Below are 43,498 nucleotides of genomic sequence, written 5' to 3'. Positions count from 1 at the left end.
TGTGTCGTGCACAAATCCCCTGTGGGAGCGAGCCTGCTCGCGAAGAGGCTTTCAACAACGCTGAACAACTCAGCCTCTGCGCCAAACCCCTTTCCCGCCCAACCGGTCCCGGTCGTGGGCAATATTGAAATCCTGGTCTGGCCCCTTCGGCACAACCCCGGTCGGGTTGATGGTCTTGTGGCTGCCGTAGTAGTGGTTCTTGATGTGCTGGAAATCCACGGTCTCGGCAACGCCCGGCCACTGGTACATCTCCCGCAGCCAGTTCGACAGGTTCGGATAATCGCTGATCCGCCGCAGATTGCATTTGAAGTGCCCGTGGTACACCGCGTCGAAACGAATCAGCGTGGTGAACAACCGCACGTCCGCCTCGGTCAGGTATTCACCCGTCAGATAACGGTTGGCGCCGAGTACCTGTTCCAGATGATCCAGTTCTGCAAACACATCATCGAACGCCTCTTCATAGGCCTTCTGCGAGGTGGCGAATCCGGCGCGGTACACGCCGTTGTTCACAGCGGGGTAGATTCGCTCGTTCAGCGCATCGATCTCGCCGCGCAATGGCGCCGGATAGAAGTCCAGATCGTTGCCGGTCAAGTCATCGAAGGCGCTGTTGAACATGCGGATGATCTCCGCCGATTCATTGCTGACGATGCGCTTGAGCTTCTTGTCCCACAGCACCGGCACGGTGACGCGGCCGGTGTAGTCGGCGGTGTCAGCGGTGTAGCGCTGGTGCATGAAATCGAAGTGGTCGAGTTTGTCGCCGGTCGAGCCGAGGTCCTGGTCGAAGGTCCAGCCGTTTTCCAGCATCAACCAACTGACGACCGAAACATCGATCAGGCTTTCCAGGCCTTTGAGCTTGCGCAGGATCAGCGTGCGATGGGCCCACGGACAGGCGAGTGAGACATAGAGGTGATAACGCCCGGCTTCGGCGGCGAAACCACCTTCACCGCTCGGGCCAGGCTCACCGTTGCGAGTGACCCAATGGCGGCGCTGCGCCTGTTCGCGCTGGAACGCGCCGTCCTTGCTGCTTTCGTACCACTTGTCCTGCCAGCGGCCATCGACGAGTAAACCCATGATCAAGACTCCAGAAACCAATAATCGTTGGAGTGGAGTCTATTCCGATGAGTTCGAACAAAAAGCGCAAAGATCGGGCGTGAATGATCGGTTAAATCGATTTGTTCCGTGCGACCCAGTATTGCCCGGCAGTTTCGAAGGCTTGTTCGCGGCTTTGGCCAAGGCCTCGCAGGGCCAGGGCCATAGTCGAAATCAGGGCCATTTGCGGATAGCTGTCGACCACATCGCCGCGCCAGACAGCCTTCAGGTGCTCGACATCCAGCGACGCCGGTTTGACGTGGCGCTGCGCCGACAGCTGCGGCCATTCCTCGTCCCAGCTCTCGCCGCCGGTGGTGCCGTACAGGTGACTGTCGGCATCGGGGTTGATCTCGATTTCGCCGCCATCGCCCTTGATCACGATCGCCGTATCACCGAGCAGACCGCTGGCATCGCGATGCACTGCTTGATAGCCGGGGTGAAAAATACTCTGCAAGCCGCAACGCGCGCCCAGCGGATTGAGGATCCGCGCCAGTGAATGGATCGGCGAGCGCAGACCGAGGGTGTTACGCAGGTCGATCATCCGTTGCAGTTGCGGTGCCCAGTCCACCAGCGGCATGAATGCCAGGCCACCGTTATCCAGCGCCGCGCCGACCTGTTGCCAGTTGCGGCACAGTGGAATATTCAATTCACCGAGCAATTGTTCGGAGTACAAACGCCCGGCAGTGTGAGCGCCACCGCCATGCATGAAGATACGCACGCCATTCTGCGCCAGGCACTTGGCCGCCAACAGATACCACGGCAGGTGACGTTTCTTGCCGGCATAGGTCGGCCAGTCCAGATCGACCTTCAGCGCGGGTGCCTGCAAGCGTTCGCGCAGGGCCTCGGTGAAGCCGGCCATTTCCTCGGCGCTTTCTTCCTTGTGCCGCAGCAACATCAGGAAGGCGCCGAGCTGGGTTTCTTCAACCGCTTCGTCGAGCACCATGCCCATGGCTTCCCGGGCTTCCTCGCGGGTCAGGTCGCGGGCGCCGCGCTTGCCTTTGCCGAGGATGCGCACAAACTGGGCGAACGGATGCTCGGCGGGTGTTTCGAGGGTCAGCGCTGGATAGTCGGTCATAGGCAATTCGTCGGTTTGGGCAGGCCCGCCAGTTTTGCGGCGAGTTTGGCAGGGGTGCCTTTGAACAGTCGGTTCAGGTGCAGGCTGTTGCCTTTATCAGCACCGAGCTTGAGCGCGGTGTACTTGATCAGCGGCCGGGTGGCCGGGGACAGCTGGAATTCGGCATAGAAGCTGCGCAGCAGTTCGAGGATTTCCCAGTGTTCGGCGTTCAGCTCGATGTCTTCGGCGGCGGCGAGGGCGCTGGCGACTTCTGCCGACCAGTCGTTGAGGTCGACCAGGAAGCCGTCCTTGTCCAGTTCGATGGCGCGGGCGCCGACGGTCAGCGCATTCATAGCCAGGTGTTGACCTTGTCGTGGTGGATCGACAGTTCGACGAAGGCCGGGTAGTCGATGGCTTCGGCCCAGTCCGGAGCCTGCACGGCGCGGGCTTGCGCGTCTTCGGCCAGCACGAAGAGTTTCACCCGGCGGGTTTCCAGAGCTTTGAACGGCGCAGTACCGGGTTGCAACGCATAAGCGGCGTCGCCACACAGCAGCAGCGCGTCGGCAGTGCCGAGCAGGCGCAGGCAACTGGTCAGGCGTTCGTCACCGAACGGGGAATGGGACAACACATGCAAGGTCGACATCAGAGGGTGATCACCTGGTCGTAACGGTCAATGAGGGCGGTGATTTGCTCGGCAGCCAAGGGCAACGCCTCGTCCAGCGAACGGTCGCCGAGGCCGCGAGCACTGGCGCTGTCGGCGCAGTAGAACAGCTCTTCCACACCGAACATCGGCAGCGCCTGCAGATTGGCGCTCAGGTCTTTCTGTTGCAGGGCTCTGGCGTTCTGCCCGGCGGCCAGTTGCAACACGCCGTCGTCGAGAAACAGCAGACCGATCGGCAGATCGAAGGCGCCACCGGCCAGCACGATGTCCAGCGCTTCGCGGGCGCCGGGGCCGGACCACGGCGATTGACGGCTGATAATCAGAAGGGATTTGGCCATGTCATGCGCCTCCGAAACAGATCAGACGGTCGGCGTCCTGCACCGCGTCATGCAACTGGCCGAGGCCGGACAGTTCCCACGGCGCACTGACCGCCACGGCATCACGCTGATAACGCCCGGCTTCCTCGGCATTCAACACGCCACGGCGCAGGGCGGCCGCGATGCACACGACGCCGTCCAGATTTTGCTCGGCGATGAAGCTGCGCCACTGCTTGGGCAGATCCAGTTCGTCCTGTGGCGTGACCACGGCGTCGGACGCGTTATAGACACCGTCCTGATAGAAAAACAGCCGGACAATTTCATGCCCGCCCGCCAGTGCAGCCTGTGCGAACAGCAAGGCGCGGCGCGAGGAGGGCGCATGGGCGGCGGAAAACAGCGCAATGGCGAACTTCATGACGGACTCGATCAGCAAAACTGCGGCCATGATAAAGCTTTCTCGCCGGGGCGGCGAAGTGGATGTTTCCTGCGCTTGCCAGGTCGCGGACTGTTTGAGCGCGCGCAAACAGCGAAAGCTCACTAAAGGGCATTCAGCGTGGCATGTAGCCCAATTGCCAGCGCCTCGGGATTTTCAGAGACAGCAATCCCAACACACCGGCAAACACACCACTGACAAACAATGCCTTGAGCCCCAGATGATGCTCCAGAACCGCGCCCAGAATGGCGCCGATGAACATTCCGCTCCATGGAATCAGTTGCACCTTCCAGCCGTTTCGCCGCTCGCCGAGCATCCACCGTCCCAAACCACGGCCGAATCGTGACAGCGCGCCGGTGACGTACGTCAGGCCGACCGGCAAACCGTTCACCTCTTCCACGGCTGCGTTAAGCATGCCCATTGCAATGATTGCCGCCAGCAGCGCCGGCAGTTGCGCGTCATAAGGCCAGGCCGCCGCGCAGAGCAGGGTAGCGATGGACAGCAGCAATGGCAGAGCCCGTCGACCACCCAGTCGGCTGACCACGACCCCCAGGGCATTACCGGCAATAAACGTCGCAACGAGCAGGATAAGCCGCAGCGTCAATCCGCTATCGCCAACGCTGATCGCCACGGCCAGGCGCGTGGTGTTGCCGCTCATGAAGGAGACGAAATCGCCACTGGCCATGAAGCCGATTGCATCGGTCATGCCGGCCAGCACCGACAGGCTGGCGACCAGCGCCAGGCCCACACGACCCCGCCATTTCTGCATGTGCAAATGCTCGGGAGTGGCGCGGTGAGTCGAGGTAGAAGGCAGCATCGGCGCGGCATCCTTGAGCAGTGGTTACGGTTCTATTCCATAAAGATCGCAATACTCCAGCCAGTCCATCCCGGCCATCTCCGCCACTTCCCGATGCACTTCCAGGCGTTGAGCCTGATAGTCCTCGGGCGTTGCGGCGGTCAGTTGCAGCGTCAGTTCCCAGGCAAACAATCCCTGGCTTTCAGCCTCGGCTTCGAAGGCTTCGTGCAAGCGCTCTTCGCGGTACTGCGCCTGGGTTTCGCCCTTGGCCTGGGCCAGCAGCGGGTTGAGGTGGTCAAGGGCTTCGCGCAGTTCCGGGCGTGCATCGAGAAACAGTTTCAGGGCATGTTCATGCCGCTGGTCGGTAGGCGCCATGGGGTTTCCTTGTGGGGCAGATGACCTTTAATGTGCCGCAGCTGCCGGCGAGTGTCTTGCTCTAAATGCAGTAAAGCAGAACGATTTTGCGCGTTGCGGTGATACAGTCCGCTTTTTTCCGAATGAGCGAATGCAATGCGAATGCTGATGGTGGCACTGGCGGCAACCCTGCTGGCCGGTTGCGCGGGTTCGGTGATGGAAGATGCCCGCACTCAAACCCCTTACAAGATCCTGAACTCGGACAAACCCGAGAAAGTCGTGGCTCAGTGCGTGCAATTCGCCTGGCAGGACGAAGCGGTGTTCGGCGTGGATGCGGCGGCGTATCTGCAACCGGGCAAGAAGGGCGGCTCGACGGTCTACACCCGTTCGGCGGAGTCGTTTGTCGACTTGACCACTGAGGCGTCCGGCACGGTGCTGAGTTACTACGCGCAGAAGGACGACTTTGTCGCCAAGCGCCGGTTGGCGGCGTTGGCGACCTGTCTGTAACGAGCGGTTGGATGCGCTGAAGCGTCTGTGACCCTCGCCAGTCTACTGGCGAGGGGGGCGCTGAACTCAATCGATCAAGCGCTTCTGGAAAAAGTGCCGCTTGTGCCCCAGCGGATAATCCTTGATTTCGCCGCATTCGGTATAACCGAGTTTTTTGTAGAACCCGGGAGCCTGAAAATCAAAGGTGTCGAGCCAGATTCCAACGCAGTCTTTTCCTCGGGCGAACTCCTCGACCATGTTCATCAGCTTCGAGCCGATGCCCTGTCCCCGGCCTTCTTCCGGCACCGCCAGCAACTCGATGAACAGCCACCGATAGAACGTGTGCCCATACAGGCCACCGAGAATCTCGTCGTTCTCGCCGCGCACCAGGAGAGCGACCGGTTCGTACAGCGAAGGTCCGGCTTTGGCGATGTTATGGGCACGCAGGGGCGCCAGGATGGCTGCGCGCTGTTCTTCGGTGGGTTCCTGTGACAGCTCGATCCGCAACGTCATGTTGTCTTCCTTGTAGTAATGAATCGGCAGCCTATCGCGCCGTAGTCGATTGAAGCAATTGCTTGGAACCGTCGCTCCCGCGCTGGGGTCTAGCCCTTTGAAGGCGTTCATTCCGAATGCTTTTGTCGAGGAGAGTCCATGAATATTTTCGAAGCCCTTCGCGAGAGCCACGACCGTCAGCGCGGCTATGCCAAGACCTTGATCGAGACCAGCGGCGACACCCCGGAACGCGTCGAAGCCTACAAGCAACTGAAAGCCGAGTTGCAGGCCCACGAGACAGCCGAAGAGCGCCACTTCTATATCCCGCTGATGGAATTCGACAATGGCGTCGACCTGAGTCGCCATGCCATCGCCGAGCACCATGAAATGGACGAAATGATGGAGGAACTCGACGAGACAGAAATGTCCAGCCCTGCCTGGCTGGCCACAGCTAAAAAGCTCTCGGACAAGGTTCATCACCACTTGAAGGAAGAGGAGCAGAAGTTCTTCCAGATGGCCGGCAAGTTGCTCGACGACAAGCAGAAAGAGCAACTCGCCGGGCAGTATGAAAAGGAGTTCAAGGCGCAGCTCCCTTGAACAGTTGAATGCAGGTTTTTGTAATAACGCTGTGTAGGCTTTTTGCCATGCGTTGGGTGAGCGTCGTCGCAATGTACTGTATTTATATCCAGTATTTTCGGTGTTTTACGGATGTCACCACGGCAGGCTGCGACAAAACCGCCGATGGACAAAAAATCCCCCTCCGTTAGCTTGAAGGCCTCTCCTCGGACAGGAGAGTTCTTAAATCAACGGAGTGAAAAACATGAACCAACCACAAGCTCAAACCCAACTGCGACACGGTCGCGTCATTTCCCCTGTAAGCCGCGGTGCGGTGGCCATCGAACAAGGACTGCTCGGTGGCTGGCAGGTCAACGAGATGGAGGGTGGCAAGAACTTCCCGGCACTGGTGGCCGGCCCGTTCCCGGCGCCTTTCGAGTCGGATAACCCGAGTGTCGTGCCTCCGGCCGATGGTCACATTCTCAGCGGTGGCAAGGACGATGCCCGTGATTGCGTGAACTTCACCGACGAGGAAATGAGCAAGAAACTCGGTCGTCCGTTCACCTGGCCACTGCTCAATGTCACCCCTGGCCAGACCCTTGAAGTCAAATGGGAATACACCGCGCCGCACACCACCCGCGGCTACCGCTGGCTGATCACCAAGGATGGCTGGGACCCGAAACAACGCATCACCCGTGCACAACTGGAAGCAAAACCGTTCGCCGAGGACTTCTATCCGCAAGTGCCGTACTACAGTCATGCAGCGGAGCTGAAAGCCAAGGTCAATCACGCGGTGAAGCTTCCGGCCAACAAGCAAGGTCATCACGTTGTTGTCCTGATGTGGATCGTCGCCAACACCGGCAACGCCTTCTATCAGGCCTTCGATGTGGACTTCAAATAAGTCCGCAACATCCACCTACACGTTCTGAAGGATTAGAACATGTCAAATATCGACTTCACCTTATTGCAAAACCAGGCGAGCGACGCGGCTTCGCTGATGCCGAGCATCGCCGGCAAGAAAATCCTCATGGGCTTCTGGCACAACTGGCCGGCCGGTCCGAGTGATGGCTACCAGCGCGGTCAGTTCGCCAATATCGCCCTGGAAAACGTGCCCAAGGACTACAACGTGGTTGCGGTCGCGTTCATGAAGGGCAGCGGGATTCCGACCTTCAAGCCCTATAACGTCTCCGATGCCGAGTTCCGCCGTCAGGTCGGCGTACTCAACAGTCAGGGCCGGGCCGTGCTGATTTCCCTCGGCGGCGCCGATGCGCACATCGAGTTGCGTGCCGGTCAGGAGCAACCGTTGGCCAACGAAATCATCCGTCTGGTGGAAACCTACGGCTTCGACGGGCTGGACATCGATCTTGAACAGAGCGCGATTGATTTCGCTGCCAACAAGACCGTCCTGCCGGCCGCCCTGAAACTGGTCAAGGATCACTACGCAGGCCAGGGCAAGCACTTCATCATCAGCATGGCGCCGGAGTTTCCGTACCTGACCACCGCCGGCAAATACGTCGCTTACTTGCAGGCGCTGGAAGGCTACTACGACTTCATCGCTCCGCAGTTTTACAACCAGGGCGGCGATGGCGTCTGGGTGCCGGAGGCCAACAACGGCAACGGTGCGTGGATCGCGCAGAACAACGACGCGATGAAAGAGGACTTCCTCTATTACCTGACGGAAAGTCTGGTGACCGGTACTCGCGGGTTCACCAAAATCCCTGCGGACAAGTTCGTCATCGGCCTGCCAGCCAATGTCGACGCTGCGGCTACCGGTTACGTGATCGACAAAAACGTGGTCGGCAACGCGATGAAACGCCTGGCGGTCAAAGGGCTCCCGATCAAAGGCCTGATGACTTGGTCGGTGAACTGGGACAACGGCACCAGCAAGGATCGTGTGCCGTACAACTGGGAGTTCAGTCGGCGTTATGGGCCGTTGATCAACGGCGTGGCGGCTGCCCCGCAGGAGCCCGATGTCACAATGGCCGACATGGTCCGCCAGCAGTAAACGAATGAAAAAGCCCGGTAGCGCTGCCGGGCTTTTTTTCGCCTAACATGGGGCTTTCCGATTTCCAATGAGGTTCAAGCGTCATGCCCAACACCGCCGAGCGGGTCAACATCGTCGACACTCAGGTGTTGTCCCACGACTGGTACCTGCTGAAGAAAATTACCTTTGACTACCTGCGCAACAACGGGGAATGGCAACGCCAGACCCGCGAAGTCTACGACCGTGGCAATGGTGCGGCGATTCTGTTGTTCAACCGTAAAAAACGCACGGTAGTGCTGACTCGCCAGTTCCGCCTCCCGGTGTTCGTCAACGGTCATGACGGTCTGCTGATCGAAGTGGCTGCCGGGTTGCTGGAAGGCGCGGCGCCGGAGCAGCGTATTCGCGATGAGGCCGAAGAGGAAACCGGTTACCGCGTGCACGATGTGAAGAAGGTCTTCGAGGCTTACATGAGCCCGGGTTCAGTGACCGAGAAGCTGCACTTTTTTGTTGCCGAGTACGATGCGCAGTCGAAGGTCGGTGAGGGCGGTGGCCTGGAGGAGGAAACCGAAGAGCTAGAGGTGCTGGAGTGGCGTTTCGACGATGCAATGGCAGCGTTCCAGCGAGGCGAAATCTGCGATGCCAAGACCATCATGCTGTTGCAGTACGCGGCGATGAATAATTTCTTCGGCGCTTAAAACAGATCACCGGTTTTGCCGATGTCCGACCACTGGCCACCTTCCAGTGTCAGCAACCGCTCCTTGGCCTCAAGGCCTCCGGCAAACCCGGTCAGTTTTCCCGATGCGCCGATCACCCGGTGACAGGGTGCGATGATCGAAATCGGGTTTCTGCCGTTCGCCGCGCCGACGGCGCGCACCGCGCTGGGGTGACCGATCTGCCGGGCAATCTGGCTGTAGGTGCGAGTCTCGCCGAACGGAATGGTCAGCAACGCGGCCCAGACCTTTTTCTGGAACTCGGTGCCGGCAAAATCCAACTCCAGATCGAACGCACTTCGCGTTCCGGCAAAATATTCTTCCAGTTGTCGCGCGGTTTTCATCAACACCGGATTGTCCGGTGCTTCGGTCATCGGCCCGAGGCGCACCCGGTTCGGTTTGTCGTTTTCCCAGAGGATGGCGGCCAGTCGTGAACCGTTCGCGACCAGCTTCAACTCGCCCACGGGTGAGGGCAGGGTGATGAACGTGTAGGCCATGGGGAAAACTCCGGGTCGGGGCGGTAGCAGCGCCCAGCATACTGCCGGATCGGGGAGGCGCAAACCGCAATCGCGACCATACTGGCTGATGCTCTTGAAGCGCTTTCCTACCTTATAAAAAGAAGAGACCGACTCATGAAGTACGAACCTTTTGCCAAATCGCTGATTGCGACCTCATTGGCGCTCAGCTGCCTCATGGCCCATGCCGCCTCGGTGGCACCGGTTGCCGCCGAAAACGGCATGGTGGTCACCGCTCAGCACCTGGCGACCCACGTGGGTGTCGATGTACTGAAAAGCGGCGGCAACGCGGTGGATGCGGCGGTCGCCGTAGGCTACGCACTGGCGGTGGTTTACCCGGCGGCGGGCAACCTCGGTGGTGGTGGTTTCATGACGATTCAACTGGCGGACGGACGCAAGACCTTCCTCGACTTCCGGGAAAAAGCCCCATTGGCCGCGACGGCCGACATGTACCTCGACAAGCAGGGCAACGTCATTCCTGATCTGAGTACCCGTGGCCACCTCGCGGTTGGCGTTCCGGGCACCGTGTCCGGTATGGAGCTGGCGTTGAGCAAGTACGGCACCAAGCCGCGCAAGGACATGATCGCCCCGGCGATCAAACTGGCAGAAGAAGGTTTTGAGCTGGAGCAGGGTGACGTCGATCTGCTGGATTACGCCACCGACGTGTTCAAGAAGGACATCAAGGATTCCGGAGCGATCTTCCTGAGCAACGGCGAGCCGATGCAGGTCGGGCAGAAACTGGTGCAGAAGGACTTGGGCAAGACCCTGCGCACCATTTCCGAAAAAGGCGCGGACGGTTTCTATAAAGGCTGGGTGGCCGACGCCATCGTCACGTCCAGCCAGGCCAACAAGGGCATCATCACCCAGGCCGACCTCGACAAATACAAGACCCGCGAACTGGCTCCGGTGGAGTGCGACTATCGTGGCTACCACGTTGTGTCGGCACCGCCGCCAAGTTCCGGCGGGGTGGTGATCTGCCAGATCATGAACATCCTCGAAGGCTATCCGATGAAGGACCTGGGCTTCCATTCGGCCCAGGGCATGCACTATCAGATCGAAGCGATGCGCCACGCCTACGTGGATCGCAACAGCTATCTGGGCGACCCGGATTTCGTGAAAAACCCGATCGAGCATCTGCTGGACAAGAACTACGCGACCAAGCTGCGTAACGCGATTCAGCCGCAGAAGGCCGGCGTGTCTGCGGAACTCAAACCCGGCGTTGCGCCGCACGAAGGCAGCAACACCACGCACTATTCGATCGTCGACAAGTGGGGCAACGCGGTGTCTGTCACCTACACCCTCAACGACTGGTTCGGCGCGGGCGTGATGGCGAGCAAGACCGGTGTGATCCTCAACGATGAAATGGACGACTTCACCTCGAAAGTCGGCGTGCCGAACATGTACGGTCTGGTGCAAGGCGAAGCCAACGCCATCGCGCCCGGCAAGGCACCGTTGTCGTCGATGAGCCCGACCATTGTCACCAAGGACGGCAAGGTGGTGATGGTGGTGGGCACGCCGGGCGGCAGCCGCATCATCACGGCGACCCTGCTGACCATGCTCAATGTCATCGATTACGGCATGGGCCTGCAGGAAGCGGTCGATGCGCCGCGTTTCCACCAGCAGTGGATGCCGGAGCAGACCAACCTCGAAGACTTCGCCGCCAGCCCCGACACCAAGAAGATTCTCGAGAGCTGGGGTCATAAGTTTGCGGGCCCGCAGGATGCCAACCACATTGCCGCGATTCTGGTCGGCGCGCCGTCGCTGGGCGGTAAACCGGTGGGCAAGAACCGCTTCTACGGCGCCAATGATCCACGGCGCAACACCGGGTTGTCATTGGGTTACTGAGAAGGGTAAAAAGGGGGCGGGCACACGTCCGCCCCTGTCTCAAGGACCGATCAAGGAAGGCTCACCATGACCACCGCATTGCTGATCATCGATGTCCAGCGCGCCCTGTGCACAGGCGAATACGAGTGCCACGACATCAAACATGTGATCGACACCATCAACGGCCTCAGTGCCCGCGCGCGCAAGGCTGGGGTTACAGTCGTACTGATCCAGCATAACGAAAAGGACAGTCCGCTCGCCCACGGCGCCGAGGGCTGGCAACTGGCTGACGGCCTGACCACCGCGCCGGGCGACCTGCGCGTCGACAAGACCGCCAACGACTCGTTCTACCAGACCAACCTGCAGAAACTGATCCCTCGGGAAGACTTCGATCGCCTGGTGATCTGCGGCCTGCAAACCGATTACTGCGTCAACGCCACTGTGCGTCAGGCCCATCAACTGGGCTACGACGTGGAACTGGCGGCCGACGCCCATTCCACCGTCGACAACGGCAACATGAGCGCCGAAGACATCATCGCCGAACACAACAAGGACTGGGCGCACCTGACCGGTTCCGTGGCACGGATCGATGTGAAGCCGGCGGCGGACATCACGTTCTGATTTTCTTTTGTCGTAGATCCCGGTTGTCCGCAAGCAACCGGTGAAAATTCCAGAGCATCGATAGCCCGGGCCCGGCATACTGCCGCCGCCTCAGGAATGGAATCTGTCGATGCTCGCTTTCAATCTCCGTCACGCCTTGCTGCTGTCATCCCTCGCTTTTGCTGCCAACACCTACGCTGCCAGTTTCGACTGCGCCGGCGCTTCCAGCCCGGTTGAAAAAGCCATTTGTGCGGATCCGCATCTCTCGGGACTCGATGACAAACTGGCTGCAGTCTGGCGTTCGACGCTGGCCAAAGTTGCCGATCCCAAAGCCCTCAAGGCTGATCAGCGGATGTGGCTGAAAAGCCGCAATAGTTGCGACCAGCGGCTGGCCTGTCTGCGCCGCAATTATCTGATGCGAATTACCGAGCTCGATTACGCCGCCAAACCTTTTGGCTGGAACGCCACATGGCAGCTCATCCCTGATGGTCCCTCGACAGCCGCCCAAATCAATACCCGGCAGCGCGACGCCGGGCATATCGCTTTCGATATTTCGGCGGCAGAGGGCGGCAACTCGGGCGATCTGGAGGGTGTGGCTGTGCTGAAGGGTAAGCAGGCCGATTACGCTGAAGGTGAATGCGCTCTGAGCTTTACGGCGATCAACGGTATTCTGAACGTTGTTCAGGATGGTTCCGATGCCGCCTGCGGTGGGGGCATGGGGGTTTTCTACGCCGGTCGCTATGTGGCTTCCGAGCAACCATTGAAGATCGAATACGATTTGCTCAGCCTTGGACTGGCCCGTTCGTCTCAGGACAACGCGACGCTGCACGCGTTACTCAACGCTGACTATCAGGTGCTGGTGGAAACATCCGGTTCAATAATGATCGGCGACCCCGGTGCAGATGTGCCGGACGGTCAGGTTGTGGAAATGTGGATGCGTGGTATAGGGGGGACGGCGATTTTCATGAGCGGCCCAGGCAGCCGGTTTTGGGTGATGCTGATGGCCTACGACGTCAAGGGAAATTCTCGTGTTCGTTACTACACCAACGTGCCGCAATGGAAAGCTCGATTACCCGACGTCATGCAGGCCTGGTACAAGCAAAGGTCAGGTGAAGCAGCGCTGCCGCTGGATTTCATGCCCTGACGCTTCAAGTCGCAAACAGCACGCCGCGGATTTCCCCCACCCGCGGCGCCACCACACCGCCCAGCACCAATCGCGTAATGGTATCCGCCGCCACCGCATAATCCTCATCCTGCGGCACTTCCCGCCCGGTGATGCGCCCCATCTGCCAGCCGATATTGGTGTAGGTGCGCGTCGCCGACCAGATGAACAGCATCAAATGCTCGGGATCGACCGGGGCCAGCAAGCCGCGCTCGATCCAGCTGCGCAGGCACTCGACATTGCGCCGGGCTTCGGCGTGCAGCAGGTCGCGGCATTCGTCGGGCAACTGGCGACCGCCCAGCAGCAGTTCACCGCTGAACACCTTGGCAATCGCCGGATGCTCGCGGGCGATGCGGATGCGGGCGGCGACGTAGGCGCGCAGGCCGATCAGCGGGTCGTCACTTTCACGCAGCACCGCCGAGGCTTCCAGCAGCGGCTCGACGAAGCCGAGCAGCACTTTGCCGTAGAGGTTTTCCTTGCTCTGGAAGTAGTAATACAGATTGGCCTTGGGCACCCCGGCGCGGGCCGCGATGTCCCGGGTCTGGGTCGCGTCGAAGCCGTTGGCGGCAAACTCTTCGCTGGCGGCTTTGAGGATCTGTTGCTGGTTGCGTTCGCGGATGCTGCTCATGGACGGCATGGAGAGTCTGGCCATTTCGGGTTCGCAATATACAAAACTATATAGCGGTTAAGCCAGCATACTCGATGGACAACGCTATGCTGGTGCAACCATTTGAATTGATCGGGGAGGGGATATGAGTCTTCAGGCACGGCGCGCCAACGCGGAACATCTGGATGCGGTGGCAAAACTGTTCGATGGCTATCGCGGCTTCTATGGCCAACCGTCGAACCTTGAACAATCACGGGCCTTCATCGCCGAGCGCATGGCCGGCAATGAGTCGGCAATTTTTCTGGTCGAGGATGATAGTGGCGAAGCGTTGGGATTCGTGCAGCTGTACCCGACGTTTTCATCGATAGACGCCCACCGCACCTGGCTGCTCAGCGACCTGTTCACCACACCGTCGGCCCGAGGCCGTGGAGTCGGGCGATTGCTGATGAACACCGCGCGCGACTTCGCCGTGGAAACCGGCGCCAAGGGGCTGGTGCTGGAAACCGCCACGGACAACTTCACCGCCCAGGGTTTGTACGAGTCCCTCGGTTGGGTGCGTGACAGCGGGTATTACACGTATATGCTGGACCTGCGGCAGAGCTGATCCGCTCAGTCGGCCCGGGCCAGCAATCGCTCGATCTGCGCCAGTTCCCAGGTGCTGAGCAGGCTGACCGGGTCGGTGCCGAAACGTTGAGTCGTGTCGAGTGTCCAGACACGGTCTTCCGGACACCGGCATTGCAGGCAGTGGTGCAGACGTTGGCCGTCAAAGTCGAGCAACAGTTGCCAGCCATCGATATCGATCGAAACCTGGCCAGACCCGGATGCATCCGCGATAAGCCGCAATGGGCAAACCTTCAGCGCGGCATCGCGCAGGCGCTGGCAAACTTCGCGGGTGGATAGCGGTGACATGTTCAAACTCGTAGAGCAACGAAGCGCGCAAGCATAGTGCGCCAACCCGCTCCTGTCAGCGATCACTGGCCCGTACCCGGGCATTTGCGTAACATCCGCAACCCTCTTTTTCCCGCGAATACAGCGCCGCCCGTGTCGGCCGCTTTGTCAGGTAAGCCATGAAACCGATTCGTCTGCGCGCCGATGTCCTGGCCGGACTCACCACCTCGTTTGCCCTGTTGCCCGAATGCATTGCGTTTGCGCTGGTAGCTCACCTCAATCCGCTGATGGGCCTGTATGGCGCCTTCATCATTTGCACGCTGACCGCGCTGTTCGGCGGCCGGCCGGGCATGGTCTCCGGGGCGGCCGGTTCGATGGCGGTGGTGATCGTCGCGCTGGTGGTGCAGCACGGCGTGCAGTATCTGTTGGCGACGGTGTTGCTCGGCGGTTTGATCATGATGGCGTTCGGGTTGTTGCGGCTGGGCAAGCTGGTGCGCATGGTGCCGCATCCGGTGATGCTCGGGTTCGTCAACGGTCTGGCGATCATCATTGCGCTGGCACAACTGGAGCATTTCAAGAGCGGCGAGCAGTGGCTCAGTGGTACGCCGTTGTACCTGATGACCGGGCTGGTGCTGTTGACCATGGCCATCGTCTACCTCCTGCCGCGCCTGACCCGCGCCGTGCCACCGGCACTGGTGGCGATCCTCGGCGTCGGGTTGCTGGTCTACCTGTTCGGTCTGCCGACCCGCACCCTCGGCGACATGGCGCACATCGCCGGCGGCCTGCCGACGCTTGCGCTGCCGGACATTCCATGGACGCTGGACACCCTGCGCATCATCGCGCCCTACGCGATTTTGATGGCTATGGTCGGCCTGCTGGAAACCCTGCTGACCCTCAACCTCACCGACGAAATCACCGAAACTCGTGGCTACCCGGACCGCGAGTGCGTGGCGCTGGGCGCGGCGAACATGGTGTCCGGTGCGTTCGGCGGCATGGGCGGTTGCGCGATGATCGGCCAGACCGTGATCAACCTCAGTTCCGGCGGGCGCGGGCGGTTGTCCGGGGTGGTGGCGGGAGTGTTGATCCTGCTGTTCATTCTGTTTCTGTCACCGCTGATCGAGCGTATTCCGCTGGCGGCGCTGGTGGGCGTGATGTTCGTGGTGTCGCAGCAGACGTTTGCCTGGGCCTCGTTACGGGTGCTGAACAAAGTCCCGCTCAACGATGTACTGGTGATCATCGCGGTAACGACCATCACGGTGTTCACCGATCTGGCTACGGCAGTGCTGTGCGGGATCATCATCGCGGCGCTGAATTTTGCCTGGCAGCAAGCGCGCGAGTTGTATGCCGATGAACACCTGGAAGCCGACGGCAGCAAACTGTATCGCCTGCACGGCACGCTGTTTTTCGCCTCGACCACGCCGTTTCTCAATCAGTTCGACCCGGCAAGCGATCCTCAACGCGTGACGCTGGACTGTCGGCACCTGAGCTTTGTCGACTACTCGGCCATCGCCGCGCTGAAAACCCTGCGCGAACGCTACGCCAAGGCCGGCAAGCAGTTGCAGGTGTTTCACCTGTCCGAGCGCTGCAAGAAACTGCTGAAACGCGCCGGGGTCGACCACGACTGAGATCGACCCCGGGCACTGATCAGGCATCGATGGCGGGGAAATCGATGTCGGTCAGCGCCACGTTGTTGAGGTAGTTGGTCAGGGTCTGCGCGGCGACGATAGCGATCACCTCAATGATCTTCTTGTCGTCGATACCGGCAGCGCGGGCGGCGGCGATCTGTTCATCGTTCAAATGGCCACGGGTTTCGGTCAGTTGATGGGCGAGGGTGGCGAAGGCATTCAGTCGTCCATGGCGCGCCTCGACAATCTCCTGCGCCGCTAGCCCGGCCTTGCTGGCGAACAGGGTGTGCGCCGCGAGGCAATAATCGCAGCCGTTGACCTGCGACGTGGCGAGGTACACCGCTTCTTTTTCCTTGGCGCTCAGGGACGTCTTGCCCAGCGTGGCGGATATTTGCACGTAGGCATCCAGCGCGACGGGCGCAGTGGCCAGGGTCTTGAACAGGTTGGGCAGGAAACCGATTTTTTTCTGCACGCCTTCAAGCGTCGGGCGAGTGGCGTCGGTGGCGGTTTCGAGGCTGACAGGAACGATGCGGCTCATGGTGATTCTCCGAAAGTCCGGTGCGAAGTGCGCCGGGGATGGAGGTCATGTTATTGAGCGAGACTGGTGCGTTGGGTGCAAATCGTCGAGGATATGCGACAGATCGTCCAAGCCTGTCGTCGGGGATTCTTCCATGGATCGCTTGTCCACGTTGCTCAGCCACTTCGGCGTGAATGCCGGCACCTTCCACAGCGGCACCTTCTGCGGCATCAGCGCCTACGGTGGCGATCAGGTCTGCGGCCATGTGCATTTGCTGCAGGCCGGGCAAGTGCTGCTCAAGCCGGGGAATGAACCCGAACTTACCCTCAATGAACCGACGCTGATTTTCTTCCCCCGACCGTTTGCCCATCGACTGTTCGCCGACGAGGCCATGAACACGCAACTGGTGTGCGCCTCGCTGACCTTCGATGGCGGCGCGGGCAATGCACTGGCGGCGGCGTTGCCGGATTATCTGGTGCTGAAACTCGCCGACCTTCCCGAAATGGCCAGCACTCTGGAGTGGCTGTTCAAGGAAGCGTTCGATGGCCACTGCGGGCGCGAAGCGGTGATGGATCGGCTGTTCGAGCTGTTGGTGATTCTGTTGCTGCGGCATCTCATCAGCAGTCGCGACCAGCAGCCGGGCATGATGGCGGGGCTGGCCGATCCGAAGCTCTCCCGTGCCTTGAGCCTGATGCACGACCAACCGGCCAAGGCCTGGAGCGTTGCCGAACTGGCCGCGACCGCACATTTGTCCCGCGCCGGGTTTGCCGAGCATTTTCGGCGAGTGGTCGGCCAGACGCCGGTGGATTATCTGGTGAGCTGGCGCATCAGTCTCGCGCAGAAACGTCTGCGCGAAGGCCGACCGATCGCCCTGATCGCCGAAGAGGTCGGCTATGAAAGCCCTTCCGCCCTGGCCCGGGCATTTCGGCGCAAGACCGGGCTCAGTCCACGGGAGTGGAAGGCCGGTGTGAGTTGAAGGCTATCTGGCGAATTTCTTCGCCCCGGCCACACACAGAATCACCCCCAGCGTGACGGCCAGCATGCCCACGCTGACATGCTCGTGCAGCAACGTCGCGGCCAGTGCCAGGCCGAAAAACGGCTGCAGCAATTGCAACTGTCCGACCGCCGCAATCCCGCCCTGAGCCAGCCCGCGATACCAGAACACAAAACCGATCAGCATGCTGAACAGCGAAACGTAGGCCAGGCACACCCACGCCGACACGCTGATGCCGCTGAACGAGGCGGGGGCCAGCCAAACACTCAACACAGCCATCACCGGTAGCGACAACAACAGAGCCCAGCAGATCACCTGCCAGCCGCCGAGGGTTCGCGACAGTTTTGCGCCTTCGGCATAACCGAGACCGCAGGCCAGGATCGCCGCCAACATCAACAGATCGCCGGTGGGCGAGGCCGTCAGTCCCTGGGAAACCGCAAAGCCGACCACCAGCGAACTGCCCAGCACCGAAAAGATCCAGAACACCGGACGCGGCCGTTCGCCTCCACGCAGCACGCCGAAAATCGCCGTCGCCAGCGGTAGTAATCCTACAAACACAATGGAATGCGCTGAAGTCACGTATTGCAGTGCCAGGGCAGTCAATAACGGGAAACCCACGACCACGCCCAGCGCGACGATCAGCAATGACAACCACTGATCCCGTGCTGGCCGTCGTTCGCGAAACAGCCACAACAGGCACAGCGCCAGGACCCCGGCGATGGTGGCGCGGATGACGGTGAGGAACACCGGGTCGAATTCCAGCACCGCCAGCCGCGTGGCCGGCAGTGAACCGCTGAAAATCACGACGCCGATGAAACCGTTGATCCAGCCGCTGGTTTTTTCCAGGGCCGGTGCGGGCAGATTCGAGGTTCGTTCCATGTTGAGGCACGCTCAGGAGTGGGGTTGCTTGTGGCTCATCCTAGGGTTGAGAATCAGCACAATCAAAGAATTGTCATGGATACATCCCGACATGCCGCGCTCCCGTTACAAGACCCTCGTTGATACCTATGCCGCCGATATCCGCAGTGGTCGCTTGTTGCCCGGCACGCGGCTGCCGACCCACCGGCAACTGGCCGCCAGCGAAGGGCTGGCGCTGGTCACGGCGTCGCGGGTGTACGCGGAGCTTGAGGCGATGGGGTTGGTCAGCGGTGAAGCGGGGCGGGGCACGTTTGTGCGTGAGACGTCATTGCCGCCGGGGCACAGCATCGATCAGAAAGACGTGGCGGTCGGCATGGTCGACCTCAATTTCAACTATCCGTCGTTGCCCGGTCAGGCCGAGTTATTGCGAACGGCGCTGCGGCAACTGGCGCTGTCCGGTGATCTCGAAGCGCTGCTGCGCTATCAACCTCACGCGGGTCGGGTACACGAGCGCGCCTCGGTCGCCCGGCATCTGCAAACCCGTGGCCTGAAGGTCGATGCCGGGCAAGTGCTGATCGTCAATGGCGCGCAACAAGGGCTGGCCGTCGCGCTGATGGCGTTGTTCAAGCCCGGTGATGTCATTGCCGCCGATGCCCTGACCTATTCCGGCTTCAAGGTGCTGGCCGAAGCGCTGCATCTGGAGGTGGTGGCGATTCCGATCACCGATCACGGACCGGATTTGCCGGCGCTGGAAAAGCTCTGTCGCAGCCGCTCGGTACGCGCCGTGTACAGCATGCCAACCCTGCACAATCCGCTCGGTTGGGTCATGCCTCTTGAACAGCGTGAACACCTGGTGGCGATTGCCCGACAGCATGATCTGACGATCATCGAAGACGCGGCTTACGCCTTTCTGGTCGATAACCCGCCGCCACCGTTGGCCGATCTGGCAGCGGAGCGAACGATTTACGTCTCGGGTCTCTCGAAAAACATCGCCACCGGCCTGCGTGTCGGCTTCATCGCCGCGCCGCTGCAAACTGTCCCGGCCCTTGAGCGGATCATCCGCGCCACCACCTGGAACACCCCTGGCGTAATGACCGCCATCGCCTGCGGCTGGCTCGACGACGGCACCGTCACCTTGCTCGAAGCGCAAAAACGCCACGACGCTCGGGCACGTCAGGCACTGGCGGGCGAGATACTCAAAGACATCGTGCACATCGGTCATCCATCCTCGTATTTCCTCTGGCTGCCACTGCCGGAGGATGCCCGCGCCGATCAGGTCGTGGTCGAGTTGATGCAGCAGCAGATTGCGGTATCGATCGCCGAGCCGTTCGTGGTTTCGGCGCACGTACCCCACGCGATCCGGATTGCGCTGGGGTCGGTGGGCATGGATGTGCTGCGTCAGGCGCTGATAAAAGTCCGGCAGGTGGTGGGCGCCTACCGCTAGCCGAAGCCCTTACGGATCGCCACAAAATGCTACCCTTGCGCCGCCCGATTTACGCCAGTCCGGAACCTGCAATGAAAAAACGCGCCTTACTGACCTTCGCCCTGATCCTCAACGCAGGCCTGCTCAGCACACCCGCTCTGGCTGCGGGCGACGCCGAGGCCGGCGCCAAAATTTTCCCGCGCCTGTGCGGCGGCTGCCATCAGGTCGGCGAATCCGCCCGCCCCGGATTCGGCCCGGAGCTCAACGGCATCATCGGCCGCCCGGCGGGGACATCGGCGAACTATGTGTACTCCGACGCCATGAAAAACTCCGGCGTGACCTGGAACCGTGAAACGCTGACGGCGTATCTGAAAGACCCGAAGGGCGTGGTGCCGGGCACGCGGATGATCTTCTGGGGGCTGAGTGATGAGGAGAAGATCGATAATTTGTTGGCTTATCTTCAGACGTTTTCTCAGTAATGAAGCTCCTGCGCGGGCGCTGCGCAAGGCAGCTCCCGCGTAAAGTCTGTGTTGAAATCTCGCGCTCAGCCTGCCCGGCAAACCACCCCACGAGAAGAACGGCTACGCCAACATCAGCAACAGCATCCACTACGCCAACCCCAACGCGGCTGCCAATGAGTTCCTGACACCGACGGTGAAACAGGATCTGGCGATCTATCCGCCCAAAGAAGAATGGACACGTTGTTCACCGTGGAAGAGTTGCCGGCGGCGATTGCCCGTTTGACGACGCGGCTGTGGACGAGGTTGAAGACCAATACTTGATTCAGGTAGCGGTTATTTCGGGTTGATGGGTCAGTTGGCAGGCCACTTGATTGCGGCCTGCCGCTTTCGCCTTGTACAACTGCTGGTCGGCACGTTTGACCAACGCCGTCGGGGTGTTGTCCGCCGGGTCGGCCTGGCCGACACCAATGCTCACGGTGATGGAGCCGACCACTGGAAAGATTGCCTTGGCAATCGCAGCCCGGATCTTCTCGGCGACCACTTCCGGGGTATCCGGTTTGGCAATTTCCGGCAGCAGCACGGCAAACTCCTCGCCGCCATAGCGTGCGACGAAATCGGTGGCTCGGGTGCTGATCTGTATGAGTTGCGCCAGTTGCTGTAGTACGTCGTCCCCGACCGCGTGGCCATGGGTGTCATTGACTCGTTTGAAGTGATCGACGTCGATCAGCAACAACGCAAACGGTCGTCCGGTGCGGCGAAACAACAGGCTGTACTCGGTGAGTTTTTCGTCAAACCGGCGGCGGTTGAACGCACCGGTCAAACCATCGTGAGTCGCCAGGCTCAGCAGCTCGGCGTTGGCCTGGGTGAGGGCGGCGGTGCGCTGTGCGACCGTGGCCTCCAGCGAGGCGTTGGCTTCCTGCAGCTCGCGTTCCTTGGCCAGCAGCGACTGGGTCATCCTGTCGATGGACTGGCCGAGCTGGGCGATTTCCCGCACCGGGTGCTGCAACTGAAAACGTGTCCCCGGTTGATTGTTCTGCACCTGTTGGGCCGAATGTGCCAGTTGCTCGATCGGACGGCTGAGGTACAGCGCCAGATAATAGGCGACCAGTGCAAACACCACCGCAGCCATCACCCCCAACAGCAACAATTTATAGAGCAGCAGGCGCGCCGGTTGCAGTGCGGTGTCCAGCGGCTGGCGCACGGCAATCGACCAAGACAGCGCAGTGCTCAAGGGCGTAGGTACCGTCACCGCGCTGGTCAGATAACCGTTGCCGACGGTCCACCCTGGCGAGTCGGGATCGTTCGCCGCCAATTGTTGGCCAACCAGCGCTTCCGGATACAGCACCTTGCCGTCGTGATCGATGATCAACGCCTCGATGTCCGGTGCGACGCCTTTGTGCGAGAGCGCCGCCGATTCCACGATGCGCGTCACCCAGCTCCAGTGTGCATGGGCGCCAAGTACGCCAATCACTTGTCCGTCGGCATTGTGGATGGGCGCTGCAAAATCGATGAAACGCAGCGGTTCGCCATTCGCCGGCGCCGGCAGCATTTTGGCCAACAGCACGGCTTCGTGTGGGTCGCCGGTGTATTCACCGCGCAAACCGGCCTGGAACCACGGACGCTGTTGCACCGACTGACCCACCAGTAAACCGTTGACGGCCTGATGCACCTGGCCGTTGGCATCGGTGATGCCCATCCATGCATATTCGGCGCGGGCCTGGGTGCGCAACTGCATGGATTTCAGGATCGCCGGGTTATCCAGATCACCGCGCTCCAGATGCGGCGCGCGGCTGAGCAGATAGACCTCAAGCTGTCGCTCACGCAGTTGCTCACCCAGTAGGGCCGCCGCCGACCGCGCGGTGCTCAGCAGGGCGTTGCCGCTGGCCTGTTTCATTTGTTCGGTGGCGATATGGCCGACATAGAAGCCCACGCTCAACAGCGTCAGCAGGGACAAACCGGCAAACCAGAGGGTCAGGTGGCTACGCAGGCTGGCTTTGAGCATGGATGAAGTCTGTTTTTATTGAAGTTGCGCCATGGTATGCGACATCGCGGACGGGCCACCAGCCGGGCGCTTCATGAAACATTTCCAGATTGATACCAATGTGCCACTGCCTCCAGTAAAGTGTGCGCCGCCCGAGAGACGGATCCCGGGCTTATACCCATGGAGTCTTGCAGTGAAATACCTCAGCAAAGTAGTCGCCGCCGCACTGTTCGGTGTGGTTCTGGCAGGTTGCACCGGCACCCCGATGAACACCAAACACTACGACAGCAACCAGTACACCGTGATTGGCCACAGCGAAGCGACCGCCACCGGCCTGATGCTGTTCGGCGTGATCCCGATCCGGCAGAACAGCCGTTTCGTCCGCGCGCAAGAGGCCGCCATCCAGGCCAAGGGCGGCGATGCCATGATCAACACTCAAGTTCAGGAAAACTGGTTCTGGGCATGGGTCCTGAGCGGCTACACCACCAAGGTCTCCGGTGACGTGGTCAAGCTGAAAACCGTTCAGTAAGCGACGGTTGGATATGAAAAAGCCCGGCTGATCAGGCCGGGCTTTTCTTTGTGTTTCGGTAAAACAGCAGTTTTACGCTACGCGGCGTTCGATGAGGCGATCAGCGCCACCTTCGGCAACACGACGTTCTTGCAGACGATCCGAACCACCTTCGGCAACGCGGCGTTCTTGCAGACGATCAGCGCCACCCTCGGCAACGCGACGTTCTTGCAGACGATCAGCGCCACCCTCGGCAACACGACGTTCTTGCAGACGATCAGCGCCACCCTCGGCAACGCGACGTTCCAGCAGACGATCCGAGCCACCTTCGGCAACGCGGCGTTCTTGCAGACGATCAGCGCCACCTTCAGCTACACGACGTTCTTGCAGACGATCCGAACCACCTTCGGCGACGCGGCGTTCTTGCAAACGATCCGAACCACCTTCGGCTACACGGTGTTCGATCAATCGATCCGAACCGCCTTCGGCGATCATGGTGTGAGCGGGTTTGGCTGCAAAAGCGTTGACTGCAAGAACCGAGAAAGCGATGCCGAGAAGGATTTGGCGTTTCATGATCGTGTGCTCCGGGGTGTTGTTTGGTATGGAGCTGATCTTACGCCCGGGATTTTTTATGAGAACTTCATTGACGTGATGGTGACTATCGACGCCAGCGATGGATGCCTGAGCCCCGGTTCACGGGGCGGTCGCCCGAACGCATAGCTCCCCGGTGGCGCGGGTCAGGGCCAGTTCGTGCAGCGCGTCGTGGGTCAAACCGCTACGCGCCTTGGCCAGCCATGTCGGGCAATTCGGGTCATGACGGTAGGGCGTGAAGTCGGCGTATTGTTGCAACAGCCGGGATTGCAGCTCATCCAGACGCGGCCGAATCTGCTTGCCCAGATCTGGGCGCGGCGTGTCCGGCGCAGCACCTGCCGCTTGCCACTTCGCCAGCAAACCGTACTGCACCAGTTTGTTGGCTTCCATCTGCGCGGCGATCAACTGCGCCACGTCTTCCGGATCGAGCTTGCGTTCGGTGGCCAGCGTTCGGGCGTTGGCAATGACCTGGGCTTCGCGGGGGCTGTCCTGGATTGGCTTGCCGCTGTCCCATTTGGTTAGGGCGACGAGATCGCCGATGTTCAGGCGTTCGTTCAGGGTGCTCAGCAGGCTATGCAGCGCTTGCTGCGGTGGCATCGGGGCGGCGTTGGCTGTCGTCGCCAGAACGGCAAAAAGGCTAGAGGTCAGCAGGGTCGAGACGCGGGACATGAGATCGGTTCACTTCCATTTTGGACAGGGGGTGGAGATTACGAAGTTTTAATCCAAGTGGGTACGACCTGAACAGCTTTGCATACCTTAGACTCTCCCCATCGCTCCCACCCGAGACGGACCCTCAATGCAAAGCCCCGCCCAAAAACCCCTCTGGAAAACCTACCTGCTGTTCCTCGCCCCGATGGTGCTGTCGAACTTCCTGCAATCCATGTCGGGCACAGTCAACAGCATCTACATCGGGCAGATGCTTGGCACCCAGGCGTTGGCGGCGGTGTCGGGGATGTTTCCGATCATCTTTTTCTTCATCGCGCTGGTGATCGGTCTGGGCGCCGGGGCGGGGGTGTTGATCGGCCAGGCGTGGGGTGCGCGTGAGTCGCATATGGTGAAGGCGATTGCCGGGGCGACGTTGTTGCTGGGGGTGTTGATCGGGTTGGTCGCGGCGGTGCTGGGCAGTGTGTTTGCGCGTCAGGCGTTGCAGGGGCTGGGGACGCCGGCGGATGTGCTGGACGACGCGGTGTCCTATGCCCGCGTGATGATGTGGACCTTGCCGTTTGTGCTGGTCTACGTGCTGTTCACTCAGTTGTTGCGCGGAGTGAGTGACACGCTGTCGCCGATGCTGGCGTTGCTGCTGTCGACCATCGTCGGTCTGGCGCTGACCCCGGCGTTCATTCGCGGGTGGCTGGGCTTGCCGCAACTGGGGATTCAGAGTGCGGCGTTCGCCGGGCTGGCCGGTACGCTGGCGGCGATGGCATGGTTGTCGTGGAGCCTGATTCGCAAGGGGCATCCGCTGGCGCCGGACCGCGAGTTCTTCGGAGCGTTGCGGCTGGACGGCGAGATTCTCGGCAAGGTGTTGCGCATCGGCCTGCCGACCGGGGTACAAATGATTGTGCTGTCGCTGTCGGAGTTGGTGATTCTGACTTTGGTCAACCAGCATGGCTCCCAGGCGACGGCGGCCTATGGCGCGGTCACGCAGATCGTCAACTACGTGCAGTTTCCGGCGCTGTCGATTGCGATCACCGCGTCGATCCTCGGCGCCCAGGCGATTGGCGCCGGGCGGCTGGAACGGATGGGGCCGATCCTGCGCACTGGCCTTTGGATAAACGTGTGCCTGACCGGTGGTTTGATCGTGCTCGGTTACCTGTTGTCGCACTGGCTGCTGGGGTTGTTCCTGACCGAGGATTCGACCCGGGCGATGGCCGAACACTTGCTGCACATCATGCTGTGGAGCCTGTTGATCTTCGGCTTCCAGGCGATCATCGGCGGGATCATGCGCGCCAGCGGCACGGTGCTGGTGCCGGTGGCCATTGCGATCATCTGCGTGGTTGGCGTGCAACTGCCGGCGGCGTACTGGCTGGACGGGCAGTTTGGCTTGCAGGGTGTGTGGATGGCGTTTCCGGTAGCGTACCTCGGGATGCTGGTGTTGCAGACGCTGTACTACAAACTGGTCTGGCAGCATCAGAAGATCGAGCGGCTGGTTTGAATGAATGACCGGCGTGGGCGCTGGCAGGGCTGGCGCAAGCGTCGGATGTTTGCTTAAGTCAATCGAAGCCCACCGAGGCACCGGAGCATCCCATGTCGATTCGATTGTTGTTGGTTGCCGCGTGTTGCCTGATTGTCCTGCCAGCGGCGCAGGCGGTGGAGTACACCCGGGTCAATACCACCGCCAGCCAGATCAGCTTTACCTACAACCAGATGGGCTCGCGGATGTACGGCACGTTCGGCAGGTTCGACGCGACGCTGGATTTCGACACTGCCAATCTGAGCAACGCCCGCACCACGTTGCACATCGATCTCACCAGCATCGACGCCGGCAGCGAAGACGCCAACACGGAGTTGGTGAAGCCGGCGTGGTTCGACACACAAAAATTTCCGACAGCCGTGTTCGAATCGACCCGGTTCAGCCGGGTCGATGAAAACCATTACCTGGTGGCCGGCCGACTGACGCTAAAAGGCATCACCCGCGAGGTGCAGGTGCCGGTACAGCTGAAACCGGACAGCAGCATCGGCATCTTCGACGGTGAACTGGTGCTCAAGCGCGATGCGTTCGGCCTCGGTGCCGGGGAGTGGGCCGACACCGTGGTGTCGAACGACATCGCGATCAAGTTCAAGGTCGTCGCCCCGGCGCAGTGACTGGCCTTAATAGGCTCGCCAATGTCCCGGCACCCAGCGCCACTGATTGCCGGCCCAGCGGTAATGGCCTGCGACCCAGTGATAGCCCGGCGCAGGCATCGCCGGGACCACTTCGACGATCGGTGGTGGCCGATGCGGGCGCACCGGCTCGACGACACAGCCCGACAGGGTGATTGCCACCAGTGAGGCGGCGAGCAAGGTTTTCAGGGTTTTCGACATGACGTTGTTCCTGGTGAATGACGTTGGCGGGCAGGTGAGCAATCAACGCACCCAGTGACCTTCAATCCAGTACCAGTTCGGCCCGCGGGCCTGCCAGTGGCCCGGCTCCCAGCGTGCACCGTGGTGGCGCACCGGCTGCCAGTGACCGGGCATCCAGACATAACCCCGGCCTTCCCAGCGCCAGTGACCGCGATCCCAGGCATAACCGGGCCGTGGACCTGGCATCGGTTCCATGCGCATGGGCGGCGGGGCTTCACGGATGATGATTTCGGGCTGGGCAAATACGGGTGTGCTGGCCAGCGCGGCCAGCGTCAACGGCACCAGCAGAAGGGCTTTTCGCCATTTGAACAGGGAACGCAGAACGTTCATGACAACTCCTCAGGGCCTGCGTCGGGAAATGAACGCAGCTGAAGAATTGGACGCCAAATCGGCGAAATATCCGGCGCCGGGCGGATGAAATTTTTGTCAGAAACGGCGCCGGAAAAAAGATGATGAATCAGTAGAAACGGTCTTGCTCTTTCATGGCCTGGATCTGCCAGAACGTCCTGCCCGAGATCAGCAGGAACAGCACCCCAAGCAATAGGCCGCCGGTCATGATGTAGAAGCCCGGACGGTAGCTGTGCAGTTCGCTGGCAATGGCGTTCTTGTCTGGCAACCAGCGTGAAACCAGCAGAGGGATCGGGCCGCCGACTTCGTATTGCGTGTGCTCGGCGTAGCGTTCGTCGACGAATGAATCTTCGTGGGTCTGCCCCTGATCGTCGGTGTAGCGGTAGTGAAGGATCCTGCCGTTCTTGTTCATCATGATCTCTTCCAGCTGCACGACAGTGCCGCTGACTTCCATCGCGTTGAACTGCAACAGGCCATAACGAATGCCTTGGTGGCGAGCCATGCCGGCCAGCAGCAACACTACACAGCACGCGACGGTCAGCATGACGATTCGGTTGTAGAGGTGATCTTTTTGGGCTTCGCGCGGGTAGTACATCGGACGATCCTTCGTGGTTTGGCAGTAGAGAAATGCTGCATCGGCGGCGGGGCGGGCAACTTTAGCCGGTATCCGCGCCCGAGCGCGGTATGATGTCGGCGTTTGCCACTGCCAGCCGGTGGCGATCTGTGTCTACCGCCGGAGTCCACCCGCCATGCCCCGCATCACCCACTACAAATCCCCGTGCCCCGAAAGCGTCAACAGCCAGATCCTGCAGATGGTGGTCGACTACCTGACTGACATCAGCGCGATCGGTCTCGGCCCGAGCAACCTGCTGTACAACGTCTATCAGTACGCGGTCGGCTATGAGGTGCATTTGTATCTGGAGGCGCTGAACGGCGAGAAGGGCACCGAAGTGGAACTGCTGGTGGCCACCGACGACGAAGACCCGGAACAGGTGATCGGTTTCCTGTTGTACTTGCCGGTGCAGGGCGATTGGGAGGCGTGCAATGTGGCGTATCTGGCGGTACAGCAGCCGTACCGTCGTCAGGGTGTGGCCCGGGCGTTGATCGCTGACATGGTGACGCGTTACCCCCATGCCGAGCTGACCTGCAGCGTGGGTAAAGTCCCGTATTTCGAAGCGCTGGGTTTTGAAGTACTTGGCCAGCTCGAGACTCAAGTGCTGATGAGCACCCGGCATTACCGCAGCAACGGGTTGCGCGGTTTTATCGACACGACGCCGATTTACCGCTCGCTGGAAGTGCAACAGATCCACACCTACCTGCTGCAAAAGCACGGCAAACGGGCGATGGTCGATGCCGAAAAGCAGCGTGACCGGCATCTGGATCAAGTCACCCGGCACACCGAGGAATTTGTCCGCCAGCGCCTGACCGTGCACTGATCCTGCGTCTGGCGCACGGCAAAAAGCCCTTGTTGCGATGACGGCAACAAGGGCTTTTTTGTGCCCGTGATTTCAGGACAGCTTCACGTTCATGGTGATCCGCGCCGTGAACACTTTCTTGCCCTCGGCGTCGTGAATGTCCACCGGCACGATCTTGTCGCCTTCGGTCTGCCAGTCCAGCCCTTCGCCATTGGCCACGGCGGTCACGTCGGATTTGGCCTTGGCCAGGTACTCGACGGTCATGCCTTTTGGAATCCAGCGTGCGCCAGCGGGAATCGACACATCCGTCATCATCCCGGCCGCCAGTTCGGCGGCGTTGCACATGGCGATGGCGTGCACGGTGCCGAGATGGTTGGTGATCTCGCGGCGAAACGGCACCTGCACCGTCGCCGAGCCTGCGCGCAACTCGCTGACCAACGGATTGATGCTGCTGAAATACGGCGCAACCTGGCAGGCCATCTGGCTGAACGCTTGTGGGCCGGCGCTGGTGAACATGCTGAGAAACTGACTCATGGTGAAGCCTCGCGATTAGTGGATTTACAGAATGATGTTCCGTTACAGAATATTATTCTGTAACGGAACGGTATTCTGTCCGTGGGAAATCTGTCAACCTAGGCGCGTTTGGATTACCGGCACGGGTGTGCCTTTCAACCGGATTCACAAGGCCTTCAATTCCATGGACACCGCAGATCTACTCGAGCGCAGCTACCCCGGACGCCGGGCCGAACTCAAGCGCGACATCTTTCGCAAGGCCTTGGGCCTGTTCAACGAACAAGGGATCGAGGCGACAACCATCGAAATGATCCGAGCCGAATGCGACACGAGCGTCGGTGCGATCTATCACCATTTCGGCAACAAGGAAGGGTTGGTGGCCGCGTTGTTTTTCACTGCGCTGGAGGATCAGGCGCAGCTGCGCGACGCTTATCTGGCCGAAGCCACGACCACGGAAGAGGGCGTGCAGGCGCTGGTCTTCAGTTATGTGGATTGGGTTGAGAACCAGCCGGAATGGGCGCGGTTCCAGTATCACGCGCGCCATGCCGTGACCCGGGGCCCGCACAAGGACGAATTGGCGTCTCGCAACAAGACCCGCAACCTGAGCCTGCGCACCTGGTTGAGCGAGCCCGGGCGCGCCGCCGAACTCAATGAGTGTCCCGCCGAGTTGCTGCCCTCGCTGATCGTCGGACAGGCGGACAGCTATTGCCGGGCATGGTTGTCCGGGCGCGTGAAGGGCAGTCCGAAGGCTTATCGCGAGTTGCTGGCCCAAGCCGCGTGGCGTTCGATACGTCGCGAACCCGAGCTCTGATTTTCAAGGACAAAAAAAGAGCCTCAAGACTCTTTGATAGGGAGGAGTAGAGCCCGTGAGGCTCAAGATGCGCGTGAAACAAAGTGCGGGCTTGATTGGGGTTCAGGGCACCCACACCTACGCAGCGGTTGGGTGAACCAAGCGACTGCGTATCTCCATCGTAGGAAGGTGCGCAGGTGCTCTCAAGTACCGTCAGTCACTTGCTTTTACGGAGTTGGCGGCGGCCCTTTCGACCATCGCGGCGATCGTTGCAAACAGCTCGTCACGGGCCTGAGCAGCGCTGATTTCACCGGTGGCCGCTGCTTGAGACAACGCCTCGGCGGCGCCGAGCATGGCGCGCAGTCCTGCCTGGATACGAAATCCTGATACAGCGCCGCGAGCAGATCGGTGCGGGTGGTGAAATGGTCATACCGGGATTTTCGATTATTGCGGGGCGACGGTGGCGGGCTCGGCGTTGCTGCTGGAGTCCGAGTTGCGCGATCCTGCGGTGCAACTGCAGGCGGCGCGCGAACTCGGACTTGGGTTGTTCCGCTGAACCCCTGTGGGAGCGAGCCTGCTCGCGATTGCGATCTGCCAGTCAAGACATGTGTTGAATGACACACCGCCATCGCGAGCAGGCTCGCTCCCACAGCGGGGCTATGGTGTCAGCGAGCGCCGGGCCAGCCGGCCTTTTCGAGGGCGGCGAGCAAGGTCGCAGCATCCAGACCCGGCACGGAATGCCCGTTGCCTTCGGCGCTGTCGCTGGCAAGCAAGGCGTTGATGATTGCTTCTTCCACCGCCTCGGTCGCCGCCAGAAACAACTCGCTGATATGGTCGTTGTTGACCATGCGCAAACCGTCGCAGGTCGACGCGCCTTTACCCTCGTAGGCGGCAGGCGGGATGTGCCCGTTGCCGGTGGCGAAGGCGATGAAGATGTCGCCGCTGTGGTCTTCGTTACCGCCCCCGGTACGCGCCAGACCGAGGCTCGCCCGTTGCGCAAGTCGTGTGCATTGATGCGGTAGCAGCGGCGCATCGGTGGCCAGGCACACCACGATCGAACCCATGCCGGGGTGCGGCAACGAAGCGCGCAGGAACGGTGAATCCACTTGTTCCATGTAGCGCCCGACCGGGTAGCCGTCGACCCGCAATTCGCTGCGAATACCATGGTTGGCCTGGACAATGGCGCCCACCGTCCAGCCGCCCTGAGCCTTGCTCAAGCGGCGCGACGCGGTGCCGATCCCGCCCTTGAATTCATGGCAGATCATGCCGCTGCCACCGCCCACCGCACCTTCCTGCACTGGGCCATCGACTGCATTGCTCATGGCCTCGGCCACATGCTCGGGCTTCACGTGAAAGCCGTTGATGTCGTTGAGCAAGCCATCGAAGGTTTCCAGCACTACCGGCATGTTCCAGTACAAACGTCCGTCGTCCGGTTGCTGCGCGCGATCCAGTTCGACCAACGCATCGCGCACCACGCCGAGGCTGTGGGTGTTGGTGAAGGCGATCGGGCTGGTCAGCAGGCCGGCCTCGCGAATCCATTCCAGCCCAGTGGCATCACCGTTGCCGTTGAGCACATGGACCCCGGCAAAACAGGGTTGGGCATTGGTCGATCCGGCACGGGGTTCGATCAGGGTGACGCCGGTGCAGATGTCGCGTCCGGCGGCGCTTTGACCGCGTACATTGCTGTGGCCGACCCGCACGCCGGGTACGTCGGTGATGGCATTGAGCGGACCAGGCTGCAGTTGGCCGATGCGGATATGGAGATCGCGGGCACGTGGTTTCATGGTGTTCTCTTCTCTGTTCATTTTTGATTATTGGCCGTTCTTGACCTTGCTCCAGACCCGCGTGCGTACCCGTTCGGTAGCTTTGGGCAGGGGCTCGAGGGTGAACAACGTGGCCATCGCCGTGGCAGACGGATACACCGCCGGGTTGTCGCGGGTGGCTTCGGCGACCAGCGCGGTGGCGGCGCGGTTGCCGTTGGGGTAGGAGAGGTGATCGCTGACCGGCGCAATCACATCGGGCCGCAGCAGGTAGTCGATGAACGCCAGGCCCTGGGTCGGATGCGGTGCGTCCTTGAGCAGCACCAGCGTGTCGAACCACACCGGTGCGCCTTCCTTCGGCAGGCTGTACTGGATCTTCACGCCGTTGCCGGCCTGCTCGGCGTTGGTTTTGGCTTCGAGCATCGCGCCGGACCAGCCGACCGCCACGCAGATGTTGCCGTTGGACAGATCGCTGATGAATTTCGAGGAGTTGAAGTAGGCGATGTGCGGGCGCAGTTTCAGCAGCAGTGCTTCGGCTTTCTGATAGTCCTCGGCGTTGGTGCTGTTGGGCGGCAGGCCGAGATAGTGCAGCGCGACCGGGAGCATTTCCGATGGCGAATCAAGCATCGCCACGCCGCATTCGCCGAGCTTGGCGAGGTTCTCTTCCTTGAACACCAGATCCCAGGAATCCACCGGCGCCTTGTCGCCCAGCAGGGCACGCACCTTGTCGACGTTGTAGCCGATACCGTTGGTGCCCCACAGATACGGCACGGCGTACTGGTTGCCGGGGTCGTTGTTGGCCAGCTTCGCCAGCAGATCGTTGTCGAGGTTCTTCCAGCCCGGCAGTTGATTGCGGGGCAGCGGGGAGAGGGCGCCGGCCTTGATCAGGGTCGGCAGACTGAAGTTGCTCGCCACCACCACGTCGTAGCCGCTGTGACTGGTCATCAGTTTGCCTTCCAGCACTTCGGCGCTGTCGAAGGTGTCGTACACCGGCTCGATGCCGCTGTCGCGCTTGAAATCATGCAGAGTGTTGGGGCCGATGTAGTCGTACCAGTTGTAGACATGCACGCTCGGCGCATCGGCTGCTTGAGCGGTCAATGCGACGGACACAACGCCCGCCAGGCCCAGGTTGATATACCCACGATGACAACGCATGATGCGGCACTCCTGGCCTGCTGCAGGCCGGTGATGAACAGGAGTGGTCAGCCTATCGGGCAGGCCGCGCCAGACCCATTCCCATCATGGGTTACTCAAAAGGGGTAGAGCGTGGACGCGTTGCTGCAGGAATTGCCGGTGCATCAGAGCCTGTCGCGGGTATTCGCCAGCATCGGCCAAGACGGTTTCTGGCGCTCGCTGGTCGATACCTTGCGGCTGCTGGTCCCCCTGGACAATGCGCTGGTGGCAGTGATGCAGGCGGGGCGGCCGCCGCAATTGCTGATCGATTTCGACAGCCAGGGCCGCGCCGACGAGCAGGAAGATCTGGCTGGGTACAGCGCCGGCATGTACTTGCTCGATCCGTTCTATCAGGCAGCATGTGCCGGGATCGCCGACGGTTTGCACAGCCTCGCGTCCGTGGCGCCGGACCAGTTTCTGCACAGCGAGTACTACCTGAGCTACTTCCGCACGGTGGTCGGCGCGGATGAGCTGCAATTCATGGTCAACACCGATGACGGTGTGCTCGGTTTGTCGATGGGCCGGGCGACGGGGTTCGGTTTGCAGGAGCAGGGTCGCCTGCTGTGCGTGCGGGACTGGGTGTTGTCAGCGATGCGTCGGCATGTGCAATTGATGCCACCGCAAGGGGCGGTCGCCGAGGCGCCGGTCGGCGATCTGGCGGCGCTGCTGGATCGTTTCGACGCACGGCTGACCGCACGCGAAATCGATACGGCGCGCCTGATTCTCCAAGGCTTCTCCAGCAAAGCCATCGCCCAGCACATGAACATTTCGCCGGAGACCGTGAAGGTGCATCGGCGCAATCTCTATCACAAGCTCAATGTCACCGGGCATGGCGAGTTGTTTGCGCTGGTGCTGCGGCCGCGCTGAGCGGGTCAGCCGATCTGCTTGAACAGCAGCGCCTTCAGACCGCTTTCAGGATCGACATCCGGAAACTCCGGCGGATTCTCCAGCCGTTGCTCGAAGCGCAGACTCGGTGCTTCCTGGGTCACGCCGTCGATCAGGAAGTCCGAGCCGAACGAAGGATCGTTCATGCACGCCAGCACGCTGCCCTGCGTCGTGAGCAGTTCCGGCAGACGACGCAGCACGCGCTGGTAATCCTTGGTCAACAGAAAACTGCCTTTCTGGAACGACGGCGGGTCGATGATCACCAGATCATACGGGCCACTGTTGATCACCTTGCCCCAGGATTTGAACAGGTCGTGGCCGAGAAAACTCACCTTGCTCAGGTCATGCCCGTTCAGCCGGTGGTTGTCGCGACCCCGGCTCAGCGCGGCGCGGGACATGTCGAGGTTGACCACATGGCTGGCACCGCCCTCGATGGCCGCCACCGAGAAGCCGCAGGTGTAGGCGAACAGGTTCAGCACTCGCTTGCCGGCCGCCTGCTCGCGTACCCAGTCGCGCCCGTAACGCATGTCGAGGAACAGCCCGGTGTTCTGCTTGCGGCCCAGATCCACGCGGTATTTCAACCCGCCTTCGACGATGGTCATCTCGTCGATTTCCTCACCCAGCAGCCATTCGGCGGTGCTTTGCGGCAAGTAGCGGTGCTGGATCAACAGGGTGTGGGCAGCGGATTGCTGCCATGACGCGGAACCGGTGATCTCCAGCAACAGGCGCTTGAGGTCTTCCAGTTGCGAAGCCTCGGGTTCCTTGAACAACGACACCAGTACCACGCCTTGCAGCCAGTCCACCGTGACTTGCTCCAGCCCTGGCCAGCAGCGTCCACGGCCATGGAACAGGCGCCGGGTTTCGGCCGGCGCCGAAGTCAGTGCGGTGAGCAGGTGGGCGTGGAGAACGGCGAGGGCTTCAGGGTTCATCAATCGGGTTCGGCAAGCAAAAGGGCGCGCATTTTAACCGCAATTGCAGGCTTGCGACTGTCGCTCGACCGGGTGTTATCGAAAAGACCTGTATCAAAAATGAATTTCTATAGAAGGCGCTGCTCATACCAGATAAGCAGCGGGTTCATGCCGCTAAATCGTTCATGCAATTCAGGGAGTGCCAGTTCATGTGTCCAATTCCGACGTCGAGCGCGCACCTTCCTGGCGGGTTGATTCTGGTGGTCGAGGACGATCCGTTGATTCTGGAGTTTTTGTGCGAAATTCTTCAGGAGGAAGGTTTCAAGGTCGAGCCGCAGACCAGTGCCGATGCGGCATCGCGTTACCTGGAAGAGCACGCGCCGGAAGTCGCGCTGCTGCTCACCGATATCACCATGCCCGGCACCCTCAATGGTGCGGACCTGGCCAATCTGGTCGGCGAGCGCTGGCCGGAAAAACCAGTGATGGTCATGTCCGGTTATGAAACGCCCGAGACCTCTGGCGTCCGCCATCCGGTGGCGTTCATCAAGAAGCCCTGGGCTATCGGCCAGTTACTTGATTGTGTAGACGACGCGTTCAAATCCAAGGCGCCGCGTCTGCACTGAAGCCTTCGACAGATGCTACATTGCCGGGCACATTTGCCCGGCCTCTGCCTAAGGATGTGAACCCCTTGTCTGCTCACGATGCTGTTTTCAACCGCGCGTTCGGCGCGTTCCTGTTCGACATGGACGGCACCGTCCTCAATTCCATCGCCGCCGCCGAGCGGATCTGGGCTGCCTGGGCCGAGCGTCATGGCGTGGATGTCGAGACGTTCCTGCCGACCATTCACGGCGTGCGCGCCATCGACACCATCACTCGTCTGAACCTGCCGGGCGTGGACGCCGAGGTGCAAGCGGCGTTCATCACCGAGGCGGAAATCGAAGACGTCGATGGCATCGTCGAGATCCCGGGTGCGGCGGCATTTCTCAAGTCGTTGCCGGCAGATCGCTGGGCCATGGTGACCTCGGCGCCACGGGATCTGGCATTGCGGCGGATGGCGGCGGCGGGGATTCCGGAGCCTGCAGTGATGATCACGGCTGAAGACGTGGCGGCAGGCAAACCTGACCCGGCCGGCTATCGACTGGCCGCCAAACGTCTGGGACTGGAACCGGTCGATTGCCTGATTTTCGAAGACGCCACCGTCGGCATTCAGGCGGCTGAGGCGGCCGGTGCGCCTTTGATGATCATCACCGCGACTCACCAGCATCCGATTGAAACCCCACACGCGACGATTGCCAGTTACCGCGATATAGCGCTGAGCATCGACAGTAACGGCCAGTTGCGCCTGCAGCCTCAGTAAACACCCGGCAGCAACCGCCAGCTGCGCGCGCAATAGGCGTCGTACTCGGCGCCAAACTGGGTGCGCAGCAGGGCTTCTTCTGAATGGATGCGTGCGATCAGCGGGATCAGCGTCAGCGCCGCCAGCAGGATTCCGACGACCGAACGAAACGCCAGGGCCCAACCCAGCGCATTGATGACCAACCCCAGATAGCTGGGGTTGCGCAGGTGCGTGTAGATACCATCGGTAACCAGTCGATGTCCCGGCTGAATCGCGACCAAGCCGCTGAAGCGGTGGCCCAGAACGAACACCGGCCACAACCGCAACGCACCGCCGGCGATGAACAGCAACGCCCCCAGCCAACGGGTGCCTTCGCGGCCCACGGTCCAGAAACCGATGCGGTCGCAATAAGCCGGCAGAAAGGCACTGACCAGGCCGATCACGCCGAACGTCGGAATCACCCAGCGATTGGCCCGGTCCTCGCGTTCGCCGGAGCTCAGGTTCACCTCGCTGAACAATGACGCCACCACCATCGCCAGCGTCGCCAGCGCGACCACCACCAATGCTCCGTGGGAAAAGAACACCGCCACGCCGCCGATGCCCCACATCGCCAGCCCGAGATAGGCGAGGGTGGCGATTACCGCGACGACGGTCATTTGCGCTGACATTTTCATAGGCACCTCACGGCTGTTCCGTTCAGTGTAGATCGCTGCACGATCCCCGGCGTTTACCGTTGAGGGGGCAGGGTGAACTAAGCTTCAGACAGGGACGATTCGACTTCAACCGTCCACGCACCGGCGAACGGGTCGCCCGGACGTGGCGTCACCAGGAGTCCGCCATGCTGCACATCCGCACGCCGTTGATCCTCCATCCGACCCTGTCGACCACTTCCCGGCGTATCTGGCTGAAACTGGAAAACCTGCAACCCAGTGGCTCCTTCAAACTGCGCGGCATGGGCCTGTTGTGCAGTCAGGCTGCGGCGCAGGGCAAACGCAAAGTCGTGTGCCCGTCCGGCGGCAATGCCGGTCTTGCGACGGCGGTGGCGGCGGCCAGCCTGGGTCTGCAAGTCTGTATCGTGGTGCCGCACACCACTCCGGAAACTACCCGCGCGCGCATCCGCCGCACCGGTGCCGAAGTCATCGTCCACGGCAAAGTCTGGGATGAGGCCAATCAGCGCGCCCGTGAACTGGCCAGCGCGGCGGACACCGAATACGTGCCGGCCTTCGACCACCCGGTGTTGTGGCAAGGGCACAGCACAATGATCGATGAAATCCTCGAAGACTGCCCGCAGGTCGACGCTGTGGTCACCTCGGTCGGCGGCGGTGGACTGCTCGCAGGAATTCTCACAGGACTGCTGCGCCATGACCGGCGTGACTGCCGGATCATCACCTGCGAAACCCAGGGCGCCGCCTCGTTTGCCGCCGCCGTACAGGTCGGCCACCCGGTGCGCCTGAACAAGATCGACACCGTCGCCACCTCCCTGGGTGCCGCTCAGGTAGCGGAGTGGCCGGTGCAGCACATCGGCGAGTTCGATCACGAATGCCTGGTGCTGTCCGATGACGACGCGATCATGGGCGTGGTGCGTTACGCCAGTGATTTGCGGCAACTGGTGGAGCCGGCGTGCGGGGTGTCGCTGGCGGTGGCCTACCTCGATCACCCGGCGTTGGCGGGGGCTCGGGATGTGGTGATTGTGGTGTGTGGCGGGGTGAGTATCAGTGCGCAGTTGGTGGCGGGGTGGGCGCGGTTGGGGGGGTGATTCAGTGCTGGCGGTGAACTTCAAAAGCCCCTCACCCCAGCCCTCTCCCGGAGGGAGAGGGAGCCGACCGCAGTGTCTCAGGTCATGCATCGACCTGAAAAACCGAGTCGATTATGGATTCCAAGCATCGACCTGAGACTACGAGCCGGTTATGGATTCAAAACATTTCGCCCATGTCGGCGGATCTCTCGAATATCCCCCAATCAGTTCCCTCTCCCTTTGGGAGAGGGCTAGGGTGAGGGGGCTTCTGGATCAGCGTCGCAATCGAAGCTCCTCCGCCACCCGCAAAATCTGCTCCAACACATCCCCCATCCGCTGAATCACCTCCAGATTGCTAAACCGCACCACCTCAATCCCAAGCCGCTGAAGATAGAGCGTACGCCGCCGATCATGAACCTCTCCCGCCGCCTCATAATGCTGCCCGCCATCCAGCTCCACCGCCAACCTCAACTCCACGCAATAAAAATCCAGCACAAACGGCGGGATCGGCACCTGCCGCCGAAACTTCAATCCCACCACCTGCCGCGCACGCAGCCGTTGCCAGAGCATCTGCTCGCAATCGGTCTGGCTGGCGCGTAAAAGGCGGGCGAACCGGCGTTGGTCGAGGGTAGGGCGATTTTGCATGCTTCACGTCCTTGTGAAGTGGGATGGAAAATTCACTGTAGACCAGACCAACAGCCAGTGTCGGATCAACCTGATTATGGATTCACACTAAATTTTTCAGGTCGCTGTATCACGTCAATATCCCCCGATCAGTCCCCTCTCCCTCGGGGAGAGGGCTAGGCGGGCGGCGTTCCGATGAGGGGTTGCGGATTACTTGGCGCCGGAGATATCGGATCCAGTCAACACTGTACGAAACGTCTCCACCAACGGCCGCAAATTGACCCGGTGCCAAGCTGCCCACAACGGCGTGGTGAACGCCAGCCACGGCACCTCCCGCAACACCACACCCGGCGGTGCGTTGTGGCTCAAACCTTTCTGGATCATCGCAATCCCAAGCCCCGAAGCCACCAGCCCCAGCGCAGTAAACGGCTCGGTCGCCTGCATCCGCACATCCGGGGTGAAGCCTGCGCGCAAACAGGCACTGACAAAGTCGTCGCCTGCGTCCTGGCGCGCTTGCACGCCGATCCATTCCTGAGTGGCCAGGTCCTCCGGACTAAGCGAAGCCTGTCCGGCCAGTGGATGTTGCTCCGGCAGCGCCAGCAGCATCGGGTCGTCCAGTACCTGAAAGCCCAGCAGATCCGGATCGTCGGTCGTCGGCGGTTCGCTGACCAGTGCGATATCGAGACTACGCTGACGCAGGCCTTCGAGTTGTTCGGCGGAGCTTAAGTTGTACAGCGCGACATGCACGTTCGGCCGATCCGCCCGTAGCACGCGCAAGGCGTTGGGCAAGACGCCGGCATGCATGGCGTTCTCGATGTAGCCGATGCACAAGCCGCCTTCTTCGCCACGGCCCAGACGTTTGCCGAGGGACTCCAGGCGGTTGGCGTGGGTCAGCAGGGCGCGGGTTTCTGCGAGGAAAGTCTGGCCGTCGCGGGTCAGGCGGATCCGCTGCTGGCTGCGTTCGAACAGGGTCAGGCCCAGGCGTTCTTCGAGTTGGGCGATCTGCCGGCTCAGTGGCGACTGAGAAATGTGCAGGCGTTCGGCCGCGCGGCCAACGTGTTCTTCCTCGGCGACGACTACGAAGTAACGCAATTGGCGGAAATCGATCATGTCAGACCTCTAGGGACTCAAGTGCTGCGAATTATGTCTTGGACGGTCTGAGTACCGCAATCTAGGATCTGCTCAACGGTCATCCACGACCCAGACACTACGAGGAAATCCCCATGAGTTTGAAAGACAAACTGCCCGGCCAATTGGGCTTCGGTACTGCGCCACTGGGCAACATGTTCCGCGCCATCCCTGATGACGAAGCCCAGGCCACCGTGCATGCGGCGTGGGATGCCGGCGTGCGTTATTTCGACACCGCGCCGTTCTACGGCTCGGGCCTTTCGGAAATCCGCCTCGGCGAAGCGCTGTCCCGCTACCAGCGCGACGACTATGTGCTCAGCACCAAGGTCGGCCGGGTCATTCTCGATGAAGTCGAAGACGCCGCTGCCCGGGATCTGGGCGAGAAAAGTGGCGTGTTCGAACACGGCCGCCCGAACAAAATCGTCAACGACTACAGCGCGGACGCCACTTTGCGTTCGATCGAAGACAGCCTCGAACGCTTGAAAACCGATCGCCTCGACATCGTCTGGGTGCACGACATCGCTCAGGATTTCTACGGCGACCAATGGCTGGAGTATTTCAATCAGGCCCGCACCGGCGCCTTCAAAGTCCTGACCCGCTTGCGCGAAGAAGGCGTGATCAAGGGCTGGGGCCTGGGCGTGAACAAGGTTGAACCGTGCGAGTTGACGCTCGACCTGACCGAGGCGCAGCCTGACGGCTTCCTGCTGGCTGGCCGCTACACCTTGCTCGATCACGATCGCGCCTTGCAGCGCCTGATGGATTCGGCACGTGCACAAAACGTCGAGATCGTCGTCGGCGGTCCTTACAGCTCGGGGATCTTGGCCGGTGGCGCGCACTTCGAATATCAGAAGGCCAGCCCCGAAATCATTGCGAAGGTCGAGCAGATCAAACGCATCGCCGCGGCCCATGGCGTTGATGTCAAAGCGGCTGCACTACAATTCTCGCTGGCCAATCCGGCAGTGGCGGCAGTGATTCCCGGCGCGAGCAAGCCGGGACGCATCGCCGAAGACATGGCGGCGCTGTCGGCGGCCATTCCGGCCGGTTTCTGGCAGGCCATGCGTGAAGCGAAACTGGTGTCCGAACGTGCACCATTACCTATCGACGAGGTGAAAGCATGAAGATCGATCTGAGCGGGAAACTGGCGATTGTCAGCGGCAGCACGGCGGGTATCGGTTTGGGCATCAGCCAGTCATTGGCCGAGGCGGGCGCCACGGTGGTGGTGATCGGTCGCGACGCTGCCAAGGTCGAACAGGCCCTGGCGAGCATTCGAGACAAAGTCCCGGGCGCGAAACTGCGCGGTTTGACGGCGGATCTGGGCACTGCCGAAGGCGCACAGAAACTGTTCGCCGCCGAGCCGAAAGCCGACATCCTGGTGAACAACCTCGGGATCTACAACGCCGTGGATTTCTTCGACGCGCCGGACGATGAGTGGACGCGCTTCTATGAAATCAACGTGATCTCCGGCGTGCGCCTGTCGCGACATTACGTGCCGGCGATGGTCGAGCAGGGCTGGGGCCGGGTGATCTTCCTGTCTTCGGAATCCGGCGTGGCGACCCCGGCCGACATGATCAACTACGGCGTGACCAAAAGCGCCAATCTGGCGGTGTCTCATGGTCTGGCCAAACGCCTGGCGGGTACCGGCGTCACGGTCAATGCAATCCTGCCGGGCCCGACCTTCACTGACGGTGTCGAAGAGATGCTCAAGGACGCCGCCGCCGAGTCCGGCCGCAGCCTGCGCGACGAAGCCGACGCATTCGTGCGCAGGGCGCGCCCGACCTCGATCATCCAGCGTGTGGCCAATGTCGAAGAAGTCGCGCATCTGGTGACGTACATCGCTTCACCGCTGTCCTCGGCCACCACCGGCGCCGCCTTGCGCGTCGACGGCGGTGTAGTCGACAGCCTGGCAATCTGAATTCCTTCTGAGAGACGCTTATTTATGGCAACAGCATCAGCATTCATCGACATCCCGGCCTCGGCCGATCAGGTCTGGCAATTGATCGGCGGTTTCAACACGCTGCCGGACTGGCTGCCGTTCATTCCCAAGAGTGAACTGAGCGACGGCGGCCGTGTACGCACCCTGCAAACCGCCGATGGCGCAGTGGTGATCGAGCGTCTGGAGACGTTCAATAACGCGGGCAAGACCTACAGCTATTCGATCGAGCAGGCACCGTTTCCGGCCACGGATTATCTGGCGACGATTCGCGTCGAAGCCCAAGGGCAGGGCGCGCGGGTGACGTGGTCGGGGCGTTTCACGGCCAAGGGCGTGAGTGATGAGGAAGTGGTGGCGTTGTTCACCGGCATCTATCAGGGTGGCCTGGAGGCGCTGCGCGCCAATTACCCGGCCTGAGTTTCACGATCGTTCCCACGCAACGTGGGAACGATCACTGCCAAAAAATCAGGTCTGTGAAATCAGACTCTGCCGACAATCAAGCACCAGCTTCGCCCCACCCAGTTCACTGCGGCCCACTTCAAGACTGAACCCATGCAAGCTGACAATCGCCGCAACGATCGACAGCCCCAGCCCGAAACCGCTTTGCGGTTGCCCACCCTCTGCACGATAGAAGCGCTGGAACACTGCTTCCCGTTCCGACTCGGGTATTCCGGGGCCGGAATCGTGCACTTCGATCCGCGTATGCCCTGCATCATTCACCCCACGCAAAATCACCGTGCCTCCCGGCGGGGTGAACTTGATCGAGTTGCTCAACAGATTGGCCAACGCCTCGAACAACAACGCCCGGTCACCGTTCAGCATCGGTAGGGTTTCGGGCATGTTCAGCTCGAAACGCAGTTCGTCTTCCTCGGCCAGCGGCAGGTAGAACTCATGCAGTTCCTGCAGCAGTCGCACCGGATCGAGCTCGACGAATCCCGAACGTCGCTGGCGATCTTCCAGTTCGGAAATCCTCAGCAAACCGCGAAAACGCGCCATCAGCGTATCGGCCTCGGCCAGTACCAGATCCAGTTGCGCCGCTTCCGGCGAGCCTTCGCCGGCCTGCTGCTGCATGCGATACAACTGCGCCCGCAAACGCGTCAGCGGAGTGCGCAAGTCGTGGGCGATGTTGTCGCACACGCCTTTGACTTCGTTCATCAGACGCTCGATGCGATCGAGCATGGCGTTGACGATGGCGGCGAGCATGTCCAGTTCGTCGCGGCGATTGGATACGGGCAATCGATGAGTCAGGTCACCGGCGACAATCGACTGGGCACTGGCCTGAATCGCGCGGATTCGCCGCAACGGCCGACGCCGCAGCAGATGCCAGCCGATGATGCCCGGCACAATCGTCAGCGAAACACCCCAGAGCAACGCACGCAGAATGATCCTCGTCACAGCGAACAGCGAGCCGTTATCGCGCACCAGTACCAGCCAGCGACCGTCGCGGGTCGGCGTGGCGACGGCATCGCAGCTGTCGTTTGGCAAGGTCGGGTCGTCGGATTCGGAGCAGTCGGGAAGTTCGTGAATCTTGCCGTCCAGCGGCAGCGACGCAGGAATTTTCTGCAAGGCGCCGCCGAGGTAGGTGTGGTCGGCGTCAAACAGGCCGTAGGCATCGATGCCACGGATGTCGAAGGTCATGCTGGCAGAGAGAGCGTCTTCCAATTGGTCGCCGCGAAAGTGCGAAAACAGGTGCTGACGCTGCATCAGCGAATGCTTGGCCAGGTTGTCGAGGTAACCGGACACCTCGAAATACATGACCCCCATGAGGATCGCGCTCCAGGCCACGAACAACGAACTGTAAAGCGCCAGCAGCCGGCTGCTGGAAGAACGCCAACCGTCAGACGGGTTCGGCAATGACATAACCCGAGCCTCGCACCGTGCGGATCAGCGGGACATTGCCCGGTGGGTCGATCTTCTTGCGCAGGCGACCGATGTGGACGTCGATCAGGTTGGTACCCGGGTCGAAGTGATAGCCCCAGACTTCCTCGAAAATCATCATCCGCGAGAGGATCTGGCCGCTGTTGCGCATCAGGAATTCCAGCAACTTGTATTCGGTGGGCAGCAGCGTCAGCACCTGCTCGGCGCGGCTGGCTTCATGGCTGATCAGGTCGAGTTCAAGATCCGCCACGCGCAGGGTGGTCGGCTGAGTGCCGCCATTGTGTTGCCGGCGCAGCAACACTTCGACCCGGGCCGCCATTTCATCGGTGGCAAACGGTTTGGTCAGGTAATCGTCACCCCCGGCACGCAGGCCGCGCACGCGCTCATCGACATCCGACAGGGCGCTGATCATGAGGATCGGCGTGGACACACCCATGGTGCGCAGGGTGGTGACGATGGCCAGGCCATCGAGTTCGGGCAGCATGCGGTCGAGGGTGATCAGGTCGTAATTGCCGCTGACGGCGCGGTCC

The 43,498-nt window shown here is 61.2% G+C and carries 53 protein-coding genes and 3 pseudogenes (1 of these 56 only partly in view); 26 read left to right on the top strand and 30 right to left on the bottom strand.

Translation table 11 applies throughout. The features are described from left to right. Positions 1–69: 69 nt before the first annotated feature. The 8 genes from ACW9HX_RS12410 to ACW9HX_RS12375 all read right to left on the bottom strand — a co-directional run bounded on the left by ACW9HX_RS12410 (position 70) and on the right by ACW9HX_RS12375 (position 4,725). Complete coding sequence (locus ACW9HX_RS12410) at positions 70–1,071, bottom strand: glutathione S-transferase family protein (RefSeq protein WP_457380839.1); 1,002 nt, start codon at positions 1,069–1,071, stop codon at positions 70–72. A gap of 91 nt (positions 1,072–1,162) precedes the next feature. Beyond that, positions 1,163–2,164 carry a glycosyl transferase family protein gene (locus ACW9HX_RS12405; RefSeq protein ID WP_457380838.1) on the bottom strand — a complete coding sequence of 334 codons (1,002 nt, stop codon included), beginning with the start codon at positions 2,162–2,164 and terminating at the stop codon, positions 1,163–1,165. Further along, complete coding sequence (locus ACW9HX_RS12400) at positions 2,161–2,496, bottom strand: TusE/DsrC/DsvC family sulfur relay protein (protein ID WP_457380837.1); 336 nt, start codon at positions 2,494–2,496, stop codon at positions 2,161–2,163. The genes ACW9HX_RS12405 and ACW9HX_RS12400 overlap by 4 nt, the downstream gene beginning before the upstream one ends. Beyond that, entirely contained in the window at positions 2,493–2,786 is a 294-nt protein-coding gene (gene tusB / locus ACW9HX_RS12395) for a sulfurtransferase complex subunit TusB (RefSeq protein WP_457380836.1), read from the bottom strand. Before tusB ends, ACW9HX_RS12400 begins: the two co-directional genes overlap by 4 nt. After that, positions 2,786–3,142 (bottom strand): sulfurtransferase complex subunit TusC, encoded by a 357-nt coding sequence (gene tusC / locus ACW9HX_RS12390; protein WP_457380835.1) that lies wholly within the window; start codon positions 3,140–3,142, stop codon positions 2,786–2,788. The genes tusB and tusC overlap by 1 nt, the downstream gene beginning before the upstream one ends. Position 3,143: 1 nt before the next feature. Then, a complete protein-coding gene (gene tusD, locus ACW9HX_RS12385) occupies positions 3,144–3,536 on the bottom strand; it encodes a sulfurtransferase complex subunit TusD (RefSeq protein ID WP_457380843.1) in 393 nt (130 codons plus the stop codon). Between the two features lie 133 nt (positions 3,537–3,669). Continuing rightward, entirely contained in the window at positions 3,670–4,371 is a 702-nt protein-coding gene (locus ACW9HX_RS12380) for a YoaK family protein (RefSeq protein ID WP_457380834.1), read from the bottom strand. 24 nt (positions 4,372–4,395) lie between these two features. Further along, on the bottom strand, positions 4,396–4,725 hold the full coding sequence (locus tag ACW9HX_RS12375) for a DUF6388 family protein (RefSeq protein WP_457380833.1): 330 nt from the start codon (positions 4,723–4,725) through the stop codon (positions 4,396–4,398). A 135-nt stretch (positions 4,726–4,860) separates the two neighbouring features. On the opposite strand from ACW9HX_RS12375, the gene ACW9HX_RS12370 reads away from it, so the two are divergent. Beyond that, positions 4,861–5,211 carry a hypothetical protein gene (locus ACW9HX_RS12370; RefSeq protein ID WP_457380832.1) on the top strand — a complete coding sequence of 117 codons (351 nt, stop codon included), beginning with the start codon at positions 4,861–4,863 and terminating at the stop codon, positions 5,209–5,211. 66 nt (positions 5,212–5,277) lie between these two features. On the opposite strand, the gene ACW9HX_RS12365 is transcribed toward ACW9HX_RS12370, so the two are convergent. Then, a complete protein-coding gene (locus ACW9HX_RS12365) occupies positions 5,278–5,703 on the bottom strand; it encodes a GNAT family N-acetyltransferase (protein ID WP_457380842.1) in 426 nt (141 codons plus the stop codon). A gap of 138 nt (positions 5,704–5,841) precedes the next feature. On the opposite strand from ACW9HX_RS12365, the gene ACW9HX_RS12360 reads away from it, so the two are divergent. From ACW9HX_RS12360 to ACW9HX_RS12345, 4 genes and pseudogenes are all read left to right on the top strand, one after another. Continuing rightward, positions 5,842–6,279 carry a hemerythrin domain-containing protein gene (locus ACW9HX_RS12360; protein ID WP_457380831.1) on the top strand — a complete coding sequence of 146 codons (438 nt, stop codon included), beginning with the start codon at positions 5,842–5,844 and terminating at the stop codon, positions 6,277–6,279. Between the two features lie 223 nt (positions 6,280–6,502). After that, the gene (locus ACW9HX_RS12355) at positions 6,503–7,138 is read left to right on the top strand and encodes a lytic polysaccharide monooxygenase auxiliary activity family 9 protein (protein WP_457380830.1); all 636 of its coding nucleotides are present in this window, start codon (positions 6,503–6,505) and stop codon (positions 7,136–7,138) included. A 39-nt stretch (positions 7,139–7,177) separates the two neighbouring features. Next, a pseudogene (locus ACW9HX_RS12350) lies at positions 7,178–8,206 on the top strand (chitinase); the annotation flags it as partial. A 119-nt stretch (positions 8,207–8,325) separates the two neighbouring features. After that, positions 8,326–8,916 carry an NUDIX domain-containing protein gene (locus ACW9HX_RS12345; protein ID WP_457380829.1) on the top strand — a complete coding sequence of 197 codons (591 nt, stop codon included), beginning with the start codon at positions 8,326–8,328 and terminating at the stop codon, positions 8,914–8,916. Here ACW9HX_RS12345 and ACW9HX_RS12340 read toward each other — a convergent pair. Beyond that, entirely contained in the window at positions 8,913–9,428 is a 516-nt protein-coding gene (locus tag ACW9HX_RS12340) for a methylated-DNA--[protein]-cysteine S-methyltransferase (RefSeq protein ID WP_457380828.1), read from the bottom strand. The two genes, ACW9HX_RS12345 and ACW9HX_RS12340, sit on opposite strands and share 4 nt — an antisense overlap. Positions 9,429–9,563: 135 nt before the next feature. On the opposite strand from ACW9HX_RS12340, the gene ggt reads away from it, so the two are divergent. The 3 genes from ggt to ACW9HX_RS12325 all read left to right on the top strand — a co-directional run bounded on the left by ggt (position 9,564) and on the right by ACW9HX_RS12325 (position 13,014). Beyond that, the gene (gene ggt / locus ACW9HX_RS12335) at positions 9,564–11,291 is read left to right on the top strand and encodes a gamma-glutamyltransferase (RefSeq protein ID WP_192558390.1); all 1,728 of its coding nucleotides are present in this window, start codon (positions 9,564–9,566) and stop codon (positions 11,289–11,291) included. Between the two features lie 66 nt (positions 11,292–11,357). Continuing rightward, the gene (locus tag ACW9HX_RS12330; RefSeq protein ID WP_457380827.1) at positions 11,358–11,891 is read left to right on the top strand and encodes a cysteine hydrolase family protein; all 534 of its coding nucleotides are present in this window, start codon (positions 11,358–11,360) and stop codon (positions 11,889–11,891) included. A gap of 109 nt (positions 11,892–12,000) precedes the next feature. Then, positions 12,001–13,014, top strand: a complete 1,014-nt coding sequence (locus ACW9HX_RS12325; protein ID WP_457380826.1) for a lysozyme inhibitor LprI family protein — start codon at positions 12,001–12,003, stop codon at positions 13,012–13,014. Positions 13,015–13,018: 4 nt separating this feature from the next. On the opposite strand, the gene ACW9HX_RS12320 is transcribed toward ACW9HX_RS12325, so the two are convergent. After that, entirely contained in the window at positions 13,019–13,660 is a 642-nt protein-coding gene (locus ACW9HX_RS12320; RefSeq protein ID WP_457380841.1) for a TetR family transcriptional regulator C-terminal domain-containing protein, read from the bottom strand. A gap of 124 nt (positions 13,661–13,784) precedes the next feature. Between ACW9HX_RS12320 and ACW9HX_RS12315 the strand changes: the two genes are divergently transcribed. Next, complete coding sequence (locus ACW9HX_RS12315; protein ID WP_457380825.1) at positions 13,785–14,243, top strand: N-acetyltransferase family protein; 459 nt, start codon at positions 13,785–13,787, stop codon at positions 14,241–14,243. A 5-nt stretch (positions 14,244–14,248) separates the two neighbouring features. Here the strand turns inward: ACW9HX_RS12315 and ACW9HX_RS12310 are convergent, their stop codons facing one another. Continuing rightward, positions 14,249–14,548, bottom strand: a complete 300-nt coding sequence (locus ACW9HX_RS12310; RefSeq protein WP_457380824.1) for a DUF7693 family protein — start codon at positions 14,546–14,548, stop codon at positions 14,249–14,251. 158 nt (positions 14,549–14,706) lie between these two features. On the opposite strand from ACW9HX_RS12310, the gene ACW9HX_RS12305 reads away from it, so the two are divergent. Continuing rightward, positions 14,707–16,152 carry a SulP family inorganic anion transporter gene (locus tag ACW9HX_RS12305; RefSeq protein ID WP_457380823.1) on the top strand — a complete coding sequence of 482 codons (1,446 nt, stop codon included), beginning with the start codon at positions 14,707–14,709 and terminating at the stop codon, positions 16,150–16,152. A 19-nt stretch (positions 16,153–16,171) separates the two neighbouring features. Here the strand turns inward: ACW9HX_RS12305 and ACW9HX_RS12300 are convergent, their stop codons facing one another. Further along, entirely contained in the window at positions 16,172–16,690 is a 519-nt protein-coding gene (locus ACW9HX_RS12300) for a carboxymuconolactone decarboxylase family protein (RefSeq protein ID WP_457380822.1), read from the bottom strand. 133 nt (positions 16,691–16,823) lie between these two features. Here ACW9HX_RS12300 and ACW9HX_RS12295 point away from each other — a divergent pair, with 133 nt between their 5' ends. Next, entirely contained in the window at positions 16,824–17,645 is an 822-nt protein-coding gene (locus ACW9HX_RS12295; RefSeq protein WP_457380821.1) for a cupin domain-containing protein, read from the top strand. Positions 17,646–17,648: 3 nt separating this feature from the next. Here the strand turns inward: ACW9HX_RS12295 and ACW9HX_RS12290 are convergent, their stop codons facing one another. Then, the gene (locus ACW9HX_RS12290) at positions 17,649–18,542 is read right to left on the bottom strand and encodes a DMT family transporter (RefSeq protein ID WP_457380820.1); all 894 of its coding nucleotides are present in this window, start codon (positions 18,540–18,542) and stop codon (positions 17,649–17,651) included. A 91-nt stretch (positions 18,543–18,633) separates the two neighbouring features. On the opposite strand from ACW9HX_RS12290, the gene ACW9HX_RS12285 reads away from it, so the two are divergent. The 3 genes and pseudogenes from ACW9HX_RS12285 to ACW9HX_RS12275 all read left to right on the top strand — a co-directional run. Further along, positions 18,634–19,965: an aminotransferase-like domain-containing protein gene (locus ACW9HX_RS12285; RefSeq protein ID WP_457380819.1), complete on the top strand. Its 1,332-nt coding sequence runs from the start codon at positions 18,634–18,636 to the stop codon at positions 19,963–19,965. A gap of 71 nt (positions 19,966–20,036) precedes the next feature. Next, positions 20,037–20,423, top strand: coding sequence for a c-type cytochrome (locus ACW9HX_RS12280; protein WP_457380818.1), 387 nt, complete (start codon positions 20,037–20,039; stop codon positions 20,421–20,423). Between the two features lie 70 nt (positions 20,424–20,493). Further along, positions 20,494–20,726: pseudogene (locus tag ACW9HX_RS12275) on the top strand (spermidine/putrescine ABC transporter substrate-binding protein PotF); the annotation flags it as partial. Between the two features lies 1 nt (position 20,727). Here the strand turns inward: ACW9HX_RS12275 and ACW9HX_RS12270 are convergent. Further along, positions 20,728–22,407, bottom strand: a complete 1,680-nt coding sequence (locus ACW9HX_RS12270; RefSeq protein WP_457380817.1) for a sensor domain-containing diguanylate cyclase — start codon at positions 22,405–22,407, stop codon at positions 20,728–20,730. 172 nt (positions 22,408–22,579) lie between these two features. Here ACW9HX_RS12270 and ACW9HX_RS12265 point away from each other — a divergent pair, with 172 nt between their 5' ends. Continuing rightward, entirely contained in the window at positions 22,580–22,915 is a 336-nt protein-coding gene (locus tag ACW9HX_RS12265; protein ID WP_085711582.1) for a hypothetical protein, read from the top strand. Between the two features lie 72 nt (positions 22,916–22,987). On the opposite strand, the gene ACW9HX_RS12260 is transcribed toward ACW9HX_RS12265, so the two are convergent. Next, positions 22,988–23,467, bottom strand: coding sequence for a phage infection protein (locus tag ACW9HX_RS12260; protein WP_457380816.1), 480 nt, complete (start codon positions 23,465–23,467; stop codon positions 22,988–22,990). A gap of 120 nt (positions 23,468–23,587) precedes the next feature. Beyond that, entirely contained in the window at positions 23,588–24,154 is a 567-nt protein-coding gene (locus ACW9HX_RS12255) for a chorismate mutase (protein WP_457380815.1), read from the bottom strand. A 127-nt stretch (positions 24,155–24,281) separates the two neighbouring features. On the opposite strand from ACW9HX_RS12255, the gene ACW9HX_RS12250 reads away from it, so the two are divergent. Both ACW9HX_RS12250 and ACW9HX_RS12245 read left to right on the top strand, forming a co-directional pair. Beyond that, entirely contained in the window at positions 24,282–25,637 is a 1,356-nt protein-coding gene (locus tag ACW9HX_RS12250; protein ID WP_457380814.1) for an MATE family efflux transporter, read from the top strand. Between the two features lie 92 nt (positions 25,638–25,729). Further along, positions 25,730–26,287: a YceI family protein gene (locus ACW9HX_RS12245; protein WP_457380813.1), complete on the top strand. Its 558-nt coding sequence runs from the start codon at positions 25,730–25,732 to the stop codon at positions 26,285–26,287. 6 nt (positions 26,288–26,293) lie between these two features. Here the strand turns inward: ACW9HX_RS12245 and ACW9HX_RS12240 are convergent, their stop codons facing one another. The 3 genes from ACW9HX_RS12240 to ACW9HX_RS12230 all read right to left on the bottom strand — a co-directional run bounded on the left by ACW9HX_RS12240 (position 26,294) and on the right by ACW9HX_RS12230 (position 27,488). After that, a complete protein-coding gene (locus ACW9HX_RS12240; protein ID WP_457380812.1) occupies positions 26,294–26,506 on the bottom strand; it encodes a YXWGXW repeat-containing protein in 213 nt (70 codons plus the stop codon). 42 nt (positions 26,507–26,548) lie between these two features. Further along, positions 26,549–26,875, bottom strand: a complete 327-nt coding sequence (locus ACW9HX_RS12235) for a YXWGXW repeat-containing protein (protein ID WP_457380811.1) — start codon at positions 26,873–26,875, stop codon at positions 26,549–26,551. 127 nt (positions 26,876–27,002) lie between these two features. Next, on the bottom strand, positions 27,003–27,488 hold the full coding sequence (locus ACW9HX_RS12230; protein WP_457380810.1) for a hypothetical protein: 486 nt from the start codon (positions 27,486–27,488) through the stop codon (positions 27,003–27,005). Between the two features lie 154 nt (positions 27,489–27,642). Here ACW9HX_RS12230 and ACW9HX_RS12225 point away from each other — a divergent pair, with 154 nt between their 5' ends. After that, entirely contained in the window at positions 27,643–28,329 is a 687-nt protein-coding gene (locus tag ACW9HX_RS12225; RefSeq protein ID WP_457380809.1) for a GNAT family N-acetyltransferase, read from the top strand. 72 nt (positions 28,330–28,401) lie between these two features. On the opposite strand, the gene ACW9HX_RS12220 is transcribed toward ACW9HX_RS12225, so the two are convergent. Then, positions 28,402–28,842 carry a hotdog fold domain-containing protein gene (locus ACW9HX_RS12220; RefSeq protein WP_134826264.1) on the bottom strand — a complete coding sequence of 147 codons (441 nt, stop codon included), beginning with the start codon at positions 28,840–28,842 and terminating at the stop codon, positions 28,402–28,404. Between the two features lie 163 nt (positions 28,843–29,005). Here ACW9HX_RS12220 and ACW9HX_RS12215 point away from each other — a divergent pair, with 163 nt between their 5' ends. Further along, positions 29,006–29,632 carry a TetR/AcrR family transcriptional regulator gene (locus ACW9HX_RS12215; protein ID WP_457380808.1) on the top strand — a complete coding sequence of 209 codons (627 nt, stop codon included), beginning with the start codon at positions 29,006–29,008 and terminating at the stop codon, positions 29,630–29,632. A gap of 192 nt (positions 29,633–29,824) precedes the next feature. Here ACW9HX_RS12215 and ACW9HX_RS12210 read toward each other — a convergent pair. The 3 genes and pseudogenes from ACW9HX_RS12210 to ACW9HX_RS12200 all read right to left on the bottom strand — a co-directional run. Further along, positions 29,825–29,986 (bottom strand): annotated as a pseudogene (locus ACW9HX_RS12210) (TetR/AcrR family transcriptional regulator); the annotation flags it as partial. 290 nt (positions 29,987–30,276) lie between these two features. Beyond that, positions 30,277–31,395: a DmpA family aminopeptidase gene (locus tag ACW9HX_RS12205; RefSeq protein WP_457380807.1), complete on the bottom strand. Its 1,119-nt coding sequence runs from the start codon at positions 31,393–31,395 to the stop codon at positions 30,277–30,279. Between the two features lie 27 nt (positions 31,396–31,422). After that, positions 31,423–32,526 (bottom strand): extracellular solute-binding protein, encoded by a 1,104-nt coding sequence (locus ACW9HX_RS12200; RefSeq protein WP_457380806.1) that lies wholly within the window; start codon positions 32,524–32,526, stop codon positions 31,423–31,425. A gap of 111 nt (positions 32,527–32,637) precedes the next feature. On the opposite strand from ACW9HX_RS12200, the gene ACW9HX_RS12195 reads away from it, so the two are divergent. Beyond that, the gene (locus tag ACW9HX_RS12195; protein WP_457380805.1) at positions 32,638–33,411 is read left to right on the top strand and encodes a helix-turn-helix transcriptional regulator; all 774 of its coding nucleotides are present in this window, start codon (positions 32,638–32,640) and stop codon (positions 33,409–33,411) included. Between the two features lie 5 nt (positions 33,412–33,416). Here ACW9HX_RS12195 and ACW9HX_RS12190 read toward each other — a convergent pair whose 3' ends face one another. Beyond that, entirely contained in the window at positions 33,417–34,358 is a 942-nt protein-coding gene (locus tag ACW9HX_RS12190; protein WP_457380804.1) for a class I SAM-dependent methyltransferase, read from the bottom strand. A gap of 188 nt (positions 34,359–34,546) precedes the next feature. Here ACW9HX_RS12190 and ACW9HX_RS12185 point away from each other — a divergent pair, with 188 nt between their 5' ends. Beyond that, positions 34,547–34,960: a response regulator gene (locus ACW9HX_RS12185; RefSeq protein WP_457380803.1), complete on the top strand. Its 414-nt coding sequence runs from the start codon at positions 34,547–34,549 to the stop codon at positions 34,958–34,960. 65 nt (positions 34,961–35,025) lie between these two features. Then, positions 35,026–35,694 carry an HAD-IA family hydrolase gene (locus tag ACW9HX_RS12180; RefSeq protein WP_457380802.1) on the top strand — a complete coding sequence of 223 codons (669 nt, stop codon included), beginning with the start codon at positions 35,026–35,028 and terminating at the stop codon, positions 35,692–35,694. On the opposite strand, the gene ACW9HX_RS12175 is transcribed toward ACW9HX_RS12180, so the two are convergent. After that, positions 35,688–36,347 (bottom strand): methyltransferase family protein, encoded by a 660-nt coding sequence (locus ACW9HX_RS12175; protein WP_457380801.1) that lies wholly within the window; start codon positions 36,345–36,347, stop codon positions 35,688–35,690. The genes ACW9HX_RS12180 and ACW9HX_RS12175 overlap by 7 nt on opposite strands. Positions 36,348–36,511: 164 nt before the next feature. Between ACW9HX_RS12175 and ACW9HX_RS12170 the strand changes: the two genes are divergently transcribed. Then, positions 36,512–37,429 carry a pyridoxal-phosphate dependent enzyme gene (locus ACW9HX_RS12170; protein WP_457380800.1) on the top strand — a complete coding sequence of 306 codons (918 nt, stop codon included), beginning with the start codon at positions 36,512–36,514 and terminating at the stop codon, positions 37,427–37,429. Between the two features lie 252 nt (positions 37,430–37,681). Here ACW9HX_RS12170 and ACW9HX_RS12165 read toward each other — a convergent pair whose 3' ends face one another. Further along, a complete protein-coding gene (locus ACW9HX_RS12165) occupies positions 37,682–38,053 on the bottom strand; it encodes an endonuclease domain-containing protein (RefSeq protein WP_457380799.1) in 372 nt (123 codons plus the stop codon). A 189-nt stretch (positions 38,054–38,242) separates the two neighbouring features. After that, positions 38,243–39,142, bottom strand: coding sequence for a LysR substrate-binding domain-containing protein (locus ACW9HX_RS12160; RefSeq protein ID WP_457380798.1), 900 nt, complete (start codon positions 39,140–39,142; stop codon positions 38,243–38,245). A gap of 113 nt (positions 39,143–39,255) precedes the next feature. On the opposite strand from ACW9HX_RS12160, the gene ACW9HX_RS12155 reads away from it, so the two are divergent. From ACW9HX_RS12155 to ACW9HX_RS12145, 3 genes are read left to right on the top strand one after another with little or no spacing between them, the layout of a single operon-like run. Further along, positions 39,256–40,278, top strand: a complete 1,023-nt coding sequence (locus ACW9HX_RS12155) for an aldo/keto reductase (RefSeq protein ID WP_457380797.1) — start codon at positions 39,256–39,258, stop codon at positions 40,276–40,278. Then, entirely contained in the window at positions 40,275–41,072 is a 798-nt protein-coding gene (locus ACW9HX_RS12150) for an SDR family NAD(P)-dependent oxidoreductase (protein WP_085711559.1), read from the top strand. Before ACW9HX_RS12155 ends, ACW9HX_RS12150 begins: the two co-directional genes overlap by 4 nt. Before the next feature lie 24 nt (positions 41,073–41,096). Next, positions 41,097–41,507, top strand: coding sequence for an SRPBCC family protein (locus ACW9HX_RS12145; RefSeq protein WP_457380796.1), 411 nt, complete (start codon positions 41,097–41,099; stop codon positions 41,505–41,507). A gap of 48 nt (positions 41,508–41,555) precedes the next feature. On the opposite strand, the gene ACW9HX_RS12140 is transcribed toward ACW9HX_RS12145, so the two are convergent. Further along, a complete protein-coding gene (locus ACW9HX_RS12140) occupies positions 41,556–42,950 on the bottom strand; it encodes a sensor histidine kinase (RefSeq protein ID WP_457380795.1) in 1,395 nt (464 codons plus the stop codon). After that, positions 42,928–43,498, bottom strand: the 3' portion of a protein-coding gene (locus ACW9HX_RS12135) for a response regulator transcription factor (RefSeq protein ID WP_096822590.1). Its footprint extends 113 nt past the window's final position; only the last 571 of its 684 coding nucleotides appear in the window; its start codon lies off the right edge, out of view; it ends in the stop codon at positions 42,928–42,930. The genes ACW9HX_RS12140 and ACW9HX_RS12135 overlap by 23 nt, the downstream gene beginning before the upstream one ends.

The sequence above is a fragment of the Pseudomonas sp. SDO52101_S400 genome (assembly GCF_054071635.1).
The sequence above is the reverse complement of the archived record's forward strand: the minus strand, read 5'-3'. Positions and strand labels throughout refer to the sequence as shown.

What these genes read in the sequence shown, in the direction of transcription:
- ACW9HX_RS12410 (WP_457380839.1), bottom strand. Translation starts at nt 1,071, where the DNA reads ATGGGTTTACTCGTCGATGGCCGCTGGCAGGACAAGTGGTACGAAAGC.
- ACW9HX_RS12405 (WP_457380838.1), bottom strand. Translation starts at nt 2,164, where the DNA reads ATGACCGACTATCCAGCGCTGACCCTCGAAACACCCGCCGAGCATCCG.
- ACW9HX_RS12400 (WP_457380837.1), bottom strand. Translation starts at nt 2,496, where the DNA reads ATGAATGCGCTGACCGTCGGCGCCCGCGCCATCGAACTGGACAAGGAC.
- tusB (WP_457380836.1), bottom strand. Translation starts at nt 2,786, where the DNA reads ATGTCGACCTTGCATGTGTTGTCCCATTCCCCGTTCGGTGACGAACGC.
- tusC (WP_457380835.1), bottom strand. Translation starts at nt 3,142, where the DNA reads ATGGCCAAATCCCTTCTGATTATCAGCCGTCAATCGCCGTGGTCCGGC.
- tusD (WP_457380843.1), bottom strand. Translation starts at nt 3,536, where the DNA reads ATGAAGTTCGCCATTGCGCTGTTTTCCGCCGCCCATGCGCCCTCCTCG.
- ACW9HX_RS12380 (WP_457380834.1), bottom strand. Translation starts at nt 4,371, where the DNA reads ATGCTGCCTTCTACCTCGACTCACCGCGCCACTCCCGAGCATTTGCAC.
- ACW9HX_RS12375 (WP_457380833.1), bottom strand. Translation starts at nt 4,725, where the DNA reads ATGGCGCCTACCGACCAGCGGCATGAACATGCCCTGAAACTGTTTCTC.
- ACW9HX_RS12370 (WP_457380832.1), top strand. Translation starts at nt 4,861, where the DNA reads ATGCGAATGCTGATGGTGGCACTGGCGGCAACCCTGCTGGCCGGTTGC.
- ACW9HX_RS12365 (WP_457380842.1), bottom strand. Translation starts at nt 5,703, where the DNA reads ATGACGTTGCGGATCGAGCTGTCACAGGAACCCACCGAAGAACAGCGC.
- ACW9HX_RS12360 (WP_457380831.1), top strand. Translation starts at nt 5,842, where the DNA reads ATGAATATTTTCGAAGCCCTTCGCGAGAGCCACGACCGTCAGCGCGGC.
- ACW9HX_RS12355 (WP_457380830.1), top strand. Translation starts at nt 6,503, where the DNA reads ATGAACCAACCACAAGCTCAAACCCAACTGCGACACGGTCGCGTCATT.
- ACW9HX_RS12345 (WP_457380829.1), top strand. Translation starts at nt 8,326, where the DNA reads ATGCCCAACACCGCCGAGCGGGTCAACATCGTCGACACTCAGGTGTTG.
- ACW9HX_RS12340 (WP_457380828.1), bottom strand. Translation starts at nt 9,428, where the DNA reads ATGGCCTACACGTTCATCACCCTGCCCTCACCCGTGGGCGAGTTGAAG.
- ggt (WP_192558390.1), top strand. Translation starts at nt 9,564, where the DNA reads ATGAAGTACGAACCTTTTGCCAAATCGCTGATTGCGACCTCATTGGCG.
- ACW9HX_RS12330 (WP_457380827.1), top strand. Translation starts at nt 11,358, where the DNA reads ATGACCACCGCATTGCTGATCATCGATGTCCAGCGCGCCCTGTGCACA.
- ACW9HX_RS12325 (WP_457380826.1), top strand. Translation starts at nt 12,001, where the DNA reads ATGCTCGCTTTCAATCTCCGTCACGCCTTGCTGCTGTCATCCCTCGCT.
- ACW9HX_RS12320 (WP_457380841.1), bottom strand. Translation starts at nt 13,660, where the DNA reads ATGAGCAGCATCCGCGAACGCAACCAGCAACAGATCCTCAAAGCCGCC.
- ACW9HX_RS12315 (WP_457380825.1), top strand. Translation starts at nt 13,785, where the DNA reads ATGAGTCTTCAGGCACGGCGCGCCAACGCGGAACATCTGGATGCGGTG.
- ACW9HX_RS12310 (WP_457380824.1), bottom strand. Translation starts at nt 14,548, where the DNA reads ATGTCACCGCTATCCACCCGCGAAGTTTGCCAGCGCCTGCGCGATGCC.
- ACW9HX_RS12305 (WP_457380823.1), top strand. Translation starts at nt 14,707, where the DNA reads ATGAAACCGATTCGTCTGCGCGCCGATGTCCTGGCCGGACTCACCACC.
- ACW9HX_RS12300 (WP_457380822.1), bottom strand. Translation starts at nt 16,690, where the DNA reads ATGAGCCGCATCGTTCCTGTCAGCCTCGAAACCGCCACCGACGCCACT.
- ACW9HX_RS12295 (WP_457380821.1), top strand. Translation starts at nt 16,824, where the DNA reads ATGGATCGCTTGTCCACGTTGCTCAGCCACTTCGGCGTGAATGCCGGC.
- ACW9HX_RS12290 (WP_457380820.1), bottom strand. Translation starts at nt 18,542, where the DNA reads ATGGAACGAACCTCGAATCTGCCCGCACCGGCCCTGGAAAAAACCAGC.
- ACW9HX_RS12285 (WP_457380819.1), top strand. Translation starts at nt 18,634, where the DNA reads ATGCCGCGCTCCCGTTACAAGACCCTCGTTGATACCTATGCCGCCGAT.
- ACW9HX_RS12280 (WP_457380818.1), top strand. Translation starts at nt 20,037, where the DNA reads ATGAAAAAACGCGCCTTACTGACCTTCGCCCTGATCCTCAACGCAGGC.
- ACW9HX_RS12270 (WP_457380817.1), bottom strand. Translation starts at nt 22,407, where the DNA reads ATGCTCAAAGCCAGCCTGCGTAGCCACCTGACCCTCTGGTTTGCCGGT.
- ACW9HX_RS12260 (WP_457380816.1), bottom strand. Translation starts at nt 23,467, where the DNA reads ATGAAACGCCAAATCCTTCTCGGCATCGCTTTCTCGGTTCTTGCAGTC.
- ACW9HX_RS12255 (WP_457380815.1), bottom strand. Translation starts at nt 24,154, where the DNA reads ATGTCCCGCGTCTCGACCCTGCTGACCTCTAGCCTTTTTGCCGTTCTG.
- ACW9HX_RS12250 (WP_457380814.1), top strand. Translation starts at nt 24,282, where the DNA reads ATGCAAAGCCCCGCCCAAAAACCCCTCTGGAAAACCTACCTGCTGTTC.
- ACW9HX_RS12245 (WP_457380813.1), top strand. Translation starts at nt 25,730, where the DNA reads ATGTCGATTCGATTGTTGTTGGTTGCCGCGTGTTGCCTGATTGTCCTG.
- ACW9HX_RS12240 (WP_457380812.1), bottom strand. Translation starts at nt 26,506, where the DNA reads ATGTCGAAAACCCTGAAAACCTTGCTCGCCGCCTCACTGGTGGCAATC.
- ACW9HX_RS12235 (WP_457380811.1), bottom strand. Translation starts at nt 26,875, where the DNA reads ATGAACGTTCTGCGTTCCCTGTTCAAATGGCGAAAAGCCCTTCTGCTG.
- ACW9HX_RS12230 (WP_457380810.1), bottom strand. Translation starts at nt 27,488, where the DNA reads ATGTACTACCCGCGCGAAGCCCAAAAAGATCACCTCTACAACCGAATC.
- ACW9HX_RS12225 (WP_457380809.1), top strand. Translation starts at nt 27,643, where the DNA reads ATGCCCCGCATCACCCACTACAAATCCCCGTGCCCCGAAAGCGTCAAC.
- ACW9HX_RS12220 (WP_134826264.1), bottom strand. Translation starts at nt 28,842, where the DNA reads ATGAGTCAGTTTCTCAGCATGTTCACCAGCGCCGGCCCACAAGCGTTC.
- ACW9HX_RS12215 (WP_457380808.1), top strand. Translation starts at nt 29,006, where the DNA reads ATGGACACCGCAGATCTACTCGAGCGCAGCTACCCCGGACGCCGGGCC.
- ACW9HX_RS12205 (WP_457380807.1), bottom strand. Translation starts at nt 31,395, where the DNA reads ATGAAACCACGTGCCCGCGATCTCCATATCCGCATCGGCCAACTGCAG.
- ACW9HX_RS12200 (WP_457380806.1), bottom strand. Translation starts at nt 32,526, where the DNA reads ATGCGTTGTCATCGTGGGTATATCAACCTGGGCCTGGCGGGCGTTGTG.
- ACW9HX_RS12190 (WP_457380804.1), bottom strand. Translation starts at nt 34,358, where the DNA reads ATGAACCCTGAAGCCCTCGCCGTTCTCCACGCCCACCTGCTCACCGCA.
- ACW9HX_RS12185 (WP_457380803.1), top strand. Translation starts at nt 34,547, where the DNA reads ATGTGTCCAATTCCGACGTCGAGCGCGCACCTTCCTGGCGGGTTGATT.
- ACW9HX_RS12175 (WP_457380801.1), bottom strand. Translation starts at nt 36,347, where the DNA reads ATGAAAATGTCAGCGCAAATGACCGTCGTCGCGGTAATCGCCACCCTC.
- ACW9HX_RS12170 (WP_457380800.1), top strand. Translation starts at nt 36,512, where the DNA reads ATGCTGCACATCCGCACGCCGTTGATCCTCCATCCGACCCTGTCGACC.
- ACW9HX_RS12165 (WP_457380799.1), bottom strand. Translation starts at nt 38,053, where the DNA reads ATGCAAAATCGCCCTACCCTCGACCAACGCCGGTTCGCCCGCCTTTTA.
- ACW9HX_RS12160 (WP_457380798.1), bottom strand. Translation starts at nt 39,142, where the DNA reads ATGATCGATTTCCGCCAATTGCGTTACTTCGTAGTCGTCGCCGAGGAA.
- ACW9HX_RS12155 (WP_457380797.1), top strand. Translation starts at nt 39,256, where the DNA reads ATGAGTTTGAAAGACAAACTGCCCGGCCAATTGGGCTTCGGTACTGCG.
- ACW9HX_RS12150 (WP_085711559.1), top strand. Translation starts at nt 40,275, where the DNA reads ATGAAGATCGATCTGAGCGGGAAACTGGCGATTGTCAGCGGCAGCACG.
- ACW9HX_RS12145 (WP_457380796.1), top strand. Translation starts at nt 41,097, where the DNA reads ATGGCAACAGCATCAGCATTCATCGACATCCCGGCCTCGGCCGATCAG.
- ACW9HX_RS12140 (WP_457380795.1), bottom strand. Translation starts at nt 42,950, where the DNA reads ATGTCATTGCCGAACCCGTCTGACGGTTGGCGTTCTTCCAGCAGCCGG.